Source organism: Crateriforma conspicua (assembly GCF_007752935.1).
In the GTDB taxonomy this organism is placed as follows: domain Bacteria; phylum Planctomycetota; class Planctomycetia; order Pirellulales; family Pirellulaceae; genus Crateriforma; species Crateriforma conspicua.
The window spans coordinates 3401355-3459025 of record NZ_CP036319.1 but is presented as its reverse complement, the minus strand read 5'-3'; the positions used below and the strand labels follow the sequence as shown (position 1 = coordinate 3459025).

Here is a 57671-nt window from a genome sequence, read left to right as displayed (position 1 = left end):
TTGGAATCTGTACGGTCCGACCGAAACCACGGTCTATTCGACCGGCCAGCGAATTGGGCGTGATCATAGTCGAATCCTGATCGGTCGACCTATCGCTAATACCCAGATTTTCATCGTTGACCCCAACGATTCGCTTTGCCTGCCCGGCGATCCCGGTGAACTGCTGATCGCCGGCGAAGGCGTGACGTTGGGTTACCGGAATCGGCCCGAGCTGAACCAACAGCGATTCACCGATTGGAAGGGTCATCGTGTCTATCGCACGGGTGATTTGGCCAGATTGACCGACGACGGCCGGATCGATCACCTCGGCCGCATGGACAGCCAAATCAAGCTGGATGGCCACCGGATCGAACTCGGTGAAATCGACGCCGCGATGCTCGATCACCCCAACGTGGCTCAAGCGGCTGCGGTTCTGCGAGAGGACATCCCGAGCGAAAAACGCTTGGTCGGATACGTCATCGCATCCACCAACGGTGCTGTTGATCTTTCCCAGATGCGGCAAACGCTGGAGCAACGATTGCCGGCGTACATGATCCCGCAGCGGTTTGTAGAAATTGATCAGTTTCCCCAAACCCCGTCAGGAAAACTGGACCGAGACCAATTCCCATTGCCTCCATCGGATCGCCCCGACGTCAGCACCGATTATGCCGCACCGAAAACCGAAGTCGAAAAGCAGCTTGCGAAGATTTGGTGCGAACTGCTTCAGCTTGACCGCGTCGGAATTGAAGACAACTTCTTGCACCTGGGCGGCAGTTCGCTGCGTGCCGTTGCGATGATCGCTCGCGCGGCAGAAGAAATCGGATTGAACATCACGCCCGCTGAGTTTTTCGATCATCCCACGATCGCATCGCTGGTCGACCTTGCCGGTACGACAAACGAAAAAGCCAAACCCGATTCTGGCACCACCGATTCGAACACCGTCCACCAAGCTGCATACGCGATCGTCGGAATTGCAGCCCGAATGCCGGGCGCGGCGAATCTGCAGCAGTTTTGGAACAACCTGATCGAAGGACGTGAATCGATTCGGTTCTTTCAGCCAAACGAATTGGACTCCGGCTTGAAGGAAAGCGTCACCTCACATCCTGGCTACGTTGCCGCTCGTGGCGTTGTTGACGATGCCGATTGTTTCGACCGCAAATTCTTTGGCATGACGCCGCGCGATGCGGAGCTTACTGATCCCCAACAGCGGATCATGATGGAACTGGCGTGGACGGCACTGGAAGACGCCGGTGCCATCCCCGGCAAGACCGAAAACCGCATCGGAATTTGGGCGGGAACCTATGCGACGACCTACCTGACCAAGAATTTGCTGACCAATCCGCGAGTCGTTCTTGAGGTCGACGATTTCAAACTGGGCATTCACAACGAAAAGGACTACATCGCGACGCGAGTCGCCCACGCACTAGATCTTCGAGGCCCAGCGGTCAACGTGAACACGGCATGCTCCACGTCGCTAGTCGCGGTGATCCAGGCGTGCCAGTCGCTTCGGCTGGGCGACTGCGATGTCGCCTTGGCCGGCGGTGTCTCGATCACGTTCCCACAAAACCAGGGACACCTTCACCAAGACGGCAGCATCTTTTCGAAAGACGGACACTGTCGCCCCTTCGATGCAGATGCGAGCGGGACGTTGTTCAGCGATGGTGCGGGCGTGGTTGTGTTGAAACGTCTGCAGGATGCCATCAATGACAATGACCGTGTCTATGCGGTGATCAAAGGCTATGGAATCAACAATGACGGCGGCCAGAAAGCGAGTTTTTCGGCCCCCAGTTTGAAAGGCCAAGCAAACGCGATCGCCGCTGCCCATCGGATGGCGGGATTCACCCCGGATTCAATCTCCTATGTCGAAGCCCACGGAACGGCAACGCCGCTTGGCGACCCGATCGAAGTTTCAGCACTGTCCAAGGCGTTCGGCCCGTCATCATTCGGGAAACCGTTCTGTGCGATCGGAAGTGTCAAATCGAATATCGGACATACCGTATCCGCCGCGGGGGTTGCCGGCCTGATCAAAGTCGCGATGTCGATGCATCATCAAACGATCCCCGCGACCATCAACTATTCCAAACCCAACCCGCAGATTCCGTTCTCGGACAGCCCCTTGAACGTTTGCGACCGACGGACGCCTTGGCCATCGTCCGATGTTCCCCGCCGCGCCGGTGTCAGTTCCTTTGGCGTCGGCGGCACCAATGCCCATGTGGTGTTAGAAGACGCACCGGCAATTGCGTTGGCCGATGATCACCAAACCGGACAGGAACTGCCGTTCAGCATCCTGCCGATTTCTGCCAAAACAGAACGCTCGCTGGAAGGGAACGTTGAGGAACTGAAAATCTGTTTTCAGCATTCCAATCGTGACGATGAACTGAGCGATATCGCCGCGACCCTACAGCACCGACGTCAGCACTTCCGCCACCGAGCCGCGGTCGTCGCAAGGTCCGCCGAAGAAGCCCGCCGCAAGTTAGACGAAAGGTCGCCGCAAGACTTCATTCGCAGTCATGCTTCCCCCAGACCTCGCGACCTCGTGTTCATGTACCCGGGCCAAGGCACGCAGTACGTCCGGATGGGCCAGGATCTTTACGAACACTCGACCGTGTTCCGTGATTGTCTGGATGAGTGCAGCGAGATCTTACTGCCGTTGCTGGAACGTGATCTTCGCGAAGTCATGTTTCCGCCACGTGGTGATGAAGCGGCCTCCGAAGAGATTCTTCGCAACACCCGATTCACACAGCCGGCATTGTTCGCACTTGGCGTCTCGCTGTCGCGGATGTGGATGGCGTGGGGCTTTGAACCATCGGCGATGATCGGGCATTCCATCGGCGAATTTGCCGCGGCCTGTGTGTCGGGCGTCTTCACCTTGGACGTCGGACTGAAACTGATCACCGAACGTGGCCGACTGATGCAAGAACTACCCGGGGGCAGCATGCTGAGCGTGCGAAAACCAGGCAGCGATGTCGAAACGATGCTGTGGGGCGACATGGCCATCGCGTCATACAACGGTCCCAACCTGTGCGTTGTCGCCGGTCCCACGGATCAGGTCAGCCAATTGCAGCCGAAGCTTGAGGGTGACTCTGTCGTCTGTCGACGATTGCACACCTCTCACGCCTTCCATTCTCCCATGATGGATCCGGTGGTCCAGCCGTTCCAACAGTTTGCCGAACAGTTCGAATTCGCAGCGCCGAACATTCCGATTCTTTCAACGGTGACCGGGCAATGGATGACCGATCACGAAGCAACCAACCCGGAATACTGGGCAAATCATCTGCGGGCACCCGTGCGGTTTTCATCCGCGATCCAAAGGGTCTGGTCCGAGGACGATGGTGACCCGACGAGAATCCTGTTGGAATTGGGACCGCGAAAAACGCTGTCCAGTCTGGCAAAGCAGCACGCCGCGTCACCCAAGCAGCAACTGGCCTATCCCACCCTGTCTGACCGAGCGGACAATCAAGCCGAATGGTCGGCGACGACGACCGCGATTGCCCAGCTGTGGGCCAGCGGGACCGATGTGAACTGGTCAAAACTGTCGTGCAACGGCGCGCCACGAAAAAAGTCGACACCGGTCTCCATTCCCACGTACAGCTTCGATCGAGAACGCTTCTTCATCGATCCACCGACCGTGCAGAAGACTTTGACCACGGATTCCACCTATGCATCCGGTCCATCAACGCAACCGACGCCCCCAGCCCACCACGAAACGATGAATCGATTGCCCCAACTCATCGAACGGATTCATCACGTCTTCGAAAACTCCTCTGGGTTCGATGTCAGTGAGTTCAGCGACGACACGACCTTCTTCGAAATGGGGCTCGATTCACTGGTTTTGACACAGACTGCGTCCTCGTTGACCACGGAATTTGAGACGGAAGTGAATTTCCGACAACTGTTGGAAGGAACTGTCACCGTCGGAAACAACTGGCCGTCTTCGCACAACGCCCGATCGCACCAACGACGATCGACCAGCCCACAGTTACGGCCCAGAAAACACAGCAAAACACGCTAAAACCGGCAGCCGACCAGCAGCAATCCTCCGACAGCGTTTCATCCAAGCAACAGGCTGGTGATACAGCGAAAACGACCGATACGGAAACGACCGTCAGCGATGTCGCTCCTCGAGCGAAACGCTATGACACGGTCAAACTGCAAGACGGTGAACTGGATTCCGAACAGCAAAAGGCGCTGGATGCCATGATTGCAATGAATCAGAGCATCATGCCACGCAGCAAGTCTTACGCCCAGGAACACCGCCGGTATCTGGCCGACCCACGAACCGTCTCCGGTTTCCGTCCCAACTTGAAAGAGATGACGCATCCGATCGTTGTGGATCGCAGCAAGGGCGTCCACCTTTGGGACATCGATGGCAACGAGTACATCGATTTCACTTGTGGTTTCGGCTCCAACATCTTGGGGCACGGGCATGACGTGATCGTCGACGCGATCACCGACCAGCTGCAAAATGACTTTTCTATCGGACCACAAACGCCACTTGCGGGCGAAGTCGCCAGGATCTTTTGTGAACTGACCGGCCACGATCGGATGGCCTTCAGCAACACGGGGTCCGAAGCCGTTCTCGGGTGCACGCGTTTGGCACGCAACTACACCGGTCGCGACTTGATCGTGATGTTCAACGGCGATTACCACGGAATCTTGGATGAAGTGGTCGTCCGTGGCAGCAAGAAACAAAAAAGCTTTCCTGCGGCGACCGGAATCCCCAAGGACTACGTCACGAACACACTGGTCCTGGAATACGGTGCCGAGCAATCGCTACAGATCATCGAAGACAATCTGGATCGCTTGGCCGCGGTTCTTGTCGAACCGGTGCAAAGCCGCAAACCGGAACTTCAGCCACAGGCCTTCTTGAAATCGCTGGAACGCATGACGGCGAATCAGCCCACGGCGTTGATCTTTGACGAAGTCATCTCCGGATTCCGGATCGGCCTGGGCGGCGCTCAAGAACATTTTGGAGTCAAGGCAGATCTGGCGTCCTATGGAAAGATTGTCGGCGGCGGCATGCCGATCGGTGTTGTTGCCGGTCGATCCGAGTACATGGCTGGCCTGGACGGCGGTTTTTGGAACTACGGGGACGACAGTCGACCGGAAGCGGGAATGACCTACTTCGCCGGAACCTTCGTCCGCCACCCGCTGACCCTTGCGGCGTCCAAAGCGATCCTGACACACCTAAAGAAATGCGGGCCTGCTGCGTACGCACGCATCAACGCTTTGTCCGACGATCTGGCCGAAAGGTCGAATCGTGTGTTCCAAGAATTGAACGCACCGATGTTCCTGGCGAACTTCGGATCGTTGTTCAAGATCCAGTTCCGTGAAGACATGCTTTACAGCGAAGTGTTCTTTGCGGGGTTGCGAAGACGTGGAATCCACATTTGGGACCACCGTCCTTGCTTGCTGACACTGGCACATCGACCAGAGCACGTCGATCAGTTCGTCACGGCGTTGCGTGACACCATCGTCGAGTGCCAGCAGTACCGATTTCTGCCCGGCCAAGGGGTTCCCCAGACCATCGACGCCAACGATGCACAGCAGCCCACTGACCGATCGGCATCTCCGCCTTGTTTGAATGCCAAACTGGGTCGTGACACGAACAACAACCCCGCATGGTTCGTCGCGGACACGCTAAATCCTGGCCAATACGTCCAAGTCGGCTTGCCGTCCTAGCCCCGGTGAACAGCGAAAAATCCTCCTCCGGTCACGACCACCTTCCAACCATTTCCTTCGACTGAATCCATGGACACGTTTCCGTCTTCAAGCCAGACCACGTTCTCCGGCGTCACGTCCCATGGCACCGTTCCCGTCGTCGTCCAGTCCCGGGCGACCGACGATCGGTTCCCGTGCAGCGAAGCGCAATTGGAAATCTGGTTGGCCAGCCAACAAAGCGACGAAGCCAATTGTGCCTACAACGAAATCAGCTCGCTGACGTTTCATGGTGCTTTGAATGTTGATGCGCTTAGGTCCGCAATCAATCGAGTCATGGCAAGGCACGCGTCCTTGCGATGCGACTTCGCCGATAACGGAAAAGACGTACGCATCCATGATTCCATAGCGCCGTCGATTCGCTTTTTGGACTGGTCGACGTCGCCTAATGAACAGCGTGAAGAACTCGCACACCATTTGATCCGTGACGAAGGTACCGAACCGTTTGACTTGACGTCAGCACCGTTGATCCGATTCGCGTTGCAGAAGTTTTCAAACGATCATCACAAGCTGACCTTCACCACACATCACTTGGTCATGGACGGTTGGTCTCTGTCCGTTTTCTGCCATGACCTGGGCGCCTACTACGATCAGGAAATCGGTGTTCGACCACGGCAAGACCTGCCACCGACGGACTATCGCGATTTCGCATCCGCGATGAAGGAGTACGAAAACTCCGATCAACGACAAGCGGATGAATCGTTCTGGAAACAGACGTACCAAGGCGGAATCCCCAACCTGGATCTTCCACTGCAAGGCCGCCGTCGAAAGCTGCGAACGTATGCGGCGGCCCGTTACGATCACACCTTACCCCCGCATTTGATCGCAAAGTTAAAGCGAGTCTCGGCGAAATCGGGATGCAGCCTATTTAACGCCATGCTAGCGGGTTTCGGAGCCTTTGTTTCTCGGATCTGCGGAACGAATGATCTGATTCTTGGAATCCCGACCGCAGGTCAGGCTGCCACGGATCTTCCCGAGCTGATCGGTCATTGCGTCAACACGATGCCGCTGCGTATCACAGTGGACGATTCGCTGTCGTTTGCCGAACACTTGACGACGACACGCACGGCGATGCTTGACGCCCTGGACCATCAACGACTGTCGTTCGGGTCCCTGCTCCGCATGCTGGCACCACCGCGTGAGCCCAGTCGTCCGCCCATGGTCAATGTTTCACTCAACGTCGATCCGATGATCGACACCAACCAGATCGGTTTCAACGGTCTGGCGGTCACGCCCGGAATCGAACCGAGGGCGTATGAAAACTTTGACTGGTTCGTCAATGGAGTGATCCTGAATGACGACTCCATCGAAATGCAGGTCCAGTACAACCGCGATCTCTTCACCGCGGATGCAATGCGTTTCTATCTGCAGGGATTCGAAGCATTCTTGGACGCTGCGATCGAATCGCCGTCGCAACCGATCGGGCGATGCCCCGTAATGAGTGTCCCGCAACGACAAGCGGTCATTGCGGATTGGAATGATACATCGCTAGACCTGCCCGACGCCGCGACGCTGCACGAGTTATTCGAGGCCCAGGCGAAACAGTCTGTGGATCGAGACGCAGTTGAGTTCCAAGGACGTCGATTGACCTACGGCGAACAGGAAACGAAATCCAATCAACAAGCCCGTGTCCTTCGCAATCAAGGTGTCCAAACCGGTGATCTTGTCGGCATCTGTGTCGAACGAAGCGAACAAATGCTGGTGCATCTGTACGCGATCATGAAAGCGGGCGCGGCGTACGTTCCGCTGGACCCGGCCTACCCGACCGACCGTTTAGCGTACATGTGCGATCATTCGGGATTGACGATGATTGTCACTCAATCGCACCTGATCGACCGCGTTGCGCAGTTCAACAAACCAATGGTTGCGTTTGATCAGATGACGCGGCAAATTGCCGAACAGCGCCCGGAGCCATTGGGCATCGCCGGCGCTCCGGATGACCTGTGCTATGTCATCTACACCTCGGGATCGACCGGAAAGCCGAAGGGCGTGCAGGTTCCTCATGGTGCGGTCGTCAACTTCCTAATGTCGATGCAACAGGAACCCGGGTTCACGCCGGATGACGTTTTGCTGGCGGTGACCACGCTGTCGTTTGATATTTCAGTTTTGGAGCTATTCCTGCCAACGGTCACCGGCGGAAAGGTGGTGATCTTGGACAGTGTTTCGGCCGCCGATGGAAACGCGTTGTCGGACGCAATCGATCGACACGCAATCACGGTGCTGCAGGCGACTCCATCAACTTGGCGTCTGTTGATCCAGTCCCGATGGTCATCGCTCAAGGCTCTGGACCGTCAGGCTGAAACAGTTGGCCAAAGCGATATGCCCCAAACCCTGAAAGCCTTGTGCGGTGGTGAACCCATGCCGGGCGAGATCGTCGGCCCGTTGCTGAAGGACTGTGACGAACTTTGGAACATGTATGGGCCCACCGAAACCACCGTATGGTCCGCCGCCTACAAGATCACTGATGGAACTGCTCCGATTCTGATCGGCAAGCCGATCGGGAACACTCAAATCTATCTATTGGATTCACAAGGTCGCGAAACGCCGCCGGGTTGCGAAGGCGAACTTCATGTCGGCGGGGCGGGGGTCACCCGTGGCTATCGAAATCGCGACGATCTGACCGACGAAAAGTTCATCGAAAACCGGTATCGAAACCCTTTCGCCGACTACGTCAGCGATCGACTGTACCGGACTGGCGACATTGCGAAACTGCGTTTCGATGGACAGTTGGAATTTGTCCGTCGCAATGACAAACAAGTGAAGATTCGCGGGTTTCGAATCGAGCTGGGTGAAATCGAGACGCATTTGAAGTCGCATCCCTTGGTCGTCCAGAATGCAGTGATCGTTCGTGAAGACAAACCGGGTGACAAACGATTGGTCGCCTACATCGTTGCCTCGGACCGCCAATCGATCGATACGAGTCGGTTGCGCAAACACTTGCGTCAGTTCGTTCCGCCCTACATGGTGCCACAGCACTTTGTCAGCCTTCCGCACATGCCGCTGACCAACAATGGCAAAGTGGATCACAAGTCATTGCCCAAGCCGGACGAATCCAACGACGTACGTGCCGCCCATGACGATCGGGCAACCGAACACAGTCAGTCAGAATCGTATCTGATGTCACTTTGCACGCGGATGCTTGAGCATACCGACGTGGCGTTGGACGACATCTTCTTCGATGTCGGTGGTCATTCACTGCTGGTGATGCAAATCATCGCGTCCGTGGAACGTGAGAAGGGATTCAAGTTCAGTCCCCAAGATTTCCTGGTCAACACCTTGGGGCAGTTGGCGTCCAAGTTGGAAGCTGCGACACAACCACAGATGGTAGAACGTGCGGCGAAGCAACCTGACGTCCAACCCGACGAAGAGGAGAAGCAACTGCCTGCGGAGCAGGACATCGAAATCACACGGTCGAGACGCCCGTTCGCGTTACGTTTTCTGTCAAGATGGAAAGCCGCGGTGCCAACGCCAGATCGTACGGAGGATGCCGCAGAAGTGAAGGGATTCTGGGACTGATATGAAAGTTGAATTCTTCGGAAACCGCAAAACGCAACTTCTTGGGGTCACCCACCGGCCATCCCACACCGATTCGACGTCGCGAGCCATCGTTTTCGTTCCGCCGATCGGACATGAATACATCCGGACACATTGGGCAATGAAGTTGTTGGCAAAGCAACTGACACGCAAATCCATGCATGTGCTGCGGTTCGATCTTCGCGGCCACGGCGATTCTTTTGGCAATCCCAGCGAAGTGCGTTCACTGGACGCTTGGCGAAACGACATCAATAACGCCATCGATCACTGCAAAGAACGCAGCGGTTGTGACTCGGTGGCTTTGTTGGGGCTGCGCGCCGGTGCTGGCTTGATCACCGATGTCGCGACCACCCGAGACGACGTCCACTCGATCATCGCATGGGAACCCGTTTTGCATGGCCGCCGATATCTGACAGAACTTCGCCGGGTACATTCAACCATGTTGGATCTATGGTTCGAGAAAACGCAAACGGTCGATGATTCTGAATATGAGGAGATCATCGCATGGAAGTACCAAAGATCGCTAGTTGAGGAGATGGCTCAGTGGCGGCCACCGTTTGAATCACTGACACTTCCTCATTTGGTCGTCGAATCGCAATCGAATCCGAATCCTGCTTTCACGCCGACCAATTCGATGCGTAAAACGGTCCCGGTCGCAGAGGAATACTCTTGGAATCGGCTGTGCGATTTGGAAACCGCATGGTTGCGTCCCCATTCCACCCGCACGCTGGTCAATCAGATTCAAAACCTGTTCGAGCGGTTGGAGCAAAAAGGCATGCTGACGCCGAAACGGGATTTATGCCTGACATGAATGAAACCATTTGCAGCTTCGGAAACAACGATGACCTAGTGGGTGTGATCACACGACCGCACGAAGCATCGCATTGGGCTCCGAGCGACTTGTCGGAATCGATCGCGACGCAAGACGGATTCGAAAGCGAAACCATCTTGGGAACCAAGTCCCTTGGGCAACAAACGCGCCGGCGGCCGGACAACCCGTCGCGACCACCGATGGCGTTGATTCTGAACGCCGGTGTGGTGCATCGCAGTGGTCCCTTTCGTCTGCACGTCGATCTAGCTCGTGCGTTGGCGACCGCAGGCTATGAGTGCATGCGGATCGATCTGTCAGGTCTGGGCGATAGCGCCGTTCGGCTGGATTCGAAACCGGGCGAAAACAGGGCCTTGTTGGATGCGAAGGATGCAATGACGCGCATGGCAGACGTCTCGGGGTGCGATCGCTTTGTGGTGATCGGACTGTGCAGCGGCGCGTACAACGGACACAAGGTCGCAAGCCAGGAAGACCGTGTCGTCGGAGCCGTCTTTTTGGATGGTTTGGCTTTTCCGACGCGGAAGCATCTGCGACGCCGACGTTGGCAAAAGGCGTTGCGTTTCCGGTTTTGGAGAAATGCGATCAAACGTCGCTTGATTCCCCACGCGATGCAACGAGTTTCCGCAGACGTGCCCGGTGCCGAAGAATTTTTCGAAGCCAGCGAGTCAGCCGCCGTCGTTTCACAGCAGATCCAGCAGATGTTGGATCGCCACGCGAGCCTGTTGTACATCTACACCGAAGGCTACGGGGAACTGTCCGACGTCGATCAGTTCGATGAAATGTTTGGCTTGGTTCCCGACCAGAGGTCTTTGCAAGTCGAATACTATCGCAACTTTGAGCACACGTATCGACTGTGGAACCACCGCGAAATTGTCGTTGACCGTATTGTCCGTTGGTATGCGGATCGCTTCCCGATCGCACGCCGGTAAACCTTCGGGTGTCCAACACTGACGAAACGACATTTCGCTGCAACAGTCAAGCCGCGAGTCAATCGTTGGTGATTCGCAACAGAAAATCGCGGCGGGCCCCGAAGGGAACCGCCGCGGCGAGATTCAATCGTTTGCGTCAACGGCGACGTGTGCCGTCGGTTGCCGGCGGAATTCTAGTTCCGCGGATAGTCCAGCTTCTCAAGCTTGTCCAAGACTTCCTTGGCCTTCAGCGACTGGTAGTTGATACCCGCTGCATTCAAACTTGATCCGGCTTGGAACGGGTATTCGGGAATCGTATCCAAGAACTTCTGGATAAAGTTCTGCGCCGGCACGAAGGTCCACATGTTGTCGCCGTACCAACGGAAGTATCCGAGTTCGCCTTCCTTCCACATCTTTTCGTACGGATCCGCTTTCAGGTTGATGATCAGTGGCCAACCGGGAACCGTTCGGATACCGGTTGCGATGTTCCCCGTCACGATGGCAAAGTGGATTTTCCAGTTTTGGACACGAATCGCGTTCAATTCGCCGCCCTGACCAAAGTAGTAGATCTCTTTACGCGGTCCTTCGTCGGCTTCGCCCTTGAAGTACGGCATGAAGTTGTAACCGTCCGGGTGGATCTTGAAGGTCTTGCCGTTGGCCATGTAGCCGCTCTTTAACTTGTCGACCACGTTCGGTTCGCCGGCGGCAGCCAACAAAGTCGGCATCCAGTCTTCTTGGCTGATGATGTCGTTGTAGACCGTGCCGGGCTTGATCGTTCCGGGCCAGCGAACCAACAGCGGAACGCGGAATCCGCCTTCCCAAGTGGTTCCCTTTTCACCGTGAAACGGCGTGATACCACCGTCCGGCCATGAGAAGGTTTCGGCACCATTGTCGGTGCTGTAGATCACGATCGTGTTGTCGGCGATGCCCAGATCATCAATCTGCTTCAACACTTTTCCGACATAATCGTCGTGTTCCACCATTCCATCAGGATACAGTCCAATGCCCGTGCGACCTTGCGATTCCTTTTTCAGGTGAGTCCACACGTGCATCCGGGTGGAGTTGTACCAAAGGAAGACCGGCTTTTCGGCTTTCACGCCGCGCTGCAAGAAATCCATCGCTTTGGTGTGGACTTCTTCGTCGATCGTTTCCATCCGTTTCCGCGTCAGTGGTCCGGTGTCTTCGACCTTGCCGTCGGCGAACGAGTGGATCACGCCGCGTGGGCCGTACTTCTTTCGAAATTCCGGATCTTTTGGATAGTAGTACGTCTCGGGTTCTTCTTCGGCGTTCAAGTGATACAGGTTGCCGTAGAATTCATCGAAGCCATGATTGGTCGGCAAGTGCTTGTCTTGATCGCCCAAGTGGTTTTTACCGAATTGCCCCGTCGTGTAACCCTGTTCTTTCAACAAGTCGGCGATGGTCGGCGTCCAGTCCGGGATACCGTGATCGCTGCCGGGCATTCCGATCGTCAACAAGCCGGTACGAAACGGATGCTGGCCCAAGATGAAAGACGCACGTCCCGCCGTGCAGCTTTGTTGTGCGTAGGAATCGGTGAACATCGCACCCTGTTTCGCCAGGCTGTCAATGTTGGGCGTGCGATAGCCCATGATCCCGTGGTTGTACGCACTGATATTGTGCACCCCGATGTCATCACCCCAGATGACGACGATGTTCGGTTTTTGATCCTCGGCGCTGCAAACACCAGGAACAAAGTTTGCCGCCGATAGCAATATCGCGGCCCATGCAAAAAGTCGATTCATGCCGTGTCTCATGAAGAAGAAAAAGCAGATTGCGAAAATCCGTTCCGCGGATCAACGCCCTCGATACGGTCGGGGCGACGCGGAAAGGATTATTCAACCGGCCACCCGATCGTTCAATCGCTCGCAGAACCATTTGCGGGCATTTCAGCAAATCGGATCGTCGACCTCATCGAGAATTCACTTTCTAGCTGAATCTTGCGGTCAGTGATCTCCCGACAACCCCTTTGGTTCCTCCTGCATCTGCACAACCCTCGACAATCGTTTGCAGTCACTCTGGTGAGCCGAACAGGTTGGTCCCACTCGGTTCGATCGCCCTTCGTTTGGCAAAGATAGGCAACGTTTGGCGAAGACAGGCAACGTGAAAGCCGGCCATCACCGCATCGGCGCAACGAAAATACCCGATGCGATTCGCGGTCGCATCGGGCCAGTTCGAAAGTTTTGTCTTCAAGGGTGGATTAGTTAGACAATTCGTCGGCATCATCGACCGACGGAGTCAATCCACGTTGCGATTCGTCACGACGCAGCTTGAAATACATCACTTTGCTGCCGGTAGGCGATTGGAATTGGGTGGGCCGATCGTTGCCCGGCAGTGCATAGGCCAACGACCAACGATCATCGCCGTTCATTTTCACGATACCCAATGCGATCGATCGCTCTTGCCCCTTCATGTCGGTGACCATGTTGATCTGCATCGGCTGTGCGGATGCATCAATCGAATACTTGGCCCGATACAGTTCGTTCTTATCCGCATCGTAGGTCACAATCGCATCTTTATCGACGACGATTGTCGCCCCTTCCTTTTCTTGCTCGGTCATCGGGCGTCCCATCGTGACGCCTTCCTTGATCTCCCAGACTCCAGACAAGGTTTTCGACCAATCTTTCGTCGGTTCTTTGGCGGCCAGTGGCGTGAACGCGGTCAATGTCAGGCCGGCGGCAATCACGCCGATTTCCAATATGTCTTTCATATTTCCATTCGATCTTGGTTTGGGGGAAGGTTTGGCGTTCGGCAACAGCGCGATCGCGAAGTCTTGAAGAACTTTGTCACGTCGGGTGTTGTCCCCACGACGTCGTGCAGAGCATTTCGGCTCGTGTACGAAGAGCTTGCAATTCGCGGACCGATGCCGAAGACATCGCCTCCGTCGCATCCATCGGTCACGGCGTTGATCGGTTTGCCAACAGGCTGAAGCATGACCCGTCAGCCTCGATGCGTACTTGGTGCCCGACGTCGCCTCCGTCGGCAAATTCGCAGTGTCAAGATTTTGGCCTCCAACCCGGGCCCCACCGAAAGCGGTTTCACTCGGTAAATCGCGGGCGCACTCGTTAATTTTTGCGATCGTCAATCGTTCCGCCCAAGCCCGAATCCAGACCGCCCCATCGACGGTTTGGTACGGCCAATGCATTTCATCCGTCTCGTAACCGGCAATGACGCAGTGACGTGATCGCCGAGATTGAGATGAAATGAGCCTACGAACATTGAAGGATTGAAAAAATGATTAAACGCGAAGAACTGTTGGGTCGCTGGAACGAAGTGAAAGGCGAACTGCGCGAACATTGGGGTCAATTGACCGAAGACGACTTGCAACGCGCCAAAGGCTCGACCGAACAATTGGTCGGCATGGTCCAGCAGAAAACGGGCGCCACGCAGCGTGAAGTCGAAAACTTTCTTGACCGCTTGATGTCCGGCGGATCGGTCTCGCAACAGGTCGGTGACGCTGCCAAACAGTATGGCGAAACCGCTCAGCAAATCGCCGATGACGCCGCCGCCTATCTGCGTGATGGTTACCGACGTGTTTCCGACCAGAGTGTCGACTATTCCGCCAAGGTCGCCGATTCCGTGCGGTCACGTCCGGGTGAAGCTTTGGCGGTGGCATTCGGGCTGGGACTGGCCGCGGGTGCGTTGTTCTTTATGAACAAGCGCCGGTGAAACCGTAAGACGACGACTGATCATGACCAAAACGCTCGCAAACGAAAAACAGGCCGAAGCAATCAAGCGACGGATGAGGGAAATTCGGACCGAATTGCCCTACGACGTCGACAACGCTCGGCACCAAGTCCAGCAGCTTACCGATTGGCGTTACTACGTCCGCAGGTTTCCAGTGCTGACGCTAGCGACGACCGCCGCGGTCGCCTACGCCTTGGTGCCACGGCGGAAAGACGCTTCCCCATCCGGAACGCATCACGTCGCAACCGCACGGAATCACCACGAGCCGTCATCCCAGAGCCCAAACGTTCCCAAGAAAAGCATCTTGGGCGGAATGGCTGGGGCTGTCGGCGCGATCGCGATACGTCAGGCGACCCGTTTTGCTGCCAGCAAACTGGAATCCGCCTTCCTAGGGCGATCGTCCGGGGGCGCTCGAAAGTGATTCAACAACCATGATTGCACCACCAAAGAATAACGGATGGCCGGAGTATTACGACGACCGCCACCGTCAAACGAGCTTGCCGTCGTCAGGACTTGCTGCCGCGTCGCGTCCGTCCGCGGCCCCGATGCGGGGCAATCCATCGGACGTTTCGGGACCCTCCGTCAACCAACGTGTTCGCAACCTAATCGGGCGCCACAGTGTCGCCGCCGTGATCGCGGCGGCAACCCTTGGTGCGACGATGGGCTGGATCGTCAAACGAAAGCTGAAGTGATCCGATGACGAAAACAACACCGATTCGACGCGTCCTACGCGACATCTTGGATTTGTTCGAACTGCAGATCCAACTGTTCAGCGTGGACGCTCAGGCCGCACAGCGAAAAGCGACGAAAGCCGCTGCGTTGTCCATCACCGCATTGGCACTGGGCGGCGCAACCCTGACCGTGTTCATCATGTCACTGGGCTTTGTCCTGCACGAGCTGTCAGGACTTTCCACCGGAGCATCGTTGCTGATCGTGTCCGTGCTGATGTTCGCGATCGTCGGCGGGTTACTGGCACTGGCGGCATCCGCTGTCGGAAAGGTCGGTGAAGCGTTGGGACAATCGCAGTCGGAGATGGCGGAAAACTTCCGCTGGTTGAAAGCCACTTTGGTTGCACCCGATAGCTCGCCGCGCAACGTTTTTCGCGACGAATCGTTCCCGCGACATAAAGAACCGCCCACGGATTTCGATCCGCGGCATCACGACGTCGATCCGTCGTACGTCACCACCACGTCGCCCACACCTGGCGACGCACCATTCCCGGTCGATCCGACCACGACAACGCCATTACACAGGAGATAATCATGGATAACAGCACCACCACCAATCATCCGGAAACGGGATCTAGCCAAGCAGCCGAACAGGCTCGTGAAACCATGCACAAAGCGGCGAACACCGCGGCAACCTACGGTTCACGTGCGGCCGACCACTATGTCAAAGAACCGGCACAGGACTTATTCAGCTTGGCAAAGTCCTACGCCAAGGATCATCCGGACGTAGCCGCCTGCTGGGCGTTCGCGTTTGGGATCGTGGTCGGTTGGAAGATCAAACCCTGATCCGATTTTCAACCTCGGTCAACGTTCGCCGTCATTAAACAAGAGCGTTGACTGCGGAAATTCATTGAGCTGCATGTCATCCATGCGGCTCTTTTTTTTGTGCGACCAACGCCCGGCCGGCATTGAGGTCGGCCTAAGATTTCGAACCATCGATGAGCGTGGTTACGGCTGGCTGCAAGACGATTCAGCCAAAAACAGGAATTGAACCAGTGCGAAACTATTCAATCATGATCTGGTTCAATCGACCGAATCGACTTGAACGTCTGCTTTCAAGGTGATGTTGTACGAATTGATTCGGTCGCGAAGCTTTCCGCGGGTGATGCCCAGAATCTCCGCCGCCTGACTTTGATTCCCATCGGTGTGCCGCAGCACTTCGGCGATGACGAAGCGTTCCATGTACTCCATCGCTTCGCTGTACAGGCTGGTGGATTTTTCCTTCAACAGCCGCGTCACCAAATCGGGCAAAGCACGGCCCGGTTGCTGTGTCGAACCTGTATCGCCGCTGTTTTGATCCGTCGTGGTTGATTGGCCTTCCGGCGAAGCAACGCGACGAATTTCGCTGGGAAACCCTTCGGCGGTGATCACCGGCATGACGGCGTCCAACACCGCGCGACGAATCACGGCACGAAGCTGTCGAACATTCCCCGGCCATTGGTACTGGGTCAACAGATCGACGGCTTCGGGCGAAAGGCCTTCCAAGTCGGGCTTGTTGAACTCCTGCTTGGCTTGAACCAAAAAGAAGTGAATCAGTGCCGGAACGTCGCTCAACCGTTCTCTCAGCGGCGGCAATTCAATCGTCACGCCGTTCAGTCGGTACAACAGGTCTTCGCGGTAGTCACCGTCATCGACCATCTGTTCCAACGGCCGGTTCGTCGCGGCGATGATCCGCACATCGGTCGTCAGTTCTTTGTTGCCGCCGACCCTTTCGAAACGTTGTTCTTGCAGGACTCGCAACACCTTAGCCTGAACCGAAGGCGCCATGTCGCCGATTTCGTCCAGGAACAACGTGCCGCCGTTGCACTGTTCGAACTTACCGATCCGTCGCGATTCTGCGCCGGTGAAGGCGCCTTTTTCGTGGCCGAACAACTCGCTTTCGAGCAAATTGTCGGGCAGCGCCGCACAGTTAACCGCCAAGAAGGTTTCGTCGCTGCGATGGCTGTACTGATACAGGGCACGTGCAACCAATTCCTTGCCCGTACCGCTCTCGCCGCGGACCAGGATCGGAACATTTTGCTTACTAACTTTGCCGATCGACTTGAAAACGCTCAGCATGGCCGGAGATCGACCGATGAAAAGTTCACCGTTTGATTGCTCATCGCTCTCGTCGGCCGAAATCGCCACCGGCACACTACTGATCTGACGCTGTTCGATTGCACGTTCGACCAGATCACGCAGCGGTTCGGCGCTCAGCGGTTTGGCGATGTAGTCGAACGCACCCAACTGCATCGCTTCGATGGCGGTGCCGCTGGCCGCTTCGATCGTCATGAAGATCACCGGGATCCGGCGATCGTGTTCACGGATTTCGCAATAGACGGCCAAACCGTTCTGATCGGGCAGCTGAATATCCAGCAAAACCGCGTCGAAATCACCATTCCGCAACTGTTTCAATCCCGCTTCGGCACTGGACGCGGTGGTCACATCGGCGATCGGCGCCAGGCATCGTTCGGCGAAAGTCAAGATGGTGCGATCGTCATCGATCACCAACAGATTGGGCATAGGTTTGCACCACTTCGATTGTGGGGCCGACTGAGTGTCAGTGGAGGCGAGTCCGGAGGTCATAGAGCTTTGCGTCACAAGAGAATACTGGTTGTCTGGACCGTTTGTCGATCAGCATGACTGACAGGAGTCCAATCGACGGACGCAAGTGCCGTGCCAGCGTCGGACAAAGACGCGGGGTGAGTGCCCAGAATGGGCAGAAAGGAATCATTTGTTCAGTCCGAAGCCCGGACCTGGTCGATCATCCCGCAAGGTGGATGTTTCGCGAGATTCAACGTCGGGCTTCAGGTTTTGCTGTTTGCATGGCCGGGTGCTTGTCGGGCCAGCAGTTTTGCATTCGGCAGCGATCGCCGTGATTGGCGCCAGCGATCCGCAAATTGGGAATGCTCCGCTGTACCGAAATCATCCGAATCCGCCCACGTGACCGACCAAGGGAGATTTGGTCGGCCGATGCATCCCAGTACAGCAGACCGCCGGAGGGAACGCCCCAGCCAAATCGTCGCCGCTGGGGTTCAGCGGGTGCTGGGGGTGGCGTCGCCGGTCGCCAGATCGCCGACCTGGGCGCCGTCCGGCGTGTTGGCCACGGTAGCAGCCCGCTTGGTTTGCCGTTGAATCTCCGGTGCATTGGGTTGTTTTGTACAGCCGCATGGGGGTTCCGTTTTGCGATTCAAATCGGCAACGCCGACGACCGGAAACGTGATTCCATGGTTGGTCTGGACCATCAGTTCGTTGGCAAGCATTTTCGTATTCTCCAGGATCGGTTTTTTGATGAATGAGATCGGTTAGGGACGCGTCGGTTTTTCAAATTGAGACCAAAGCGAAGCCATCGTGATACGACGGGCCGCATTACCCACGATGAGGTGCGGTTTCGCGGCATTCGTGATGAAAATGCAACCACCGTGCCAGTGTGCCGGAATTATGCCGTCGATGCCGCGAAACGTTCTGCGATCGCCCGCACGTAAGCATCGGTGTCGATCTTTCGGTCCAGCCCGCTGGTCGTCATCGTCCGCACTTTTCCGAACACGTCTCGTTCGCCGAAGGCGCGATCGTGATTGCCGAAGACCCATGCGACGTTGGCAAACGAATTAGGATCATTTCCGTCGTAGAAGTACTTGTTGTTCAAATCCAGAGTGACGCGATACGCGTGTTGAATGGTGTTCGTCCAAGCCAAAATTCGCTTGCCCCAGTACATCCGCAAATGGTTGTGCAGGTATCCGCGACAACGCATCTCCGTCATCGCGGCATTCCAAACCGGATCGCCTGTCTGGCCGTTTTCAAGTTCCGACGCGGTGTAGTGTTCCGGTCGCGCGTCGGATTCGTGTTTTTGCAGCGTTTTGCGGGCCCAATCGGGCAAACAGTCCAAACCGTCATAATCGGAATCGTAGTGGACGAAGTTGATCGCCAGTTCACGCCGGACTAGCAATTCCTCGATGAATTCCGCCGTGCTTTCTTGGTTCCCGCCGGCCTGTCTGACTTCCAGAGCCACCTTCAGCGGGCTGATTTGTCCGAAGTGCAAATAGGGGCTCAGCATGGAACAATGCGGCCGGACCACCGAGATGTCATCACGATATTCGTCCAACGAATCTTTCAAGAAAGCATTCAATCGCGACCTGGCTTGCGATGTCCCGCCGTCGAACTCGTCACACTTGGCGACCGTGTGATCCAAGTCCAGCGATTGCACACAGGTGTCCAGATCATCCAGATCGATCCCGTTGATCGACAGACCATCAGCCGCGTTGTCGATCGGTGTGGTCGCCAATTCGCCTAACGTTTGCTCGGCCGCTTCTTGCAACTGTGAACGAATCGTTCGTGCCGCGTACTCACGATCGTCTGACGCCATTTCAACCGGGACGATCACATTCGATTCGATCTGCCAAACCGGCCGGTCGGCTTCGCGCCGGAGCCTGTCCACCCATTGGCGGTCATGACGCAGGTATCCCCGGTCGCAAACGACTTCACAGGCATCGCCCGCCAAATCCGTCGCCACGTCGATCGGACTCTCCTTGCGGACGACCATTGCAATGTTTCGTCGTTGCAGGGCGCCGGCGGTTTCGTGCAAGCCTTCCAGCTGGAAACGCATCTGTCGCTCGGTCCGTACCGACGGGTCGTCACCGATGCCGACGGCCACCAACAGCGGCTTTCCCAGATCGTTCGCGCGGCGGACGGCAAATTCCAAAGCGTGGTTTTGTTCGCTGCGTTGGCTGTGCCGCATCCAGTACAGCACATACTTGCCGTCGACGGGGTCGTGGTCGTTCAGACGTCGGGTTCGCGATTCAGGGATCAGTCGGCTGGTCATGAAGCAGGCTGCGTGGCAATGAACGAATGAATGAATGTAGCGGTGTCGTGCCGGCTTGTTTGAATCTGCTTCGTGGCGCCGGCGTCGCCGTGAACTGAGTCGCACACCGCGAAAAACCGCGAGATGGTTCGGCGGACGCTTCCTCCGGTCGCAAAGACCGCGCCGATGATGGTCCGGCTGGCCGCCCAACTTGTTCACCCGTTTGTGCGGGCTACGTTTGTACGCCAAAGCCTGACCGGCCACCGTCCAGATCGGTGCATTTGCGGACACCCAAGCTCGCGATACGGACTCAATCTCGCGGAAAGCGTTCGTTCGAATCGGAACCGACGCTATGGCATGAAAATTGCTTCTGAGGATTCCTTTGGTAGCCAATTCAGGTGGCCCATCGCGCAATGCCGTGGCGATCGCCTAGGACGGCGACGTCCCGCCAAGTCCCTGGACTTTGCCGAACCCCACCGGCCGTTTAGGTTGCCATCCCCAACGATCGACGAAGAAGAACTTTTCATCACCATGCAGGGTTTCAGGTTGAACGAGACGCAACGAAAACGATTTTCCGACGCACTGGTTCGAGTCGGCGATGACGAAGAAATCTTGTGTGAACTTGCTGCGATCGCCTACGAAGACGGTCAGCCGTTGTTGCAGCAGTTGGATCAGGCGATTTCACACCAGGACATGGAACAGGCGTCACGCAGCGGGCATTCACTGAAGGGAACTCTGAGCGGATTCGAGACCGGGCATCCGACGACACTGTTGCAACCAATCATCGATGCGGCACGACGCGACGATCCGAACGAAGCAAGCGTGCTGTTCACCAAGGCAAAGCCGCAACTGCATTCGCTGTTGAAAGAGATTCACGGCATCTCCGGCTGAACAACTTGCCTAACCCGGCGACGCTGGCGAATCACCGCTTGTTGCCAATATCGGTCAGGCCGGCCCCATCACACGGGCCGAGTCAATCGAGCGACCAGCCGCAATAAATGCTGGGCATTGATCGGTTTGGCTAGATAGTCGTTGCATCCGCATTCCAAGCACCGCTTCATGTCACCCTGCATGGCATCTGCGGTCAGTGCCACGATCGGGCCTGCGAATCCCATTTCGCGGAGTCGCACTGCCGCTTGATAACCGTCCAAGTTGGGCATTTGCATGTCCAACAGAATGACGTCGAACGGCGTTCCCTGATCGATCGATTCGATGACTTTGTCCAGCGCCACCTGTCCGTCTTCGGCCTCGGTCACCGTCGCTCCCGCATCGACCAAGATTCGTCGGCTTAGAAACCGGATGTCGCGCCGGTCATCGGTCACTAAGATGTGGCAATCCAGCGACACCGGGGCCGAATCATCCTCCGACGGCGGAACGTCCACCAGCGGTCCGGGCTGAACCATATCCACGTCTGTCAAATCGCCCGGATCGATCCGCACGGTGAAAGTGCTGCCGTGTTCCACTTCGCTGTGGACGACAATGTTTCCGCCCAGCGATTCGGCCAAGCGACGACTGATCGCCAGCCCCAAACCGGTGCCACCGAAACGACGTGTGACCGACGCATCACCCTGCGAAAACGGCTGAAACAGCTTTCCCAATTGTTCCTTTGCGATGCCGATCCCAGAATCATGGACTTCGAAACGCAAGGCATCGTCGCCGCCTTGTTGTTCATGCGCCACGACCAAACGGACGTCGCCGGTTCGCGTGAACTTGATCGCGTTGCCAACCAAGTTGATCAAGATTTGCCGCAACCGTTTCGGATCGCTGTAAATCTGTTGTGGGATGCGACCGGCATAGTCGACCTGCAGTGACAAACCTTTCTCCGCCGCACGAACTTCCATGATGCTGCGAACGTCTTCGACGACTCGTGCGGGATCAAAGACCTCCTGCTGGACTTCGAACTTGTTGGCTTCGATTTTGGACAGATCCAAAATGTCGTTGATCAAGTCCAACAGATAATTGCCGTTGCGACGGATCGTTTGGATGTAGTCCGACGTTTCATCGTCGCTGACATTTTCCGCGACCAAGTCGGCGTACCCCAAAATCGCCGTCATGGGTGTTCGAATTTCGTGCGACATGTTTGCCAGGAACGCACTCTTGGCTTGGTTGGCTGATTCGGCCTCGATCCGCGCCGCACGCAACTCGGATTCGTATCGCCGCTGGTCGGTGATATCCAGCATCGTCCCGATGATCTGAACGGGTCGCTGGCCCGACCGATCATCGTCGCCGCAAATCGTGCGGGTCTGCAACCGGACCATGCGGACTTCACCGTCGTAACAGACGACACGATGTTCGATCGACGACGTGTGATCCTCCGCTCGCAAAATCTCGCTCTGGAAATGATCATGAATCATGTCCAGATCTTCGGGATGAACCCAATCGGGAATCGCCCCCAACGGCCCATCAAAGTTTGCATCCGGCGGGTACTTCAACAACGATTTCAGTTCATCGGAAAAATACTGCATGTTCGATTCGACGTCGGCGTGCAGCGTGCCAAATCCGGCCAATCGCGACGCGTCTCGCAAACGCTGTTCGTTCAGCTTGATCGACCTTTCGTTGCGACGTTGCTGGGTGACGTCGCGACCGTGGGCGATGACAAACATGATCTCGCCGTCTTCGTTTCGCGCCGGAACGTACCAGATGTCGACGATCTTTCGGCTGCCGTCGGGGCCCCGGTAACTCAGGTCGCGATGAAAACTGTGTCCGTCCAAGACCGCGCTAAAGTTGTCTCGCAAGAACCGGCGGCTCTTGGACATCCCTTTCCACCACGGCGTTTCCCAAAACAGGTGGCCGATCATGTCATCGCGTTTCAAGCCCCACGGCTGCAACGCCGTATGGTTCACTTCCGACAGCGTGCCGTCCAAGTTCAACACACCGATGAACGCCGGGCTTTGGTCAAACAAAGCACTCCATTTCGCGTTGGCCGCTCGGATCGCTTTTTCGACCAGATAGCGATCCGAAATGTCGACGCCGGACGCAACAATGTTGATCAAGTTTCCGCTTTCATCGGACACCGGCATCAATTGAAAATCAATCATCATGCGGGTGTCTCCCGCCATCCGAACCATCGCGTCATAGCGAACGGCTTCGCCGGATTGGACACGCCGGATGTCTTGTTCCAATCGCTCGGCCACCGACGGGTCGTAGTTCCACCAGTAACAGTCCCAAAACTTTTTGCCGATCACGTCATCGCGGCTCACGCCACCGGCGGTGATGGCCGGCTGGTTGGCTTCGGTCAGCGTCCCGTCCAAATCCAACACGCCGACAAATCCGACGACGTGATCGATCACCCGTCGAAGATGTTTTTCGCGGTCCAACAGTTCGGCGGTTTGCTGACGTTGCTGGGTGACGTCGCGTGACACCGCCACGTATCGTGTCACGTTCTGGTCGCTGTCGTAAACCGGTGACACGACCACATCCCACCAACGCATGGTTCCTTTGGCCGTGGGACGTTGTGCTTGGAAACGGGCCACCCCTTCTTTTTCAGCTAGTCGGATGCTGTGCTGCACCAAACTGCGCGTCGCATCCGGCCACAATGTCCACCAGTATTCGCCCCGCAGCGGCACGAAATCATCCAGCTCCATGTGTTGCAAACCGGCCCGGTTGATCTGCAGCAACCGTCCCTGGGTGTCCAGCACCTTGATCCCGTCCGGACTGGTTTCCAGAACGGCTTGATTGAATCGATCCAGATTGCTGACCCATTTCAGCAACGATGCGTCGGTGGGACTGGCTCCCAAACAGGATTTCAGCAACCGCGCCAACTCCATCGCCACACTGGTCGGATGATTCGGGCGAAAGGGGTCGTCGTCGCCCTGCCCTGCCGGCGTGTTCGGTGCATCACATCGTGGGCACGTCAGACGCACCGCCCAGCCGCCGACCTTGCGAATCGCGTCCAAGCCTTCGCCGATCGATGCGTCCGATCCGTAATCCATCGAACCCCGTTCGACTTCCCCTGAACGCAACACGATTCCCGCCGCCGACGGTCCGGCAACCGCGGCGACCGAAGCAAGAAAGGTTCCCCAAAGCCCGTCGGTCACGCCGTCCGTTTCGATCCATTCGACACGACCGACCTGCCGCATTCGGGGAACCCGACCCGCAGGACAGAACGCCACCTGCCCTGGTCCAATGTTGCGTGTCGTATCCAACGAGATCGCGTCGTTGCCGATCAACCGCTGCGTCGCCTCGAATGCCGACGACGTATCGCCGCCATCGGTTCGGTACACCACCAAACGCATCGCCGACCGGTGGTCGATTTCTTCCAGCAGCGAAAGCAACCACTGATCCGCCGCCGCATCGCCGGGACATCCGATGGTGACCAGCAACGAAGCGATCTCCGGCGCCGGATTCCAGCCCGATGGTGACGTATCGTCGGTCATGAAATTTGCCACAGGCGAAACGATCCAACCAAACACGGTGTGCCCGAAATCGGACTGCCAGGATTCTTAACGATTGGGCTGCGATTACAAGCGGTTCACAGTCACCAGGATGACGCCTCGACTTGCCCGACACCATCGATCGCCGAACCATCACGCACCAACCTGGCCGATTGTCGGCCAATCCCGTTTGGCGACTTTGGTCGTTCACCGACCACCGCATTTGCTGATGCCCGCGGATGACGGGTTTCCAGACGTTGCAATCGATCGGGCAAAACCCGCTACGATTTTGGCACACCGATTTCTAAGCGGTGATTGTCGGCTTCGACCCCGCTGTACGTTTGCGCCAGTACCGGCCCAGCGCGGTTCCCCGTCTGAAGTCCACCGAATCACACGCGGTTGTGTTCCAACAAGAAAGATGACATTGAACATCCGAGGCCCACTGATCATGACGCTTTGATCGCGATCCGACACCATGAAACTGAATCCTCGATCGTGCAGCCCCGTTTGTGAATCAGGCTGCCGAACTTAACCTTGGACACAGGACCCACGATCGACGGCGCACGACAATCCGAAGCAACCCAAACAGCGCATCATTGCACGGGCTTGGCAAAGCAGTCATTTCACGCCTGCGGCAACAAACATTTCACGCCTGCGGCAACAAACATTTCACGCCTGCGGCAACAAACATTTCACGCCTGCGGCGACCAATTCACACCCACAAGCGATCCATTCAAGCTCGATTCATTCCGCAACGACCCGTTGAACCGATCAATTGGCCAAGGACTGCCGTCGACGGCGTTTTTTGGACGGCACCTCGCCCACGACCACCCAATCCTGTGACCGAAGCAGCATCCAACCCATCATCGTCCGAGACTTCCGGCGGGTCCGGTTCCATCCAACATCACGTCGTCGGGGTCGGCGCGTCCGCTGGCGGATTGGAAGCTTTGGAGACTCTGTTCCGCAACATGCCGTTGGACACCGGCATGTCATTCGTGGTGATCCAGCACTTGTCGCCGGAATTCAAAAGCCACATGGACCAGTTGCTGCAACGCGTCACCGACATTCCGGTGGAAGTGGTTGATGACGGCGTGGACGTCCGGCCGAATAAAATCTATCTGATTCCGCCCAAGATGGAAATGATCGTCAGCGGCGGAAAGCTGTTGCTGACCGAACGCAGTCGTGAAAAGGTTCTGTCCCATCCGATCGATCAGTTCTTTCGATCGTTGTCACAAGACGCCGGGCGGCTAGCCGTCGGCATCATCTTGTCGGGGACCGGCAGCGATGGTTCTCGCGGGATCAGCGAAATTGCTGCCAACGATGGACTGACCGTCGTCCAAGACCCGGCGACTTGTAAGTTCGACGCGATGCCGTTGAACGCCCAAGAAACCGGTCACGTTCACTTGGTGCTTTCGCCTGAATCCATCGGCGACATGCTGATCAAGTATTCCTCAGGGGATTTCTCGCCCGGCCAATTGCGCGACGAAGCCGACGAACCGCTCGACGAAAAAGGTATCTCACGCGTCTTTCAACTGCTGCAGCAAAATCACGGCATTGATTTTTCCCACTACAAATCCGGAACGGTCGGCCGCAGAGTCCAGCGTCGTATCGAACTGTTGCACCTGGACAACGTCGAACATTACGTCCAATACATCGATTCGCATCCGTCGGAGGTCAATGACCTTTACAAAGACCTGTTGATCGGTGTGACGCGATTCTTCCGCGACATCGAAGCCTACGAGGTCTTGGAGAACGTTGTCATCCCCGAATTGTTGGCCAAGTGTGGCGATCAACTTCGCGTTTGGGTTTGTGGATGCGCGACCGGCGAAGAAGCCTATTCATTGGCGATGCTGATCCAAGAAGCGTTGGATCGTGGTGGCCGTGACGTCGACTTTAAGATCTTTGCAACCGACGCACACCGACAATCGCTTCAGTTCGCTGCCGCGGGTGTGTACGACGAACCTCGGATGAAGGACGTTTCGCCCAAGCGACGCAAACGGTTCTTTCACGAACGTCGTGACGGGTTCTTCGTCAACAATGATCTGCGTCGACGTGTGGTGTTCGCACCGCACAACATCATCAACGATCCGCCGTTCACCCAGATGGATTTGGTGACCTGTCGCAACCTTTTGATCTACTTACAAAACCCGGCACAGCGAAAAACGCTGTCGCTGTTTCACTTTGCCCTTCGGCCCGGCGGCGTCTTGTTCCTCGGTCCCAGTGAAACCGCCGGCGAAATCAGCGATGAATTCGAATTCATCGACGTTCATTGGAAGATCTTTCGCAAACGTCGTGACATCCGTTTGCCCATCGACACGCGGATGACGATGCTTGGTGATCTGCCGCTGCGCAGCGCGGGTATCACGCGGACGTCCGGCACGGCATCTCCGCCGCCCCGCCGCAATACGGAAATGCTTTCCGAAGCGTATGACATTCTGTTGGGCGAACTGATGCAGCCCAGCGTTCTGGTCGATGCCCAGTGCCGGATCCTGCACATCTTTGCCGGTGCCGATCCATTCCTGCGGCTGCCCAGCGGACGCCCGTCGATGAATCTGATGGAGATGGTTTATCCGGAAGCAAAGAACAGTATCGCTGCGGCCGTCCAGCATGCTTTGAAAGACGGCCAAACCGTTAAGTACAGCGGTTTGCGACACCCCGATCCGGACGGCGATTCTCAAGTCCGATTGGTCGTCCGTCCGATCAAGCTGCCCGTTCAACGCGACCTGTGTCTGTTGGTTCAATTCGAGACCACCGAAAAACTGGCCATCAATCGATCCGACGACGAAGGTTTCAACGAAGTCGTCGCAAGTGAACTGGCGGCATCGCGGATCGAATCACTCGAACGCGAACTGGATTACACCCGCCAAAACCTTCAGGCCACCATCGAAGAACTGGAAACGTCCAACGAGGAACTGCAAGCGACCAATGAAGAAATGGTCGCTGCCAATGAGGAACTGCAAAGCACCAACGAAGAACTGCACAGCGTCAACGAGGAATTGTTCACCGTCAACGCCGAACACCAAGCCCGTGTGGCCGAATTGGACGAAGCCAATGCGGACATGAACAACTTGTTGGCCAACACCCGCGTCGGCGTGCTGTTCTTGGACAATCATTTTCACATCCGTCGCTTCACCCCCGAAGTCGGCCGCTTGTTGTTCATGGAAGAACACGACATCGGACGCAGCATCGACGGATTCATCAATCGCATCGACGATCCGAAGTTCGTCGACCACCTGGACGAGATCCGACAATCCGGCCAGGAACGCGAATGGGAAATTCGCGTCGGCGGTGCAGCCTATCTGGCGCGTGCGCTGCCTTACTGGCGCAACCATGAATGCGACGGCGTCATTGTTTCCTTCATCAATATCGAAACGCTTCGACAAACCGAACAGGAAGTCATCCAGTTCAAATTCATGGTCGACGGCAGCGTCGATGGGCAATTGTTGATCGATAAAAATGCCAACGTTTCCTACGCCAATCGGCAAGCCTGCAAACTGCTGGGATGTCCGCCCGACAGCGTCGACGACTTGTCCGTCTTGCGATTCGAAGTTGCACAGAGCCAACACGATTTCTTTCGCCGATTCGACGACGTGCATCGCAGCGGTGGCGAAACGGTGGAGTCCGTTTTCCGGCGCATCGACGACGCCACCGAATTTCCTGTGGAAATTTCTTACACGCCGGTCACGTTGCGAAACCAGCCGTTCGTGATGGCTTCGGTCCGTGACATCACCGTACGACAACAGCGGCAACGTGAAATGCAGTTGCTGTCCAAAGCCGTCGGGTCGGCCGCCAATGGGATCATCGTCACCGACGTTAACCTGCCCGACAATCCGATCACCTTCGTCAACGAAGGCTTTTGCAAGATGACGGGGTACAGCGAAGAAGAAGTGCTGGGCCGCAACTGTCGTTTCCTGCAAGGTCCGGAAACCGACAAAACAGCCATCGCCGAGATTCGTAAAGGCGTCCACGATGGCAAAGCGGTTCGCGCGCTGCTGGAAAACTATCGCAAGGACGGGTCGAAGTTCTGGAACGACCTGTACATCACCCCGGTCGAAAACGAACGAGGCGAAGTCACCCACTTTGTCGGTATCCAGAACAATGTGACCGACAGCATCGCGGCCGCGGAAATCGCTCGCATCAACGAACGCACCATTCGGTCGCTGTTGGATTCGACCGCCGAAGGCATCTTTGGCATCAATTCCGGCGGCAACTGTACGTTCTGTAACAACGCGGCCGCTCGCATGCTGGGATACAAATCCGGCGATGAACTGGTGGGTCGCGACATGCACTCGGTCGTCCAGCCGCACGATGCCCACAACGTGCCGATGCAAAGAGACGATTCGGCGATCATCCGATCGATCAAAACCGGCCAACCGTTCCACAGCGAAAATGACGCGTTCTGTACTCGTGACGCCGGATGTTTTCCTGTCGAGTTTTGGTGTCACCCGATCTCGCAAGATGACGAAGTCGTGGGATCGGTGGTGACCTTTGTCGACATCACCGAACGCTTGGTTTCCGAGCAAAACTTGAAACAGGCTCGCGACGAAGCCACCGCCGCGAACGAAGCAAAGAGTCGTTTCCTGGCCAACATGAGCCATGAACTGCGAACCCCTTTGGCCGCCATGTTGGGATTCACTTCGATCCTGCAGGAAGAAACCGACGACGAATCGGGAGCCCAAGAAAAACTGGCCACCATTCAACGCAACGGCGAATACCTGCTGCGGTTGTTGGGCGACGTTTTGGATCTGTCACGCATCGAAGCCGATAAGTTTCAGACGGCCAAAGCGATCGTTTCGTTGGACGAATTGCTGGGCGATATCAACACCACGATGCAAATGCGGACCGATGAATACGAAACCGAATTGCATTTCCATCTGAAGAATCCTTTGCCCCAAACGATCACGACCGATTCGGCTCGTTTGCGTCAAATCTTGATCAACCTGATCGCCAACGGGCTGAAGTTCAGCCCCAAAGGCCGCGTGGATGTTTTCGTCCGCGAAGAATGCCGCGCGTACCAAGGCAAGAAGGTTGAATTTCTGTCCTTCACCGTTCAGGACAACGGCATTGGAATCTCAGCGGAAAAACTGAAAACCCTGTTCGAGCCATTCGTCCAAGCCGACAAAAGCATTTCTGAACGTTTCGGCGGCACCGGCCTGGGCCTCAGCATCACCAAGCGATTGGTCAACGCACTTGGCGGTGAGATGTCAGTCGAAAGTGAGCCGGGCCACGGAAGCACATTCAGCTTCGAAATCCCAGTCGCCCCGGTGGGCGAACGACGTGAACTGTCTTTGGATGCCGAAGATGAACACAACGACGATGCCACCGCCAATCGTGACAAGTCGGCAACGCAGGTCATCCCGCTGAATGCGAGAGTTTTGATCGCTGACGATATGCGAGACGTTCGATTTGTGGCCAAACACTTCCTGGCCAAAGCCAAATGCAAAGTGGACGTCGCCGAAAATGGCCGCCAAGCGGTCGACATGATCGTTCAGGCCGCCGAATCGGGTGACCCGTTCCAGCTTTGTCTGATGGACATGCACATGCCGGAACTTGACGGCGCCGGCGCGGTGAAGGAATTGCGTGAACGAGGCATTGAACTGCCCGTCATCGCGCTGACCGCCGACGCGATGAAGGGCACCCGTCGACGGCTGATCGGCATCGGATTTGACGAATACCTGACCAAACCCCTGAACGTCCGCAAGCTGATGCGGATCGCCGACCAACTGCTCAATAGCTGATCCGATCGAATCTTCCTTGGGGGTTCGAGCACTGCGCTTCGCGTTTCGCAGCGGCCAGTGTCCTGCGATTTTGAACACAAAGTGACCAAACCCGGTCAGTCAGCGATCCACAATGCTGCAGCTTCGACGCCACCGGCCGGAAAGTGCTTGATCTCTGCGGCGACGAAATGAGATGCCAGTCGTTCGGCGACGTCCCCCAAAACGGAATCCGTGACGATGGCGACCTTCTGGATACGCTGATGGTGGTCTCGAACGAACCGAAAGTGTGCGACCATCGCTCCGAAGCTTTCCCAGCCCGGAAACGACGGCGCATCGATGACCAGCCCTCTCAGCCCGCCACTGGATTCGATATACGGATCCACCGTTTCGGCCAAGCCAACAAAGTCCGCTTCCTCTAGCGCCGCCTCCGGCCGCACATGCAAAATAGACCGCGTCCTATCCAAACGAAACTCAATCATCTTCTCACCTTCCATCTATCCACAAACTCAGTCTTCCGAATGCTGGCACGAACCAGAAATTGATATTCCGATTCACCAATTGACACGGCCAGACGCCCCCGCTTAGACGCACTGCGAATCCTAATTGCGATTGTGCTCGAGCATTCCAACCAGCAACACTCTCATCAACGATTGCGTCATCTACATATCAAGGACAATTGCTGACAGGAAGCAAATCCAGGCAATTTGCTGCCTGTCAGCGACTCCAGCCTCCGATCACTGCGACACTCGAGCAGCAGGGTGCACGATGTGCGTGAAACCGAAGGTGTGGAAGTGGGGCACCGAGATCTCTTGGCCGGAGATCGTTGACTTTGCCAGGCAAAGGTACGATTCAAATGGCGCGCCGACCAACGTTACCGGACGCCAGTCATCCCTCGCAAGCAAAGCACGGTTCTCCGGCACGCCAGGATCATAGACTCGCCTAAGGGGCACGAGAATGAACACCCACCCATCGTTCTTGACGCGAATCTTCAGATCCGGCGGTGCCCCCACATTACCGGTTGAGAAAACCCAATCCTGCAGTCCTTAAAGGGGTCAGGCCTCTTTGCCAATTTCCCATTTGCGTCTGACCGAACGGCATTGCTTGTTTCCTCCGTGAAATCGGTGTGCTTTGCAGAGCTTGCCGAGCGCGCCGCCGGCAACACTTGACCGTTCGCGTGTTCCCCTGACCACGCGTCCATTAGAACAATGCGGCGTGTCCCGCGGATCGTCGGCAACTGGATAGTTGGGAAAGGTGGAAGGCAAAATGATTGGTTAGCAACAAGGCTATCATGTCGGCGACGGAAACGATCTGCGTCCCCGTCAGCACTGGCACTCCATGTGGGCTGTCGAGTCGAGAATTGTCGGTCACCGATCCGGCCATTGCTCGCAGATCGCGATAGCCGTCGATAACCGCATTCGTCATCAGGGACAGCGAAAGGATTGCGTCCGGCTTGCCGGTGTCGACGGAGTTTGGACCGAACCGTTCGACCCACTCGGGGTGCGTCAACGAACCACCGAGCATGTGCTGTCCCAACTCGGCACAGATCGCCAAGTGCCCGAGTATCCATGCGGGAGAATGTCCATGCCCGGGAAAGTGTTCGAACAAAGAGTCCTCTGTTAAGTCGCGTGAAACCTTCGCGAAATGGTCAAGCTGAAACTCATTGTTTGTCCGTTCGCGGGTGAACATCGAGAGACCTGCTGGGCTGTTGGGGGCGGTGACTGAACTCTGGCGAGTCCAGCTACGGTTGAAGTGGTTCGTGACTGAACTCTGGCGAGCCCAGCTACAGAATAGGCGATTGGTTTGGCGGCGAGGCGAAGATCATCGGAGATGGCTGCGCGTTTCGGATTCAGCTTGGTCGTCCAGCGAACGGACGCCCCCGGATTTTATGGTGAAGGGAGCTTTGGCACAGACGTTGCATTTCATCGGTGGTGTCGGAAGAAAACAAGTCCCGCGAACCGTGCTCCGACAGTCACGGTGATCGCATGAATCGAGAACAACATGAAAACTCCGCTGCTTACCACACTGCTTGCCGGTTCTTTGGCTTTTGCCACCGTCGGTTGCGACGTCGATCAAACGCAACCCGGTGAAATGCCCGACGTCGACGTCGACATGGAACCGGGCACCATGCCCGAGTTCGACGTGGAAACCGCTGACGTTGACGTATCGATGGAAAAACAGCCGGTCGATGTGCCCACCGATATCGACATTGAAACGGAAGAACAAATGATTGAAACCCCCGATGTCGACATCGATCTTCCCGACGAAGACTGATCCCACCGTCGGCGAAAATCGCCGACACGCAAATGATCGTCTTGTCGAATCACGCCAACTACTAGGAGTACATGAGAATGACCACTGCCGTACGCAACGAAAACACGATTTTAAAAGTCATCCTGGCCATCCTGCTTCCGCCTCTAGCGGTCTTCATGGACCGTGGAATCGGAGTCCAGTTCGTCTTGAACGTCGTCTTGACGCTGGTCGGTTTCTGGATCGTGGGAATCATCCACGCACTGATTCTGATCCTGTGAACCGGTTAGCATTATTGGAGACAGTGTAGCGTCGAGATCGACCGCTATCGTTCCATGAGATAGCCGATCATGCCGAGTAGGAAACCCAACACCGCCCCGAGCGCCGGGGCGTCGGCGTTTTCCAACTTCGCATCGGGTGCGACGTCGTCGATCACCAGATACAAGATACCGGCTGCTGCGAACACGCTAAGGTAGCCTAACACGGTGTCGTGACCGGACAGAAACCAATACCCTAGCCCGCCGAATGCAGGCCCGAGCAGCGCGGCGACGCTGAACCAAAACAGGATGCGTTTCTTACACATTCCGTTCTCTTTCAATTCGCGGTACGCGTTGAAGCCTTCGGGAAGATTCTGTAACGCAATGATGACCGCGATCACCAGCCCGGGCCCACCCGACGCCACGGTTGCCCCCAACGCGATAACCTCCGGAATGTAGTCCGAAAGCATCGCGATCAGTTGGCTGACCGATGAGGTGGATCGGCTGAGCGTACGCTTGAGCAAGTAGAAGAACGCACCGCCCGCGATGAAAGCGATCACGGATTCGATGATGCTAAGTTTGCTGGTGCCATCCGGGATCAGGACCAGCGCGACGGCGGATAAGAGCGCGCCGCTGGCAAAGGCAATGATGGAATGTCGGACTTCCGATTCCAGCCAATCGGGCCGGATTCGCTCCACCGAGGCCAAGATCCCTCCGACCGGAATGGCCACACCGGCCAGCAACGACATCCAGAGCATTTCTTCCATTCGGCTTGTCGTCTTTCTTGGGCGAAGCGGGTGGTATGCGAGTTGCGACTAGGCATCCTGTCGACGCTAGCCGCCAGGAACGATTCGACAGAGTTCAGCACTTTATCGTTCCCAAGATCAATTTTGAAGCGTCATCCATCCGCAATTCCGTTCAACACGCCGCCGTTCCGATGAACTATTTGAAAGAGACCTTCGCCCAGTTTTCCAACGACCGTTGCACGACGCTTGCCGCCGCGTTGGCCTTCTATACCGCACTGTCTTTGCCACCTTTGATCTATTTGTTGACGTTGGTGCTGACGCTTTCATTGTCGGCGATGTACGACACAGACCAGGCAGAAGCGAAAGCACAAAATGTGATTCAGACACAAGCATCGGAGCTGATCGGAAACGAGGCTGCGGCCGACGAAATTCAAAGCTTGTTGAAAAGTGAGCGAGAAACCTCGGGCAAGTGGTGGAAGGCACTGCTGGGGATCGCCGGTACGATCGTCGGTGCGACCGGGGTTGTTGCGGCGCTGCAAGCCGCGTTGAATCAAGTTTGGGAGGTCCGCCCTGATCCGGATTCATCGGGTATTTTGGATGTGCTTCGAAAACGCATGTTATCACTAGGCATGATCTTGGGATTGGGCTTTCTGTTGTTGGTGTCACTATTGCTGTCGTCCGTCGTCGGTGCCGCCGGCAAGCAGATCGGCGGTTGGTTTGGAATGTCCGACGTGGCGGTGACGTCCCTGAACTTTGTGACCCAAGCCCTAGTCGTCTTCGTTATGGTGGCGGCAATCTTTCGATTCATGCCCGACGCGATTGTCCGCTGGAAGGACATCGTCGTTGGCGCAGTGATGACGACTGCCTTGTTTCTTGTGGGGCGTGCGGTTTTGCAGATCTACTTTCAATATGCATCGCCCGGTCAAGAGTTGGGTGCTGCCGCGGCGTCGCTGGTCATCTTTCTGGTCTGGGTCTATTACACCGGTATGATCATGCTGTTGGGCGCCGAAGCGACCCAAGTTTACGCACGAATGTATGGTGCCGGAATTCGACCGGAGCCCCATGCGGTCCGCGTGGAGGAAAAAATTCATCGCAAACCCGTCGCAGGGTGATCGACAAAAGCGATTGAGTGCCGGTCGATTAGACGCTTTGTCGCGATTGATAGGCTGCGGCAAAGCGTGCATCGAATTCCTGGAACGTCTTCAGTACCGACGGTCGATTCATCAGTTGTTGTGCTTCTCGCACTTGCTGGCTGTCACGGATCGTCTCCACAGTGCCCGCCACATTGTCCTTTTCCTCCGATGCCGCTTTCGAGAAAGCCTTCGCGGCTTGTCGCCACGGTTTCGTGACACGCCGCAAGTCGGAGACACTGGAACGCAAAAGACGAAAGTCGATGCCGCCAAACGCTTGGTCAAAAGCGGCTTTGAAGCGATCGATTTGTTCCCGATTCGGGTTGGTGTCTTGCACAAGCTCGATCTGCTTCCACTGTTGAATTGCACGGCCCAACAACACCATTCGCAGCACGTCCAACGGGACCCCACGGATTGATGTTACCAACGCAACGATCTTCCGGATCGGAAACAGCAATAACTTGATGGGCGCACGCACAGCCATCGATGCACACCCGGCGAACCAACCGCCGCCACTTGAATACAGATCCGCCACATCCGACGAATCATCGGAGGGCAGATCTTTCAACACCGTCTGCACGACGTACTGGCGACAGCGTTGGCGAATCACATCGTCCACGAAGGGAACGGGAACAAATCTGGCCGACGCATAAACGAAACCCGATGCCAGCCATCGCGACATCTGGATCGATGAGTATTCAACTGGAGAATTGGTCGTTGATTCATCTGGGTTGGGCATGTCGATTCAGTCGTGGGGTGATTACAGGGTGTGACGGTCAGTGGGCTGAGTGTACGCAGGGTTGGTCGATGACGCGGCACGATCAATGAGCCAATTCTTCGATGCTTTGCTGATGATCCACTTGGACGGCGGAGGTGTTCTGGTAACAAGCTGATTCTTCACTTCGCGACGCGCCCAGTATCACGGCGATCGGCCGAGCGGCGGGCAAATGGCAACACACTTCGCGAATCGTGATCACCATCGGGATCGCCAAGAAAACGCCCAGCAAGCCCCACAGAAAGCCAAACGCGGCGACGGACAGCAGGACCACCAAAGGCCCCAAGCGTAACGTTTTTCCGACGATCATCGGCGTCACGACTGAGCCTTCGATAACGGTCACGCTGTAATACAGTCCCGCCACCGCCGCGGCGTTGATGAGTGGTTCGAAAACACTGCTGGCCGCCAAGAAAACCAAGCCCGTCGCGGCCAACGGCCCCAGATACGGCACGAAATTGAACAAGCCTGCGATCGCCCCCCACAGAAACGGGGTCGGCATGCCAACGCCCCACATCACCAGTGATGAAACCGTCGCCAGTCCAACATTGATGGCTGTGATGCTGGCGAAATAGGTGCCGACGTTATGTTGGACGCTGGCCAGCGTTTTCATCACTTCGTGTCGTGAACTGCCGCGATCGATCACTTCCAAGCAACGATTGACGAGTTCGTCGCCGTCGCGAAGCATGAAGAACGCCAGAGTCAACACAACCGCAATGAACGCAATCACCTGCCCCGTCGTATTGATCAACAATGTTTCATTCAGGACTCCTGGCTTCTGGACATCCACCTTGATCTGCGGACGGTCTTCCGTGATCGGCTGGCTTGCTTTTTCCAGCTGCGATTCCGTTTCGTCCAAGATGGTCAACGGCCGAACGATGCTCTGAAAATTCTCCTTCAGCTTCGCAATGTTCTGCGGGGCCTCTCCCAGCCAGTATGTCAGTGGCCCATACAAAACGGCCACCGTAAACGCTAGCACCGCGAACGCCGATAACATCAAGGCGGCACTGGACAACGTTGGCGAAAGTCCACTCTTGGCCAATCGCACCGTTGCTGGCCGCAACGTCAGGTAGGCAAGGAACGCCATGATCACCGGGACGATGACTCGGCTGGCGAAGTACAGTCCGGCGGCAACCATCACCGCAGCGATCACTGCAATTCCGACCGACATGACGGTGGCCCGGCTGACGGATTCCTGTTGGTCTTGGGAAGAAGCACCACGGACCCAACGATGGTCATGGCCGTTGTCTTGATCGTGGTCATTCATTGCATTGTGTCATTGGGTGGATGAGATCGAACCAGCGTGATGGATCACCAACCGGGGGTGGGGCGACGAATCGCTGGATCGGCGGCGGTAGCGACGTTCTCGTCTCGACGAAAGCGCTCGGGCCAATCGCGAACCACCTTCGAACAATCGCACATGTCATGCCGCGGCATCTTCGCCGGGGAATCCTGTCGAGCGAGTTTTCCATAACGCCCGATACCCGACACTCGCTACACCCCGCCCACCGACGCATGACCAAGGGCCAACCGCAGTCACGATTTCAACATCGCGCACTGATTCGAAAATTTTGATCACCGACTACGGCATACCGGTTGCTACTACCGACTGACGCCCGGCACGGCGGCGTGACGGAAACGCCGGCATCCACCGGGCTGAAGACGCACCCTTCTGAACACCCTTACAAAAGGAAACCCATTTCATGCGTTTCATGACCAGTATTCTGACACTCGCGCTCGGACTCGCCTTTGTCGGTTGCGACGACAGCATTTATGACCAGCAGGCGGATCAGGTTCGCGATGCGGCTCAGGAGCAGGCTGCCGACATTCGCGACAGTGCCGACGCAGTTGCGGAAAACACTCGCGAGTCGGCCGAACAGATGGCCGACAACCTGGAACAACGATACGAGTCGGCCAAACCCGCTGTCGAAGACGCAGCCGAAGAAAAGGCTGATGCGATCGAAGCCTGGGGTGAAGAAAAGGCCGATGCGGTTGAGGCAAATGCCGAGAACAAGGCTGACCAGGTCGAAGTCGAAGGCGAAGAGACGGCGGACGCCTTGGAAGAAATCGACGACGAATCGGTCGAATAATCGACGCTCATTCGTCTATTCGTTTCAATCACGCCAGCGTCCGAAAACTCGGCCGCTGGCGTTTTTGTGTTGGTCAACATCCAACAAAAGCCGAATACAACCATTGATCACGAACAACTTGGTCGATGGAAAGACAATCGCACGCCGTACGGCAGGCGGGCAAACGTTTTTCGACCAATGGCAACCCGATGCGTGAACGAGGAAGCAATGATGTTGAGCTCGCCTCGCCGACGCTTCGGGTTACCAAAAACGCCAACGCCTCGTGTAGATTCGCAACCTCAATACGCTCGCGTCGGGTTGCGAAACTTAGCAGGATCTGTCCGCCAACAATGATAAGTTCCGCCATTCAATTCTTGGTTCGTATACGTCGGTCCCTACCGTCGTGCTGATCGTCCGCGATGAAACCAATGGCCATGCGATCTGGCGAAGATCCAAGTTAAATATCCGATGAATCATCGGTCACTGTTATGCGAACCGATGTATCAAACTCTCCAACAGTCAATCTCATGTTATCCACACCGCAGAACTCAGCACGCCAGCCCAATGGTCCGGTTGCGGTCGTGGTCGACGATAATCGCGTCACGCGTCGGTTGATTCGAACACTTCTCCATCGCTTGGGCATTCGTTCGGTGACCGCCCCCGACGGACAGGCTGGACTTCAAACGGTGCAACGCATCCAACCCGACTTGATCGTCACCGATCTCGAAATGCCCAACATGACCGGCGAACAACTTGTGCAAGCAGTTCGCTGCAACGTGGATCCTAGAATCGCGAATCTTCCGATCGTCGTCTGCAGCAGTTGCAGCGAAACGTTCGTGGCATCGGCAATCAGCAACCTGCGTGCGGATGCCTTTGTCCCCAAGCCGATCGGGAACGACGATTTCCGTACCGCGGTCCATCAGGTGATGCATCAAGGTGACGGCACCGCATAGGATCGGCGACTGCTCTGGCCGCAATGTGTCTGTGCACTCTCACCCTCGGTTCGCATCGGGACGATCCACCAAACTGGTCGATCATCAATCGCGTCCGTCGATCTGTAAGCATTGTGCTGTGCCACGATATCGAGAAATAGGCGGGCTGATCTTGTAGAGTTTGGCAACCCGACGCATTAGCGAGGAGAAAGGGATGCCGATATCGCCTCGCTCACGCTTCGGATTACCCAGAAAAACCAATGCCTCGGGTGAAAGCGCAACTTCTAAACTTAGGCGTCGGGTTGCCATCTGTCGTTGAACCCTTGTCCGCCTGCTTAGCACGCCGGGGGCATCCGCCCATTTCCCGCCATGCGTAGCAACCCAAACACGAGTTGTTGAAATTTCTTGGTGTGAAACATCATCTCCTGGCATTCGTGTTGCACGTTGTATCAGGCAACTGAGGCGAATGGCCTTGGATCTATATACGACTTCCCTAGGAGACCTATGATGAAGATGACGAAGAAACGAATGTTGCTTGCCGCCGCCCTTGGTACTGCCGTGTGCACGCCTGGTGGATTCATCGTCGCCGAAGAAGTCAGCACTCGTGGACCGTACTATGAAGATGACGCATGGTACGATATCACGGAATGGTTTGACGGAAATGATTACAATCCGACCGACGAAGCCTTTGGCCGGATTGATGATGAACGTTACAGCTTTGCTGATGATGCGACCAGCGACGACCGGGACAACGACGTCGAAGATGGCGAAACCAACTACGGTTACGCTCGTCGCAATGATGTCATGGAAAGCACAGGCTTTTATGACTACTACGACGACGGTTACGGCACTTGGGAACAGCAATTCTTCACCAAGTATTACGACGTCGATGACGACGGGTACTACGACGCCTACGCATCGTACACCGACACGGACGGCGACGGCGTTTACGACGATTTTGAATACCTGTCGTTCAACGACGCCGGATCGGACGCCCAGCAGCAGGCTCGCAATGACAGCAAGGACACCCGTTCGGAACTGAAGCGAGCCGAAGGACAGATTGCCGACACGAAAACGGTGAAGGTCCGCGGGACCGAGCACTTGGTGGCCATGGTGAACGTCCAGAACTCAACTTGGCCCGTCGACTTGGGTCCGAAATCCGAGATTCAGAATCTGAATCAGGGTGACTCGCTGACCGCGACCGGACACGTGTTGACCGTTGGTGACAAGAAGATCTTGATGGCGACGGAGGCACAGTACGCTGATCAAACGTTGGAAGTTCAACGCGGTGGACGCGAATTTACGGGCAAGGTGCAGAACACCAAGACCGTCAATGTTCGCGGCACCGAGCATCAACTGGCCAAGATCAAGACCGACGATGGCAAGAACTTGATGGTGGATCTGGGCCCGAAGGATCGACTGGACAACAAGCTGCAGGAAGGCAAATCGATCACCGTTTCCGGTGTACCGGTGAAGGTCAACGACCGAGCGTTGTTGATGGCTCGGGAATTGCACTGCGATGGTGAGACGATGCAGATTGCTCGTCGCGGCAACAACAACCGCAGTTAATCGCCGCCCAAACTCATCGCAATCGTTTGACGCGTTGCGATGACCGATGATTGTGGCCGATTCGTTCTATCCACAAGGATAGGGTGAATCGGCCTTTTTTGTTTCCATCAACTTCGAAGATTCCGGACCATCGAAATGAAAGATCAATGGAGCGTTTTATCGTTCGGCGATATTGTCGTCTTGGTCTTGTCGGCATGGCTGGTGTACGCGGCGATCATCATCTACACACGCCTGGCGGGGCTGCGAAGCTTTTCCAAGATGTCGGCTCCCGACTTTGCGATGACTTTGGCGGTTGGGTCATTGTTCGCGTCGTCGATCTCGGCGCCGCGTCAACGCATGATCGCGGGCTTGATCGCCCTGGCGGTGCTATTTTTGACGCAACAGGTCATCGCCTGGATTCGCACGCGGATCAGTCCGATGCGGACGCTGATCGACAATCGCCCGGTCTTGCTGATGGCCGGAGATCAGATCTTGGGCGACAATCTAAAACGAGTGAACGTGACTCGATCAGATTTGATGGCCAAGCTTCGCGAAGCCAACGCCGTGCGACGGTCCGACGTCATCGCCGTGGTTTTTGAAACGACCGGTGACATATCGGTTCTGCACGGCGACCACGACTCGGTTGATCCCGAATTGTTTTCGGGGGTGGACGGTGCCGAGCGACTGAAGCTTAAAAGTGCTCGCTGATCAGACCGTTTTCTTCCAGCCGCACCAGCATTTTGACGATCTCGATGGGGCGATCAAATCCCATCAAATCCATGATCTTTTGCCGGCGAAGTTCTACCGCACGCGTCGTGCGACCGACGGACGAAGCGATTTCCTTGGTGGTGTCACCGCGTGCGTAGCCGCGACAGATGCTGCGGTCGACCTCGTCCAGTTGAACCAACAGTTCGCGCACTTCGGTCAGCGTGCGTCGATAGTCCGATTCGGCCCGGTCCATCACGCTGGATACACGACCGATCACCAAGATCGCATACCGCGGATCCTTGATTTCGTGCATCCGACGTTTGTAGGTGGTCATCGTCGCCGTTCGACCGTCGGCAACGGACCACAGATGTTCCAGTTCCAGATTGTTCACGCCGTCCAACAGCATGCTGTCCGAGTCACGCGACAGCTTGGCGAAATTGGTCGCCATGTAGGAATCGGTGGCCAATCCGACGCTGGATTGTCCGGCAGCGGTCAGGCGGCGAAACGCTTCGTTTTCGCACGTGATCATTCGCTGCGTGTTTTTCAACACGATGCTGGATTCGAACCGGTCGAGGTCCAGCGGTTCGGTCCGCCCTCTCGCGTTCCACCGCAAGATAAAGCTGACGACTTCCGCCTTTTCTTCTTCCATTGGAGTCTGGTATTCCCAGACCTGCGGCGGATCGCCGGATTGTGAATCATGCATGAAGGGTGCCCTCTTTGATGCATCAGCGATCTTACAGAAGGCTGGCGGAATTTAAACAAGCAATTCGCAACTGCGCAAATTTTTCGCATCGCGAATATTTGTGTGATGATATTTGACGAATATCATCATTTCACCGATCGCGGTATGCGGAGATTCCCCCACAAATGCGGAAATCACAACGACTGGGCGTCTAAGTGGCGAATACTGTTAACAGTATCGCAGCGGGGCACCGCGAAGGGGGCAGGCTAGCGGAGACAACGCGAGCGGGGTGAGAGCAACTGGTTGACAGGGACTCGTCGAACGAGGGGCAGTCTTCAACAAGTCCCTGTCATGCCAGTTCGCCAGAACGAAATGGACGTCGGCTCGTTAAAAGGGGGGCCGTGGATCGCTGGGCTGAGTCGACTGCGGCATACGGGGCAGAAGAGTGATGCCGAGTCGGCCGGTATGCGATCACGAGCGACGTTCGATTGGCTGGCTTTCGTCCTGACGAAAGTAGTATCGCTTGTGCGCAGAGTGACCCCCCAGAGTTTTGCGGATCTTCACCCCGAAATGACCCAGCTGAGCATGACGTGATTGGCACGTTCGAATCATCTGTCATAACTGGGCGCGGTCACGATCACGCGGTGAACCGACAATACGATCATCGTACGGCCGGACGGGGGCCGGTCATGACGATCAGGTCAAAGAATCGGTCAAGTCTTTCCGCGTCGGACAAGAGCCTTGCGCGCCCGGTCGGGTGACGGCGATCGATGCGGCATGGTTGGCCACACGGACGGCATCAACCAGAGTCGTCCCGAGTGCAAGTTCCACCGCCAACGCGCCATTGAACGTGTCACCGGCAGCCGTTGTGTCCACCACCTTTGCCGGAATCGCGGAGACACAACCGACGAAATCAGCGGTCTGGATCCATGCCCCACGATCGCCCATGGTGATGATGACCGTGGGAACGCCACGCTGTTGCAGCCTTTGTGCCGCCGCCTTGGCCGAGTCGTCACATTCAATCGTGACCCCGGTCAACTGATGGGCTTCGTGTTCGTTCGGGGTGATGATGTCGATCAATGCCAACAGACTGTCCGGCAAGTCTTGGGCGGGCGCCGGGTTTAAGATCGTGGTCGCCCCCGATTGCTTTGCCAATGCGGCCGTGTCTTGCACGGTTTGCAGTGGTGTTTCCAATTGCATCAAAACGATGGAAACGTCGTCGATTTGTCTCCAAGCCGACTGAACCTCCGCGCCAGACAAACAAGCGTTCGCACCGGAGGCGACTGCGATGCAATTTTCCCCTGATTCGTCAACGGTGATCGTCGCGACGCCGGAAGCCGAATCGGGGTCAACGCCGATGAACCGCGTATCGACACCACAGCGTCGCATGTTGGCCACCGCATCGCGTCCCAGTGAATCGTCGCCGACCTTTCCGATGAACACGACGTCGCCGTCCAGCTTGGCGGCGGCGACCGCTTGGTTGGCTCCTTTACCACCAGGGTTCATCAAGAAGGTTCCCCCCAAGACGGTTTCGCCTGGACCGGGCAACCGCCGCGTGCAAATGACCATGTCGGTGTTGATGCTGCCGACGACGACGATTTTGGACATTTTCAGAAACACAGGAAGAATACGGACTCAGAGAGGCAACAAGTCTACCTTGGTGGCGGTCGACCTTGGTGACGACGATCAAGGTTTCACACTGGAGCGTGACGAGTGAGGAAACGGATGAGTTTTCGAGCCATCGCAAACGTCCGCCTGGGCTTTCGGATATTCTTTTGATCCAACCGTCGACGCCGTGCTATTTGTTTTTGCTTTGTCCTGTCACGAATTGACGTCACGACGACGCGTTTTCGTCCAAGCCCACCAGGAGTCTCACCTGTGCTGAATCTTCCTTTGCGTATCAAGCCCATCGGGTTGTTCTTGTTCGTTGCCTTGGCATGGACCACTCCGATGTTGGCCGAACTGTCGGCCCAGTCACCGCTGGTTTACGAAGGTAAATCGGGCCCCGGAGCCGGCAAGCACATCGTTTTCCTGGCGGGCGACCACGAGTATCGTTCGGAGGAAACGCTGCCCGCGATGGCCCGAATCTTGGCCCAGCACCACGGGTTCAAATGCACGGTGTTGTTCACGATCGATCCGGACACCGGCACGATCGATCCCGACGCGGACCACATGCCGGGGACCGAAGTGCTTGCCGATGCGGACGCCGCGGTCATCTTTATGCGGTTCAAGAATCTTCCCGCCGACCAAATGCAACCGATCGTGGACTATTTGAATCGCAGCGGCCCGGTCGTCGGTTTGCGCACCGCCACCCACGCGTTCAAGATCCCCGCGGATTCACCCTTCGCCCGGTACGACTATCAGTACAAGGGCCAGGAATATTCGCGGGGTTTTGGTCGCCAAGTGCTGGGTGAAAGCTGGTCGGGTCACTACGGCAAGAACCATGTCATGAGCACGCGGTTGATCGTGGCGGCGGACCAAGCCGATCACCCCATCTTGAAAGGCGTCACGCAACCGTGGGTCCAGGCCGGTGGTTACTGGACCGAACCGATGGATGACGCGACGGTATTAGCGACCGCCCAACCGCTTAACGGAATGACCGCCAACGCCCCGATCGCCGATGACAAGTCGCCGTGTCCGGGCGCGTGGGTGCGGACCTACGGGGATGGCGACGGCCGTGTGTTCACGACCACCTACGGCGCATCGGTGGATTTGCTTGACACCGATTTTCGTCGCATGATGATCAACGCGTGTTTCTGGTCCTGTGGCATGGAGAACCAGATCCGCGACGATTTGAACATCGATTTCGTGGGCGCGTATCAGCCGTCGAAATTTCAGTTCGGCGGATTTCGGCGTGGCGTGCGACCATCGGAATTGGCGGACTGGAACAGCCCGATCATGTCCCTGCGGTACCCGGTCGAAGTGCCCAAGCGACGCAAGTGATCCGTTGCGATCGACGACTTGGCGCCCAGCGACGGTTGCCCCGATTTAAATCATCGGCCAACCGTCAGCGCGGTGGAGATGAACACGACGGCCACCACGATCGCGAAGAGATTCAGCGTGAAGATCCAGCGGATTACGTTTCGGTGTTTTGCAGCGGGCGCCAACATTGATCGCACAGCCTGTGAATAGATCATCCATCCGGTGTCGCCGAAAATTCAACGGTTGAATCTCGAGAACCGGTCTGCTTGATCCTATGCCGCCAACAACCGCTAGATCCAGCGGCACAACGACGCGGTGGCCACACGCAGTCGGCACCGACGAAGGAGGCCAATTTGTCCGACAAGCGATCAAAAATGCCGTAAAAAGCGGTCTGTTCGGCCATTCCGCAGGGTCAAAAACACTTCACTGTCCGGCGGTCGGCACGCATTCACCGCGACCAATTACCGCACCAACTGTTGTGAAAAATACGGATGGCGCCAGAAACGCTTAGGCAGCCGTGTCGTCGACCAGGCAGTGGCGGTTGGCCATGCTGATCCCACTGACGATCGCCCCGACGATGCCCACGAATCCTTGGTCGGTGCCGCAAAGAAACAGATTGGGCAAGTGCGTGGTGCCGTCCAGCTGTTTGTCGGGAGCCCCGTAAACGGCCCCGTTGTCGTGCCAGGTGAATCGACGGATCGTCTTGGGTGTGAAGACGTCGGTGTCGACAACATGCCGCCGAAAATCTGGCATGAAGCGGACCGATGCGGCGATGGCGGCATCGTATTGCTGTGCCTTTGCGGCCAAGTATTGCTTTTCGGGCAAAGCACACCATCGGTCGTGATTGGCCAGCGTGGTGATGCGAATCACCCCTTCGGGCAATTCGCCTTCGTCATCGGAATAGACGTAATTGTTCGGCGAACAAATCACGCCCGTGCGGAAATCACACAACTGGTCATCGGGCCGCGTCCAATGAAACGTCGGGCTGTCGTTGTAAAAAACGATCGTCCGATCGAAACCGATCTCTTTGGGTTGACGATCCAGGATGCTGATCGATTCGATGAACGACAACTGACCCGCTTTGGCCACATCGACGTCGGTGATGTCATCACACATCCGCATCGTTTCGACGTTCCCGGCGGACGACAGAATCCGCTTCGCTTCGATCTCCGTTCCGTCGTCCAGGACGACCCCGGTCGCACGTCCGTTGTCGACGTGGATCCGCGACACACCGCTTCGCAATTTCAGTTCACCGCCCAGCCCGCGAAACTTGCGAACCAGGTTCTTCAGGATCAGCCGCACGCCTTTGTAGGGACGGCCAAAGCCCTCCAGATAACACGCACGAAACATGATGCAGAACTGGCCGAAATCCATATCGTTTTGGCGTGCGTTGCCGTACCACATCAGCGGGCACAACAGCATTTCGATCAACAACGGTTCGCCGATGTGTTCAGCCAAGACGTCACGGGCCGAACGCATGAAGTTCGCATCGGTGCCGTCCATGTCGCTGTAATCCAACAACGACGAACACAACGAACGAAAGCCGTCGATCTGGTCTGGAAACCGTTCGGCGATCTGACTTTCCAACAACGCGATGTCGTTGTTGAAATCCAAACTGACATCGGGAAAGCGAATGCTGCTGCCGATCTGTTCGGCCAGCTGGAAATCTTCCCAGCGAAAACGCAGTTGCCGGATCAGCTTGGCCAGCGGTCCGCGGCGATCTCCCTTGCGGGCAAAGTTGGTCATCGCGTGCAGGCCGACGTCATAATCACGTCCGCCCATGCGATAGAACGAATTCAGACCGCCGATCGTGTAATGCTTTTCCAGAATGCAGACACGCTGGTCATAGTGGGCCAGGCGGATGCCCGCAGCCAGCCCGCTCATTCCGGCGCCGATGATGATCGTGTCGTACATCGATGGCATTCCAACTTGCTTGGACACACGCATGCGTGGCGGCGTCAGGCGCGGTGATCAAACGATGCTGCACGTGAAGAATACGGGGAAAGCGTCGACGTCATCCGTAGATGCGTCGCCGCATGCCGGCGGACGCACGAAACCTTGGACGACGCGACGACGCCGCCGCTACAGATCCTTCATCTTCGGTTCCAGGTAAGTCACCGTCGACTGCATGCTGGCCAAGTTGCCGTAATCTTCCTCGGGAATCTGAACGCGATGACGCTTACGAAGCTCCATCACGATGTCCAGAAAGTCCATGCTGTCTAATTCCAGCTGTTCGCGAAACGGCTTGTCGTCGTCCAGGCTGTCCAGGTCCTCGTCGGGCGAAATGTCGTCAAGGATGTCCAGAATCTCGGATCGAATTTCTTCAGGGGTCATATTGATTTTGGCTGGGGATGACAAACGAGAATGACGCCGAAGCGTCGACAAAATGCTGGTCGCGGCAGGGCCGAATCAAACACGGCCGATGATGACGACGGAATTGATACCCAGCATTCCGAAGGAGTTGTTCAGGATGTAATCCACCCGCGAGACTTCCTGAGGTTCGTTCAGAACCAAACCGGGAAGTTCACAGGACGGATCCAGGTCGTCGACATTGATGGTCGGATGAACCACGCGATCTTCGAAAGACTTTAGGTTGCCGGCCAGTTCCAAAGCGCCCGCGGCGCCCATCGCGTGACCGATGTAGCTTTTGGTATTGTTGATCTTGGTGCCGGGCGAATCACCAAAGACCCGCCGCAGTGCATCGCATTCTTGGGTGTCACCGCTGTTGGTCCCGGTGGCATGCGTGCTGACGATGTCGATGTCTTCGGCGCCCAAACCGGCGCGGTCCAAAGCCATCTGGACACACTGTGATTGCCGTTCGGGATTGGGCAGAACGAAATCCGTGGCGTCGGTGTTCATCGCATAGCCGACCAGTTCGCCGTAAATCTTGGCGTCACGGGCCTTGGCATCGCTCAGCCGTTCCATCGTGTACAGACAACCGCCTTCGGCGACGACGATACCATTGCGTTGGGTGTCAAACGGCCGACTGGCTCGGGTCGGGTCATCGTGCCGGGCCAACGCGTTTTGGCTGTTGAAGCTGGCAAAGATCCCGAAGGTGTGAATGCTTTCGCTGGTCCCGCCGGCGATGGCCAGATCGCATTCGCCCAGTCGCAACATTTGCGCGCCCTGGATCAATCCCGCGTTGCCCGCGGCACAGGCGGCACCGATCGTGTAGTGCGGCCCGGTAATGCCCATGTTCAACGCGATTTCGCCGGCCGGATTGTTGGCGACCGTTCGCGGATTGTGGTGATGCGACCAGCAACTGGTGTCGTAATCGAAACCTTTGATGACGTAGATTTCGTTTTCGGTTTCGACGTTTCCATGCTCGGTCACGCCGACGTAAATGCCGACTCGCGAGCGGTCGACGTTTTCCCAATCCAGCCCGCTGTGCTTGACCGCTTCGTTGGCCGCGTACACGCCGACGCTGCCGGCACGAGTCCCACGGCGAATTTCTTTCTTCGCCTGGTAACGCTTGGTGTCGAAATCACAGATGCCGGCCAGGGTTTTTCCGAAGTACCGAATTTCATACGGCTGGACGCCGCTGCGTTTTTCCAGCAACGATTCCCGCATGCTTTCCCAATCGTTCCCGTTGGGCGCAGTCAGGCCGATACCGGTGATGACGATTCGTTGATCGTCGGGCAATTTGGAGGCGCGGTTGGGTGCGATCACAGCAGCAAAGGGGCTCGACCAATCGAGCCGTCAGAAGGGGGCACAAAGCCGGGCCGGACGAATGATCCGGCGGCGTCAGGCGGCCGGTGGGTCCGGCGAGGGCGACAATCCCAAAAAACTAGCGTTCGCAACGCAGATTGACAACATCCCGGTGGCCGAAGTCCCGACGCGTTGCGGCCCCGCCCCCCATGCGAATCGTCACGATCGCCCGGCTTTTCGTCCCCGCATTCGATCGCCACAAACGTCAACGCCTAGCGAATTCCCTCGCTGGTTCCGCGACCGGTCGCCGGGACCCTTGATCGGACGGATCGCGTCAAACGTTTGTTCGGCAACCCATGTCGCCCGGTAACCCGATATCGCTTATTTGCCCGATGCCGTCCGGTCGCCCAGCGTCCGCAGGTATTCGGCGGTGGCGTCCAGGCCCTGCTGCATCGTCAACGGTGGCTGGTACCCCAAGCGTTCGGTCGCCGCGGTACCGTCGAAATAGTGGTCCCGAGCCATCTGTGCCGCAACAAACCGCGTCATCGGCGGCTCTCCCGACCGAGCGGTCAGATGATAGGCGGCCTCCAGCATCACTCCGATCGCGCGAGCCGTCCGCAGACTGAATTGGCGGGTCGGCGGCTTGACCCCAGCGGTTTCGCACAGACGCGTGATCCAAGGCCAGCAGTCAACCGGTTCGTTTTGCCCAATGAAATAATTGCGCCCGGCGGCACGATCTGGCGCGGCTTCCAACGCGTCGATGGCACACACGTGGGCATGAGCCGCGTTGACCACATGCACCATGTCGATTCGGTTCTTGCCGTCGCCGATGATCGCCAGCCGTCCCCTGGCGGCGCGGTCGATCAGGCGAGGCAACAAATGCGGGTCGCCTTCGCCCCAAATCAAGTGGGGCCGCAGCGAACACGTCCGCAGCCGAGTGGCGTCGTCCGCCTGGATCACCATCGCTTCGGCCATCGCTTTGGACCGCGGGTAATTACACATCCACTGGGCCGGATACGGTGCCGATTCATCGACGCCGCTTTGATCCTGGCCGTCGAACGTCACGCTGGGGCTGCTGGTGTACACCAATCGGCCGATCGAATGACGGTGACAAGCGTCGATGATGTGCCGGGTCGTCAACACGTTGTTCCGCAGGTACCGCGGCATGGCGCCCCAAACGCCGGCGATCGCCGCGGTGTGCACGACCACGTCGACATCGCGAACGTGATGCATGGTCCAGTCGCGATCGGACAGATCACCCCGCCGATGCGTCATCCCGGCGTCGACCAATTCGGGATACTCGCGACGCGAAACCCCGATGACTTCGTCGCCCCGCCGCAGCAACTGGCGGACGATTTCGGCGCCCAGAAAACCGCCGCACCCCGTGACCAGACACCGCGTCATAGCGCCGGCGTCCCGAAAGAACGATTCGAAACCGCCGTGGATCGTTGTGAAAGATCAGCCTTGGTCGGTCGCCATCTTGCGAAAATAGGCTTCGATGGCGTCGCGGTAATGGGTCGGCAGGTCACGGCTGATCTGTTGAATGGCTTCGTGTCGTTCGGCCGGCGGCAGGTTTCCCCAAGCCGGTCCCTGATCCACATCCTTGCGATCCACATCGCCTTTGCCAAGCGGGTTGCCATCAGCCATGCTGTCGGCCATCCCGCCGCCGGGCTTTCCACCGGACGAACCACTGGAACCGGCCGACGCGGCTTGCTGTTGCTGCTGTTGTTGTTCTTCGATCTTGTCGATCATCTTTGTCAGTTTGTCGATGATCTGTTGTTCGCGTTGTTCCACTTCTTCGTTGGCACGCCCCAGATCCAAACGCCGCTGGACGTCGGTCATCATCCGCGAAATCTCGTCCAACGAATCCGGCTTCATCGGGCGGATGTCGGCGACCATCAATTGAGCCGTTTTGACGAACCGCTGTGGCGCGTCGTCCGGGTTTTCCATCAGCCGACGCAAATCCGCGAGCGCCTCGGTCTTCATCAACAACGCGTGGTAACACACGCCACGGTAGAACAACAAACTGGCCGGCGCGACCGACGATATCGCGTCGACTTCCGCGATTACGGGCAACGCTTCGTCGTAAAGTCGCTGCTGGGTCAGTTCACGCCCCATCCAAATCCGCACGGCGTCACGAGTCGATTCGGGCAACGAGTTCAACGCCGCGTAGTTCGGTCCGCTGGGGTCGATACTTCCGGCCGCGGCGGTCAAATCTTGGCGTGACAGATCCACCAAGTCCGCCATCGATCGATCGATGCCCGCCGCCAGTTCGACGAACGCATCCAACGGGTCCACGTCGTCGGTCTGTACGGCGTTTAGGAATTGATCGGACGCTTGGTCGATGACATCGGGCGAAACGCCCAGGCTGTCCAAGTCCGAACGCAAGCGAGTCGCCCATTGGTCGGCCGACAAAGTTTGCCAAGTGCTTTGCTTCTTCAAAGCGTCGGACGCATTCGCCGGTGTGCCAATCAGACCAACGGCAACCGCCGCCAAAGCCAGGAAACGGATGCCCCAAGACGAAGTGATTGGACCCGATGTCTTGCAGGCGTTGGTCGCAGCGGCGAAAGAAGACTGGGAAGCGAAGGATTCAGAAGATTTTTGGCACAGGCCGAAAGACCGAAAGTCTGGACGATCCGCGTATCCGCTGTTGCGGGAACGGGCACCGAATGGGATGGCACCAATTCTTCGGCTGGCACCAGGCTTTCGATCCGACTTCATCATCGTCTTTCCTCGACCGTTCCACTCCGATCTGCCCGCACATTCATCCGCGAAGGCACATCGTTTCTAACTAACAAAATCGTTGTTTGGCCTGGGACACCGCCCGTCGAAATCCGCGAATCCATTCGAATTTGCGTTCTACGATGGGGCGTTTACTGGTTGCGCTCCAGGGCCAAATCACGAGTGATTCGGTACAGCCGACTCTGGCGTTCGGCCAAATCTTGCAGCAACGGTTGGACTTCCTCCGACGTCGTTTCGCCCGTCTGGATCAGTCCCGAATATCGCCGCGTGGTGGATTGTATGCGTGTTTGAATCGTTCGGATCAATTTTAGTTCCGCCAGAGCCTGGACCAGCGGTTCTTCGCCCGGTTGTCCGGGTTGTTGCGGTTGCTGATTCTGTTGTTTCTTCTTTTCCAGATCGTTTTGAGCCTTCTGTAACGCCGCAATCATTTCCTCCAACGCGGCCAAGACGTCTTCCTGCATCCCCTTGGTCACGCCATCGATCTTGGTTTGCGACAACCGCTGGGCGATCACCACGGTGTCGTCACGAATTTGCGAAATCACTTCGGGGAACGCGACACTTGATCCTTCTTCGCGCAACAACAGCATCGCGCGATCCGCGTCCAAGGTCACTTTTTTCTCCTCGAACGCCAAATCCCCCGCCTTCAAATCGGTCTGACGATTCCGCTGTGCCTTGGGCGTTTGGGACAGCGCCGTGGTGTCGTCCAAAATCTTGGACTGCATCGCCGCCATCTGGCGAAGTCTAGCTTCCAGTTTGGCCAATTCCCGCTGCATCTCCTCTTCACGCAGCTGGCGCAGGATCTGTTCCAGCTGATCGATCGCTTGGCGAAGCTGTTTTTCTGCTTCGCGTTGTTTTTCGACCGCGTCGTCACGCTTGGCTTCTTCCAGATCCTTTTCCGCCTGACGCATCTTTTCGATCGCCTGCTGCAGCTGATCGTTCGCTTTGGCTTGCGGCGATTGCGGCGGCTGAGGTCCAGACGGCTGGGAATCCGAGGATTCCGATTGCTGGGACTCGGATTGTTGCGAGTCCGACGGCGGGGATTCGGATTGTGGGGACTGAGATTCTTGAGACTGGGACTGCGAGGGCTGTGAATCTTGTTCCGATTCCGGCGACGAATCCGAAGGTGACGATTCGGATGATTCGGCGGACGAGTCCTGCGGCTCCTGTTTGTCCCCCGCGTCCGATTCAGATCCCTCTTTCGGATCCGCGGCGTCGGATTCCCCCGGCTCCGGTGCATCGTCTTGTTCGCCGTCTGATTCGTCGGATTCAGAGTCTTGAGAATCAGCGTCTTCGGATTGCTGCGACGGATCATCGGCCGATTCGTCCGACGCGTCGGACGATTCCGATTCGCCGTCGTCCAGGTCCTCGGACAAGGATTCGGCTCGCTCGCTGAGCGATTCTTGCTCGCGTTTCAGTTGATCGGTGTCGGCGCCGTTTTCGGTGCGGGCTCGAGTGCTGCGCTGCGAACGTTCGACGCGTTTGAGTTCGCGGATGACTTTGGCGATGCGTTGTTTTTCGTCGCGAATACGCTTGCTGCGGTCTTCGGTCAGCAACAGCTTTAACAACGCGGCCAGTTCTTTGGTGGCGGTTTCCTGTTGATCGACGGCGTCTTGGAATCGCTGCTTGTCCAGTGACGACGCGGCGTCCTGCAGTTTGGTCAATACGAACCGATCGCGTGACTGTTTCGCGGCGCGTTTCAACAGCGACGCACGCTCGGGGTTTTCCGCGGCCTCCATGTCGGCCAAACGCAACAACAACGCTTCCAGTTTTTGAAATCGCGTTGCCAAGCTGATTTGACGTGCCGAAAGAGCTTCGGTCGCTTCGTCCGCGGTTGCGAACGATCCCAGCGTCGGGACCAGCACCGTCAGCAACAGACACGTCAATGAGATGCGGATGCGGCGAAGTCGGTTGCCGCCAGGAGCGTTGCCGTTCGATACCGCCAAACCTGACCGACGACCAGAAACTGCGAAGGAACGTTCAGCCCGTGATCCGCCAGTCCGGCCGACCGTCATCGGGCTGGTCCCATGCTGGGACGGTGTTTCATCGCTCAAATTCAGGCATCCATCAGTCGAAGAAGCTCTTGATTCGCGCTTTTTGCTGTTCCTTAGTTTCTTCCAGCAGTTGTTCCTGGTCGTCAATCAGACCGCGAACCATGTCCAAAATTTCATTGTAGCTTTCCAGGTCAAGCATCTTTTCCAAAATCGCAGAAAGCTGCAACAAAGCCTGGTCGGCGGCTTGGACCGCCGCCTGACGTGCCTGGACGGCTTGCCGGTCGGACGGGCCTGATCCCGCGGTGTCGTCAGCCGCGGTGTCGTTAGCCGCGGTGTCGTCGGAACTTTCTGGTTCAGTGGTTTCGTTGTTCGGATTGCTGCCGTCGGCCGCACCGTCTTTCGCTTCGGCGGCCAACATCAATTCGGCGATCCGAGCCGACAGACGTTGCATTTCATTGTCCACCACTGACCGCAGTGGATCGCGGACGGACTGGCCGATGCGCTGCCGCCGGTCGACTGAATCGACACGGTTGTTCACCATTTCTTCTAGCAAATCACCCAGGGCCGCGACGATACCATTTAATTCCTCGCTGCTCTTGGACGCTTGCAATGCCGCTTGCTGGATACGAAGCCGCAAAATCTGCCGTTGACGATCCGGCGAAGCCTGTTCGTCGGAATCCCCGGGCGTGCCGGACACCGAGTCGCCGGGCATTTCCAGTCGTGCTAAACCATCGCGAAGTGTTTGGGTTTCGTCGATCGTTTGTTCCAACCGTGCCCGCAACCCCAGTTCACGCCGCTCCAGCAGTGCCAACAAGTCTTCCGGGGTGACGATCTGCAAGCGAAACATCTCGCTTTGTGACACGTGACGGCCGTCCAGATCGTAGGCGTCGGTCGCCTCGGCATACACGCTGATCGATCCGCCGGGTTGCAGCGTTTCGATCGTTCCTTGGTCGGCCAGATCACGCAAATCGATCGCACCTTCGCTGCGTCCGTCGCGATCCGGCGCGGGCTGGAAAACAGACAGCGGTTCGTTCGTTGTCCCCGACGCTTCGGGTGACGACACGACCAAGTCGACGGTGCTTTGGTCGATCCCGTAATCGTCCGTCGCCTGGACCGCGATCGGCAATCGGGCGATGGGCGTCACGGCAGACCCGATTCCCGGCAGCTTCAACGAGACCTCGGGCGGTTGGTCACGAATGACGCCAAAGAAATAGCGATAGGGTGCTTGGGCGCTGATGCCGTCATCGCTGATGGGCACCAGTTTGACCGTCGTTGCTTCATCGAAATGATCGATCGACAAGCTGGCCGACATCGCATCGTCGACGATTTGCGGCGCAATCCCCGGGACGACTTGACCACTTTGGGTGACCTGGTGGTCGATGGCCCCGATCGGCGAACTCGCATGCGCGGTGATTCGAACTCGACTGCCTTCGCGAATCCGCAACCCTGCCTGATACGGCGTGTCACGGTCGATGACCTGTTCGCCCTGGGGCAGGTCACCACGCAAATAATCGGGATAGCGAATCTGTACATCCAACTGCTTGACCGCCGGCGGCGTGACGGCTTCGATGCGGTACCCGTCCAAGCGATCATCCAATCCGCGAATGGAGATCGACATCGACTCGCTAAGCCCGGCCAGTGGCGGACCGTCCAATAAGAACGCTTGGTACCCATCACGTTGACGACCGACACGACGCAAGTTGGCTTGGCCACGCGTGCCGGCGTCGGTTTGGTAATACGCCGTACACACATCCGGCACGATCGCGTCATCGTCCGCCTTGGCACGAATACGCAGCACCGGATCGCTACCGCGGGGAAGCCGAACCGTCGTGCCATCGAATTCGACGAACAGCGGTTCCACGTCGTCTTGTTCGCCCGCGGTGATTCGCGGCAATTCCACCCCGACCATTTCCAAAGATGCACGTCGCGGCCACGGCTGGTCGCTGAACAACATCAACCGCGACGCGGCGGTCCAAGCGGTCTGGGGACTGATCACCAACAGCAACAATGCGGCCAAGACCAACGGCAGCAGCACGCCGAATTTTCGCAGCAATGGTCGCCACTGGAATACCGATCCCAGATCCACGTCGTCGACACCGGCCACCGCTTCACGATGCACACGTCCCAGCAAACGGTCATCGTGCGAATCACCCTGGCGCCCCGGTCGCGTCAACTGCACCGCCGTGACCAGCCGTCCGCCCAACGATGGATGCTTGCGTTCGATCAACAACGCCAAACTGTCATCGGGCAAGGGACGCGACAAACGACCGATCAACAGCCGCAACACCACGAACAACAACAACGCGCCGATGGCAATCAGCAACAACATCCGCGCCGACCGCGGCATTTCCGTCCCGCCCAGCTTCACCGGCAGGTAATCCAATGCCAAGCCGATCCAAAATCCGGCCAACACGATGACCAATGCCGCCAGCAACGCATCCCAAGCCACGTACCGGCGGATTCGCGATCGCAATTGATCGATCAGCGAAGCCAGTTTCGGGTCAAGGGAACGTACGGAAGACATGGAAGTTGGATTCAGTCGTTGCGGCGTTGGATCAAGGTCAAACAGCGGTCAAAAAAGAACAGTCGGCAAAGGGTCGTCATGCCAGACGGTGCAGCCGGCGGGTCACCCATTCAAAAGTCAAAAACGTCGCGATCAGCCACATCAATGCGGCGTTTCGGCGTCGCGTAAAGTCTTGGTCGGTATTACCGGGCAAGACCGTGGTCTGTGGTTGAGGCCGAATGACACGCACCAATTCATCAGCCACCGTGTTGGTCGACGCGGGATCATCCAATGGGAAAAAGCGGCCGGCGGTCAGATCCGCCAACGACGTCAATCCGTCATCGTTTCGCCGCGGTCGCTCCAGTTCAACGGTTGGCAACCGCACCTGAACGCTTTGCCGCAGCACCTGTTCGGCCAAAACATCGCCCAACGTCAATCGGATTTCGTATCCGCCAGCTTCGCGCACGATCAGCCGTCCGCCATAGGTTCCCGGACGCGGTTGGCCCGGCGTCGGCGTCAAATCTAAATCCATCACGGTGCCACCGGGCGTCAATACCTTCACGGGAACCTTGGGCACCTGCAACGGTTCGAATTGGTCGTCGGTCAACACCGCGCGGATCGCGATGGTATCGCCCACCATCGCTTTGGAATTGTCGACCAACAGCACGCCGCGATTGCTGTCACGCAGCAACCGCCCTTCGCTGGCCCAGCGAATCAGTTGGGTGTAATAGCGATCAAAGTAGGCGTCGCTGGCTTGCCGCAATCGCCACATTTCACCGCTGGCCTGAAAATACGTTCGACCCGAACCGTAAAACTGTGACGCCATGAAGACCGGCAACTCGTCACCGACACGCGTGGTCGGATCGGAAAATCGTGAATACGCTTTCGCCCCCGGCTTCAGTCCTTTGACACCCACAAAGTCATAGACGCCATCGAATTCGTCCCAGATTTGAAAGCTGGACGTCGGGTCTTGATCAATCCACAAGAATTCCGCTCGTTGCGCGTCCGGCGTGAAGTCTAGCGGCCAAGCATCGTCACCGCCCTGGCGACCACCGCCCAGCAAAGCACCGCGTGTGGCCAGATCGACCGGAAAGAACCCTCGCACGGTGCTGATGCGGGGATCGGTTCGGCCGCGGAAAAACATCGGGTGATAAACCGGACCAGCGACCAAGATCAGCCCACCGGCCTGTTCGGCCAACCAACGTTCGATCACCTGCAACGATGCCGCATCGAAAGATCGCCAATCGGGGTCGAACATGATGATCGCGTCATATTCGAACAAGTCTTCCGGCGTTTCGGGAAAGCTCGTCAACACCAGGTCCGCGTCTTGGCTCATGCCGGGTTGTCCGGTCTGCAGCCAAACATCCAGTTCCACCGATTTGTCCCGGTACAACAAGTTCCGCACAAAGCGATACTCGCGGGTCGGCCCACCGGCGACCGTCATCACTTTCAACTTACGCGACACGACCTCGTATCGCGCCGCCTGGGCGTCATCACGCACGTTCGTGTCACCCTCCGGTGCAACGATGCGTACCGCCACGCGACGCCGGCCAACCGATTCAGGTTCCATTTCGAAACGCAGGCCCGACAACGTCCCGTCCACCGGCAAAGTCACACGCCGGCTGTCGATCACGTTGGACGGCAAATCGACAGCCGTATCGCCGCTGCTATCGGTCGACGCATTGCCGTCGTTGTTGGCGGCGGTTTGATCCAGTCCGTCCAGCAACTGAACCTCGACTTCGATCGGACGTGCGCCGCTGCCCTGCAGCACCGCCGAAATGGCAAACTTGTCGCCCGGATAGACACGTTTGGGGGCATCCAGATCGACCACGCGAACGTTGGTCGCCGGACGACTGCTGCCCAAGCCGACCGGGTACACCGAAACCCCGGCACGTCGCGCCAGTGCCGTTGCACTGCCCAAGTCCACGCCGCCGTTATTCTGGCCATCGGTCATGACGACGATCCCGGCCAACGTGCTGGGTTCGTGATCGGTCAGGACCGTGCGGATCGCGTCCCCGATGCGGCTTTCGCTGCCGACGGCGGCCACCTGATTCTCCCAGTCCGCCACGCCCGACGGTCCCTGTCCCGGGGCCTCGGTCGACTCCGCATCCTCGGTCGTATCGTCGGCATCCGAGGGCCCCGACAAACCCAGAATCGACGCCAGCGGTGCCGGGCTTTGCACGCAATAAACGCTGCCCAACGAAACCCCGCCGATCAACAGACAACTGGCGGATGTGACCAGGAACCAGCCGACCGATTGTCCACGTCCGGTGGCACCAATGGCCAAGGAAATCAACGCCAGCAACAAGCCGACCGCGATCGCGAATCCGCCGAACCAGGCTATCCGGCGTGCGGTCGCTGAAACCGTTTCGTCCGCGGTGTCCGGCTGCGTCCGTGCCGCCGAATCGGCATCCAAAGATTGATCCGCCGTGTCGGTGGACATCCAAAGCGTTGGTTCTGATTCCGCATCAAACCCGTAAACGCTGACGCGATGTTCATCGCGCATCTG

Annotated in this window: 41 protein-coding genes (2 of these 41 cut by a window edge); 20 read left to right on the top strand and 21 right to left on the bottom strand. The window is 57.1% G+C overall.

The window, feature by feature from the left end; all coding sequences use genetic code 11:
• The 5 genes from Mal65_RS12930 to Mal65_RS12910 all read left to right on the top strand — a co-directional run.
• Positions 1 to 3991, top strand: partial view of a polyketide synthase gene (locus Mal65_RS12930; protein ID WP_145298185.1) — the 3' portion only. It extends 932 nt beyond the left edge of the window; 3991 of the gene's 4923 nt are visible here — the last part of the coding sequence; its start codon lies beyond the left edge, outside the window; the stop codon is at positions 3989 to 3991.
• Between the two features lie 194 nt (positions 3992 to 4185).
• Positions 4186 to 5661 (top strand): aspartate aminotransferase family protein, encoded by a 1476-nt coding sequence (locus tag Mal65_RS12925; RefSeq protein ID WP_165701242.1) that lies wholly within the window; start codon positions 4186 to 4188, stop codon positions 5659 to 5661.
• A 69-nt stretch (positions 5662 to 5730) separates the two neighbouring features.
• Positions 5731 to 9213 (top strand): non-ribosomal peptide synthetase, encoded by a 3483-nt coding sequence (locus Mal65_RS12920; protein WP_145298179.1) that lies wholly within the window; start codon positions 5731 to 5733, stop codon positions 9211 to 9213.
• Between the two features lies 1 nt (position 9214).
• Complete coding sequence (locus Mal65_RS12915; RefSeq protein WP_145298177.1) at positions 9215 to 10042, top strand: alpha/beta fold hydrolase; 828 nt, start codon at positions 9215 to 9217, stop codon at positions 10040 to 10042.
• The gene (locus Mal65_RS12910) at positions 10039 to 10989 is read left to right on the top strand and encodes an alpha/beta fold hydrolase (protein WP_165701241.1); all 951 of its coding nucleotides are present in this window, start codon (positions 10039 to 10041) and stop codon (positions 10987 to 10989) included. Before Mal65_RS12915 ends, Mal65_RS12910 begins: the two co-directional genes overlap by 4 nt.
• A gap of 173 nt (positions 10990 to 11162) precedes the next feature.
• Here the strand turns inward: Mal65_RS12910 and Mal65_RS12905 are convergent, their stop codons facing one another.
• Positions 11163 to 12740, bottom strand: coding sequence for an arylsulfatase (locus Mal65_RS12905; RefSeq protein WP_390621963.1), 1578 nt, complete (start codon positions 12738 to 12740; stop codon positions 11163 to 11165).
• Positions 12741 to 13183: 443 nt separating this feature from the next.
• Positions 13184 to 13693 carry a TIGR03067 domain-containing protein gene (locus tag Mal65_RS26485; protein ID WP_165701240.1) on the bottom strand — a complete coding sequence of 170 codons (510 nt, stop codon included), beginning with the start codon at positions 13691 to 13693 and terminating at the stop codon, positions 13184 to 13186.
• A 524-nt stretch (positions 13694 to 14217) separates the two neighbouring features.
• Here Mal65_RS26485 and Mal65_RS12895 point away from each other — a divergent pair.
• From Mal65_RS12895 to Mal65_RS12875, 5 genes are read left to right on the top strand one after another with little or no spacing between them, the layout of a single operon-like run.
• Positions 14218 to 14652 (top strand): CsbD family protein, encoded by a 435-nt coding sequence (locus Mal65_RS12895; RefSeq protein ID WP_145298166.1) that lies wholly within the window; start codon positions 14218 to 14220, stop codon positions 14650 to 14652.
• A gap of 22 nt (positions 14653 to 14674) precedes the next feature.
• A complete protein-coding gene (locus tag Mal65_RS12890) occupies positions 14675 to 15091 on the top strand; it encodes a hypothetical protein (protein WP_145298163.1) in 417 nt (138 codons plus the stop codon).
• Between the two features lie 10 nt (positions 15092 to 15101).
• On the top strand, positions 15102 to 15362 hold the full coding sequence (locus tag Mal65_RS12885; protein ID WP_145298160.1) for a hypothetical protein: 261 nt from the start codon (positions 15102 to 15104) through the stop codon (positions 15360 to 15362).
• A 4-nt stretch (positions 15363 to 15366) separates the two neighbouring features.
• A complete protein-coding gene (locus tag Mal65_RS12880; RefSeq protein WP_145298158.1) occupies positions 15367 to 15930 on the top strand; it encodes a phage holin family protein in 564 nt (187 codons plus the stop codon).
• A gap of 2 nt (positions 15931 to 15932) precedes the next feature.
• Positions 15933 to 16184, top strand: a complete 252-nt coding sequence (locus Mal65_RS12875) for a hypothetical protein (RefSeq protein WP_145298155.1) — start codon at positions 15933 to 15935, stop codon at positions 16182 to 16184.
• A gap of 237 nt (positions 16185 to 16421) precedes the next feature.
• Here Mal65_RS12875 and Mal65_RS12870 read toward each other — a convergent pair whose 3' ends face one another.
• The 3 genes from Mal65_RS12870 to Mal65_RS12860 all read right to left on the bottom strand — a co-directional run bounded on the left by Mal65_RS12870 (position 16422) and on the right by Mal65_RS12860 (position 20196).
• Positions 16422 to 17900 carry a sigma-54-dependent transcriptional regulator gene (locus Mal65_RS12870; RefSeq protein ID WP_145298152.1) on the bottom strand — a complete coding sequence of 493 codons (1479 nt, stop codon included), beginning with the start codon at positions 17898 to 17900 and terminating at the stop codon, positions 16422 to 16424.
• Positions 17901 to 18412: 512 nt separating this feature from the next.
• Positions 18413 to 18640: a hypothetical protein gene (locus tag Mal65_RS12865; RefSeq protein ID WP_145298149.1), complete on the bottom strand. Its 228-nt coding sequence runs from the start codon at positions 18638 to 18640 to the stop codon at positions 18413 to 18415.
• Positions 18641 to 18816: 176 nt separating this feature from the next.
• Positions 18817 to 20196: a deoxyribodipyrimidine photo-lyase gene (locus tag Mal65_RS12860; RefSeq protein ID WP_145298146.1), complete on the bottom strand. Its 1380-nt coding sequence runs from the start codon at positions 20194 to 20196 to the stop codon at positions 18817 to 18819.
• 525 nt (positions 20197 to 20721) lie between these two features.
• Between Mal65_RS12860 and Mal65_RS26480 the strand changes: the two genes are divergently transcribed.
• The gene (locus Mal65_RS26480) at positions 20722 to 21066 is read left to right on the top strand and encodes an Hpt domain-containing protein (RefSeq protein ID WP_165701239.1); all 345 of its coding nucleotides are present in this window, start codon (positions 20722 to 20724) and stop codon (positions 21064 to 21066) included.
• A 68-nt stretch (positions 21067 to 21134) separates the two neighbouring features.
• Here the strand turns inward: Mal65_RS26480 and Mal65_RS12850 are convergent, their stop codons facing one another.
• Entirely contained in the window at positions 21135 to 24563 is a 3429-nt protein-coding gene (locus Mal65_RS12850; RefSeq protein WP_145298140.1) for a PAS domain-containing hybrid sensor histidine kinase/response regulator, read from the bottom strand.
• Positions 24564 to 25387: 824 nt separating this feature from the next.
• On the opposite strand from Mal65_RS12850, the gene Mal65_RS12845 reads away from it, so the two are divergent.
• A complete protein-coding gene (locus Mal65_RS12845) occupies positions 25388 to 30286 on the top strand; it encodes a chemotaxis protein CheB (protein WP_145298137.1) in 4899 nt (1632 codons plus the stop codon).
• 95 nt (positions 30287 to 30381) lie between these two features.
• Here Mal65_RS12845 and Mal65_RS12840 read toward each other — a convergent pair whose 3' ends face one another.
• A complete protein-coding gene (locus tag Mal65_RS12840; protein WP_145298134.1) occupies positions 30382 to 30744 on the bottom strand; it encodes a SpoIIAA family protein in 363 nt (120 codons plus the stop codon).
• Positions 30745 to 31462: 718 nt separating this feature from the next.
• Positions 31463 to 31951, bottom strand: coding sequence for a DinB family protein (locus Mal65_RS12835; RefSeq protein ID WP_145298131.1), 489 nt, complete (start codon positions 31949 to 31951; stop codon positions 31463 to 31465).
• A 312-nt stretch (positions 31952 to 32263) separates the two neighbouring features.
• Between Mal65_RS12835 and Mal65_RS12830 the strand changes: the two genes are divergently transcribed.
• Entirely contained in the window at positions 32264 to 32536 is a 273-nt protein-coding gene (locus Mal65_RS12830; RefSeq protein ID WP_145298128.1) for a hypothetical protein, read from the top strand.
• Positions 32537 to 32613: 77 nt separating this feature from the next.
• Positions 32614 to 32793, top strand: coding sequence for a YqaE/Pmp3 family membrane protein (locus Mal65_RS12825; RefSeq protein ID WP_145298124.1), 180 nt, complete (start codon positions 32614 to 32616; stop codon positions 32791 to 32793).
• A gap of 44 nt (positions 32794 to 32837) precedes the next feature.
• Here the strand turns inward: Mal65_RS12825 and Mal65_RS12820 are convergent, their stop codons facing one another.
• Positions 32838 to 33536, bottom strand: coding sequence for a ZIP family metal transporter (locus Mal65_RS12820; RefSeq protein ID WP_145298121.1), 699 nt, complete (start codon positions 33534 to 33536; stop codon positions 32838 to 32840).
• Between the two features lie 170 nt (positions 33537 to 33706).
• Here Mal65_RS12820 and Mal65_RS12815 point away from each other — a divergent pair, with 170 nt between their 5' ends.
• Positions 33707 to 34627 carry a YihY/virulence factor BrkB family protein gene (locus tag Mal65_RS12815; protein WP_145304880.1) on the top strand — a complete coding sequence of 307 codons (921 nt, stop codon included), beginning with the start codon at positions 33707 to 33709 and terminating at the stop codon, positions 34625 to 34627.
• Positions 34628 to 34655: 28 nt separating this feature from the next.
• Here the strand turns inward: Mal65_RS12815 and Mal65_RS12810 are convergent, their stop codons facing one another.
• On the bottom strand, positions 34656 to 35384 hold the full coding sequence (locus Mal65_RS12810) for a hypothetical protein (RefSeq protein WP_145298118.1): 729 nt from the start codon (positions 35382 to 35384) through the stop codon (positions 34656 to 34658).
• 82 nt (positions 35385 to 35466) lie between these two features.
• The gene (locus tag Mal65_RS12805) at positions 35467 to 36684 is read right to left on the bottom strand and encodes an AI-2E family transporter (protein ID WP_145298115.1); all 1218 of its coding nucleotides are present in this window, start codon (positions 36682 to 36684) and stop codon (positions 35467 to 35469) included.
• Positions 36685 to 37120: 436 nt separating this feature from the next.
• Between Mal65_RS12805 and Mal65_RS12800 the strand changes: the two genes are divergently transcribed.
• The 4 genes from Mal65_RS12800 to Mal65_RS12785 all read left to right on the top strand — a co-directional run bounded on the left by Mal65_RS12800 (position 37121) and on the right by Mal65_RS12785 (position 40674).
• On the top strand, positions 37121 to 37507 hold the full coding sequence (locus Mal65_RS12800) for a hypothetical protein (protein WP_145298112.1): 387 nt from the start codon (positions 37121 to 37123) through the stop codon (positions 37505 to 37507).
• 506 nt (positions 37508 to 38013) lie between these two features.
• Positions 38014 to 38439: a response regulator gene (locus Mal65_RS12795; protein WP_165701238.1), complete on the top strand. Its 426-nt coding sequence runs from the start codon at positions 38014 to 38016 to the stop codon at positions 38437 to 38439.
• A 492-nt stretch (positions 38440 to 38931) separates the two neighbouring features.
• Complete coding sequence (locus tag Mal65_RS12790; RefSeq protein WP_145298106.1) at positions 38932 to 39987, top strand: MamS/MamX family magnetosome protein; 1056 nt, start codon at positions 38932 to 38934, stop codon at positions 39985 to 39987.
• A gap of 135 nt (positions 39988 to 40122) precedes the next feature.
• A complete protein-coding gene (locus Mal65_RS12785) occupies positions 40123 to 40674 on the top strand; it encodes a DUF421 domain-containing protein (RefSeq protein WP_145298103.1) in 552 nt (183 codons plus the stop codon).
• Here the strand turns inward: Mal65_RS12785 and Mal65_RS12780 are convergent.
• Entirely contained in the window at positions 40658 to 41377 is a 720-nt protein-coding gene (locus tag Mal65_RS12780; protein WP_145298100.1) for a response regulator transcription factor, read from the bottom strand. The two genes, Mal65_RS12785 and Mal65_RS12780, sit on opposite strands and share 17 nt — an antisense overlap.
• Positions 41378 to 42052: 675 nt before the next feature.
• Positions 42053 to 42964 carry a ribokinase gene (rbsK, locus tag Mal65_RS12775; RefSeq protein ID WP_145298097.1) on the bottom strand — a complete coding sequence of 304 codons (912 nt, stop codon included), beginning with the start codon at positions 42962 to 42964 and terminating at the stop codon, positions 42053 to 42055.
• Between the two features lie 270 nt (positions 42965 to 43234).
• Here rbsK and Mal65_RS12770 point away from each other — a divergent pair, with 270 nt between their 5' ends.
• Positions 43235 to 44299: a ThuA domain-containing protein gene (locus Mal65_RS12770; RefSeq protein ID WP_231131358.1), complete on the top strand. Its 1065-nt coding sequence runs from the start codon at positions 43235 to 43237 to the stop codon at positions 44297 to 44299.
• Positions 44300 to 44785: 486 nt separating this feature from the next.
• Here Mal65_RS12770 and Mal65_RS12765 read toward each other — a convergent pair whose 3' ends face one another.
• The 8 genes from Mal65_RS12765 to Mal65_RS12730 form a co-directional block, all read right to left on the bottom strand.
• Positions 44786 to 46192 (bottom strand): phytoene desaturase family protein, encoded by a 1407-nt coding sequence (locus Mal65_RS12765; RefSeq protein WP_145298095.1) that lies wholly within the window; start codon positions 46190 to 46192, stop codon positions 44786 to 44788.
• Positions 46193 to 46360: 168 nt separating this feature from the next.
• Entirely contained in the window at positions 46361 to 46612 is a 252-nt protein-coding gene (locus tag Mal65_RS12760; protein ID WP_145298092.1) for an acyl carrier protein, read from the bottom strand.
• Positions 46613 to 46687: 75 nt separating this feature from the next.
• A complete protein-coding gene (locus Mal65_RS12755) occupies positions 46688 to 47947 on the bottom strand; it encodes a beta-ketoacyl-[acyl-carrier-protein] synthase family protein (RefSeq protein WP_145298089.1) in 1260 nt (419 codons plus the stop codon).
• A 360-nt stretch (positions 47948 to 48307) separates the two neighbouring features.
• Complete coding sequence (locus Mal65_RS12750; protein WP_145298086.1) at positions 48308 to 49330, bottom strand: NAD-dependent epimerase/dehydratase family protein; 1023 nt, start codon at positions 49328 to 49330, stop codon at positions 48308 to 48310.
• 54 nt (positions 49331 to 49384) lie between these two features.
• Complete coding sequence (locus tag Mal65_RS12745) at positions 49385 to 50650, bottom strand: hypothetical protein (RefSeq protein ID WP_145298083.1); 1266 nt, start codon at positions 50648 to 50650, stop codon at positions 49385 to 49387.
• Positions 50651 to 50799: 149 nt separating this feature from the next.
• The gene (locus Mal65_RS12740; protein ID WP_196784801.1) at positions 50800 to 52611 is read right to left on the bottom strand and encodes a coiled-coil domain-containing protein; all 1812 of its coding nucleotides are present in this window, start codon (positions 52609 to 52611) and stop codon (positions 50800 to 50802) included.
• Positions 52612 to 52732: 121 nt separating this feature from the next.
• Positions 52733 to 55183 (bottom strand): polyketide synthase, encoded by a 2451-nt coding sequence (locus Mal65_RS12735; protein ID WP_145298080.1) that lies wholly within the window; start codon positions 55181 to 55183, stop codon positions 52733 to 52735.
• A gap of 76 nt (positions 55184 to 55259) precedes the next feature.
• Positions 55260 to 57671 carry the 3' portion of a vWA domain-containing protein gene (locus tag Mal65_RS12730; RefSeq protein WP_145298077.1) on the bottom strand. Its footprint extends 390 nt past the window's final position, so the window shows 2412 of its 2802 coding nt (coding positions 391-2802); its start codon lies beyond the right edge, outside the window — the gene reads right to left on this strand; it ends in the stop codon at positions 55260 to 55262.

Excerpts from the sequence above, each read along its gene's own strand:
- Mal65_RS12925 (WP_165701242.1), top strand. The coding sequence starts at position 4,186 with ATGAATCAGAGCATCATGCCACGCAGCAAGTCTTACGCCCAGGAACAC.
- Mal65_RS12920 (WP_145298179.1), top strand. The coding sequence starts at position 5,731 with ATGGACACGTTTCCGTCTTCAAGCCAGACCACGTTCTCCGGCGTCACG.
- Mal65_RS12915 (WP_145298177.1), top strand. The coding sequence starts at position 9,215 with ATGAAAGTTGAATTCTTCGGAAACCGCAAAACGCAACTTCTTGGGGTC.
- Mal65_RS12910 (WP_165701241.1), top strand. The coding sequence starts at position 10,039 with ATGAATGAAACCATTTGCAGCTTCGGAAACAACGATGACCTAGTGGGT.
- Mal65_RS12905 (WP_390621963.1), bottom strand. The coding sequence starts at position 12,740 with ATGAGACACGGCATGAATCGACTTTTTGCATGGGCCGCGATATTGCTA.
- Mal65_RS26485 (WP_165701240.1), bottom strand. The coding sequence starts at position 13,693 with ATGAAAGACATATTGGAAATCGGCGTGATTGCCGCCGGCCTGACATTG.
- Mal65_RS12895 (WP_145298166.1), top strand. The coding sequence starts at position 14,218 with ATGATTAAACGCGAAGAACTGTTGGGTCGCTGGAACGAAGTGAAAGGC.
- Mal65_RS12890 (WP_145298163.1), top strand. The coding sequence starts at position 14,675 with ATGACCAAAACGCTCGCAAACGAAAAACAGGCCGAAGCAATCAAGCGA.
- Mal65_RS12885 (WP_145298160.1), top strand. The coding sequence starts at position 15,102 with ATGATTGCACCACCAAAGAATAACGGATGGCCGGAGTATTACGACGAC.
- Mal65_RS12880 (WP_145298158.1), top strand. The coding sequence starts at position 15,367 with ATGACGAAAACAACACCGATTCGACGCGTCCTACGCGACATCTTGGAT.
- Mal65_RS12875 (WP_145298155.1), top strand. The coding sequence starts at position 15,933 with ATGGATAACAGCACCACCACCAATCATCCGGAAACGGGATCTAGCCAA.
- Mal65_RS12870 (WP_145298152.1), bottom strand. The coding sequence starts at position 17,900 with ATGCCCAATCTGTTGGTGATCGATGACGATCGCACCATCTTGACTTTC.
- Mal65_RS12865 (WP_145298149.1), bottom strand. The coding sequence starts at position 18,640 with ATGCTTGCCAACGAACTGATGGTCCAGACCAACCATGGAATCACGTTT.
- Mal65_RS12860 (WP_145298146.1), bottom strand. The coding sequence starts at position 20,196 with ATGACCAGCCGACTGATCCCTGAATCGCGAACCCGACGTCTGAACGAC.
- Mal65_RS12840 (WP_145298134.1), bottom strand. The coding sequence starts at position 30,744 with ATGATTGAGTTTCGTTTGGATAGGACGCGGTCTATTTTGCATGTGCGG.
- Mal65_RS12835 (WP_145298131.1), bottom strand. The coding sequence starts at position 31,951 with ATGTTCACCCGCGAACGGACAAACAATGAGTTTCAGCTTGACCATTTC.
- Mal65_RS12830 (WP_145298128.1), top strand. The coding sequence starts at position 32,264 with ATGAAAACTCCGCTGCTTACCACACTGCTTGCCGGTTCTTTGGCTTTT.
- Mal65_RS12825 (WP_145298124.1), top strand. The coding sequence starts at position 32,614 with ATGACCACTGCCGTACGCAACGAAAACACGATTTTAAAAGTCATCCTG.
- Mal65_RS12820 (WP_145298121.1), bottom strand. The coding sequence starts at position 33,536 with ATGGAAGAAATGCTCTGGATGTCGTTGCTGGCCGGTGTGGCCATTCCG.
- Mal65_RS12815 (WP_145304880.1), top strand. The coding sequence starts at position 33,707 with ATGAACTATTTGAAAGAGACCTTCGCCCAGTTTTCCAACGACCGTTGC.
- Mal65_RS12810 (WP_145298118.1), bottom strand. The coding sequence starts at position 35,384 with ATGCCCAACCCAGATGAATCAACGACCAATTCTCCAGTTGAATACTCA.
- Mal65_RS12805 (WP_145298115.1), bottom strand. The coding sequence starts at position 36,684 with ATGAATGACCACGATCAAGACAACGGCCATGACCATCGTTGGGTCCGT.
- Mal65_RS12800 (WP_145298112.1), top strand. The coding sequence starts at position 37,121 with ATGCGTTTCATGACCAGTATTCTGACACTCGCGCTCGGACTCGCCTTT.
- Mal65_RS12795 (WP_165701238.1), top strand. The coding sequence starts at position 38,014 with ATGTTATCCACACCGCAGAACTCAGCACGCCAGCCCAATGGTCCGGTT.
- Mal65_RS12790 (WP_145298106.1), top strand. The coding sequence starts at position 38,932 with ATGACGAAGAAACGAATGTTGCTTGCCGCCGCCCTTGGTACTGCCGTG.
- Mal65_RS12785 (WP_145298103.1), top strand. The coding sequence starts at position 40,123 with ATGAAAGATCAATGGAGCGTTTTATCGTTCGGCGATATTGTCGTCTTG.
- Mal65_RS12780 (WP_145298100.1), bottom strand. The coding sequence starts at position 41,377 with ATGCATGATTCACAATCCGGCGATCCGCCGCAGGTCTGGGAATACCAG.
- rbsK (WP_145298097.1), bottom strand. The coding sequence starts at position 42,964 with ATGTCCAAAATCGTCGTCGTCGGCAGCATCAACACCGACATGGTCATT.
- Mal65_RS12765 (WP_145298095.1), bottom strand. The coding sequence starts at position 46,192 with ATGTACGACACGATCATCATCGGCGCCGGAATGAGCGGGCTGGCTGCG.
- Mal65_RS12760 (WP_145298092.1), bottom strand. The coding sequence starts at position 46,612 with ATGACCCCTGAAGAAATTCGATCCGAGATTCTGGACATCCTTGACGAC.
- Mal65_RS12750 (WP_145298086.1), bottom strand. The coding sequence starts at position 49,330 with ATGACGCGGTGTCTGGTCACGGGGTGCGGCGGTTTTCTGGGCGCCGAA.
- Mal65_RS12745 (WP_145298083.1), bottom strand. The coding sequence starts at position 50,650 with ATGATGAAGTCGGATCGAAAGCCTGGTGCCAGCCGAAGAATTGGTGCC.
- Mal65_RS12735 (WP_145298080.1), bottom strand. The coding sequence starts at position 55,183 with ATGTCTTCCGTACGTTCCCTTGACCCGAAACTGGCTTCGCTGATCGAT.